Source organism: Streptomyces glaucus (assembly GCF_039533365.1).
GTDB lineage: Bacteria > Actinomycetota > Actinomycetes > Streptomycetales > Streptomycetaceae > Streptomyces > Streptomyces glaucus.
Genome location: NZ_BAAATK010000001.1, coordinates 18,502 through 76,172, shown reverse-complemented (window position 1 = coordinate 76,172; position 57,671 = coordinate 18,502). Strand labels below are relative to the sequence as shown.

Annotated in this window: 47 protein-coding genes, 1 tRNA gene and 1 pseudogene (1 of these 49 running past the window's edge); 14 read left to right on the top strand and 35 right to left on the bottom strand. The window is 73.5% G+C overall.

Features of this window, described 5'->3' with window-relative positions; genetic code table 11:
* From ABD363_RS00315 to clpS, 3 genes are all read right to left on the bottom strand, one after another.
* Positions 1–262 carry the beginning of an amino acid permease gene (locus tag ABD363_RS00315; protein WP_344599272.1) on the bottom strand. Its footprint begins 1,163 nt before the window's first position, so the window shows 262 of its 1,425 coding nt (coding positions 1–262); the start codon lies at positions 260–262; the stop codon falls past the left edge of the window.
* A gap of 316 nt (positions 263–578) precedes the next feature.
* Entirely contained in the window at positions 579–1,184 is a 606-nt protein-coding gene (locus ABD363_RS00310) for a DUF2017 domain-containing protein (protein WP_344599271.1), read from the bottom strand.
* An 11-nt stretch (positions 1,185–1,195) separates the two neighbouring features.
* Complete coding sequence (clpS, locus tag ABD363_RS00305; protein ID WP_344599270.1) at positions 1,196–1,504, bottom strand: ATP-dependent Clp protease adapter ClpS; 309 nt, start codon at positions 1,502–1,504, stop codon at positions 1,196–1,198.
* Positions 1,505–1,671: 167 nt separating this feature from the next.
* Here clpS and ABD363_RS00300 point away from each other — a divergent pair, with 167 nt between their 5' ends.
* Positions 1,672–3,018 (top strand): nicotinate phosphoribosyltransferase, encoded by a 1,347-nt coding sequence (locus ABD363_RS00300; protein WP_344599269.1) that lies wholly within the window; start codon positions 1,672–1,674, stop codon positions 3,016–3,018.
* 145 nt (positions 3,019–3,163) lie between these two features.
* Entirely contained in the window at positions 3,164–3,751 is a 588-nt protein-coding gene (locus tag ABD363_RS00295) for an isochorismatase family protein (RefSeq protein WP_344599268.1), read from the top strand.
* A 16-nt stretch (positions 3,752–3,767) separates the two neighbouring features.
* On the opposite strand, the gene ABD363_RS00290 is transcribed toward ABD363_RS00295, so the two are convergent.
* From ABD363_RS00290 to ABD363_RS00270, 5 genes are all read right to left on the bottom strand, one after another.
* Positions 3,768–4,118: a hypothetical protein gene (locus tag ABD363_RS00290; protein WP_344599267.1), complete on the bottom strand. Its 351-nt coding sequence runs from the start codon at positions 4,116–4,118 to the stop codon at positions 3,768–3,770.
* 122 nt (positions 4,119–4,240) lie between these two features.
* Entirely contained in the window at positions 4,241–6,586 is a 2,346-nt protein-coding gene (locus tag ABD363_RS00285) for an immune inhibitor A domain-containing protein (protein WP_344599266.1), read from the bottom strand.
* A gap of 584 nt (positions 6,587–7,170) precedes the next feature.
* Positions 7,171–7,818: an RDD family protein gene (locus tag ABD363_RS00280; protein WP_344599265.1), complete on the bottom strand. Its 648-nt coding sequence runs from the start codon at positions 7,816–7,818 to the stop codon at positions 7,171–7,173.
* Positions 7,819–7,907: 89 nt separating this feature from the next.
* Complete coding sequence (locus ABD363_RS00275; protein ID WP_344599264.1) at positions 7,908–9,497, bottom strand: RDD family protein; 1,590 nt, start codon at positions 9,495–9,497, stop codon at positions 7,908–7,910.
* A 174-nt stretch (positions 9,498–9,671) separates the two neighbouring features.
* Complete coding sequence (locus ABD363_RS00270; protein ID WP_344599263.1) at positions 9,672–11,129, bottom strand: FAD-binding oxidoreductase; 1,458 nt, start codon at positions 11,127–11,129, stop codon at positions 9,672–9,674.
* A gap of 92 nt (positions 11,130–11,221) precedes the next feature.
* Here ABD363_RS00270 and ABD363_RS00265 point away from each other — a divergent pair, with 92 nt between their 5' ends.
* Entirely contained in the window at positions 11,222–12,679 is a 1,458-nt protein-coding gene (locus tag ABD363_RS00265) for a tetratricopeptide repeat protein (protein WP_344599262.1), read from the top strand.
* Positions 12,680–12,880: 201 nt separating this feature from the next.
* Here the strand turns inward: ABD363_RS00265 and hppD are convergent, their stop codons facing one another.
* A complete protein-coding gene (gene hppD / locus ABD363_RS00260; protein ID WP_344599261.1) occupies positions 12,881–14,026 on the bottom strand; it encodes a 4-hydroxyphenylpyruvate dioxygenase in 1,146 nt (381 codons plus the stop codon).
* Between the two features lie 123 nt (positions 14,027–14,149).
* Here hppD and ABD363_RS00255 point away from each other — a divergent pair, with 123 nt between their 5' ends.
* The 3 genes from ABD363_RS00255 (at position 14,150) to ABD363_RS00245 (ending at position 16,241) form a co-directional block, all read left to right on the top strand.
* Positions 14,150–14,650: an Lrp/AsnC family transcriptional regulator gene (locus ABD363_RS00255; RefSeq protein WP_344599260.1), complete on the top strand. Its 501-nt coding sequence runs from the start codon at positions 14,150–14,152 to the stop codon at positions 14,648–14,650.
* A gap of 19 nt (positions 14,651–14,669) precedes the next feature.
* Positions 14,670–15,317: an ABC transporter permease gene (locus ABD363_RS00250; RefSeq protein WP_344599259.1), complete on the top strand. Its 648-nt coding sequence runs from the start codon at positions 14,670–14,672 to the stop codon at positions 15,315–15,317.
* A 96-nt stretch (positions 15,318–15,413) separates the two neighbouring features.
* Complete coding sequence (locus ABD363_RS00245; protein ID WP_425577912.1) at positions 15,414–16,241, top strand: ABC transporter permease; 828 nt, start codon at positions 15,414–15,416, stop codon at positions 16,239–16,241.
* A gap of 58 nt (positions 16,242–16,299) precedes the next feature.
* On the opposite strand, the gene ABD363_RS00240 is transcribed toward ABD363_RS00245, so the two are convergent.
* From ABD363_RS00240 to ABD363_RS00225, 4 genes are all read right to left on the bottom strand, one after another.
* On the bottom strand, positions 16,300–17,091 hold the full coding sequence (locus ABD363_RS00240) for a S16 family serine protease (RefSeq protein ID WP_344599258.1): 792 nt from the start codon (positions 17,089–17,091) through the stop codon (positions 16,300–16,302).
* 166 nt (positions 17,092–17,257) lie between these two features.
* Positions 17,258–17,899, bottom strand: coding sequence for an IclR family transcriptional regulator (locus ABD363_RS00235; protein ID WP_344599257.1), 642 nt, complete (start codon positions 17,897–17,899; stop codon positions 17,258–17,260).
* A gap of 361 nt (positions 17,900–18,260) precedes the next feature.
* Positions 18,261–20,060: a DEAD/DEAH box helicase gene (locus ABD363_RS00230; RefSeq protein ID WP_344599256.1), complete on the bottom strand. Its 1,800-nt coding sequence runs from the start codon at positions 20,058–20,060 to the stop codon at positions 18,261–18,263.
* Between the two features lie 166 nt (positions 20,061–20,226).
* Positions 20,227–21,744 carry an MFS transporter gene (locus ABD363_RS00225; protein ID WP_344599255.1) on the bottom strand — a complete coding sequence of 506 codons (1,518 nt, stop codon included), beginning with the start codon at positions 21,742–21,744 and terminating at the stop codon, positions 20,227–20,229.
* Between the two features lie 312 nt (positions 21,745–22,056).
* On the opposite strand from ABD363_RS00225, the gene ABD363_RS00220 reads away from it, so the two are divergent.
* The 3 genes and pseudogenes from ABD363_RS00220 to ABD363_RS00210 all read left to right on the top strand — a co-directional run bounded on the left by ABD363_RS00220 (position 22,057) and on the right by ABD363_RS00210 (position 23,878).
* Positions 22,057–22,128, top strand: a tRNA-Cys gene (locus ABD363_RS00220).
* A gap of 102 nt (positions 22,129–22,230) precedes the next feature.
* A complete protein-coding gene (locus tag ABD363_RS00215) occupies positions 22,231–22,968 on the top strand; it encodes a DUF4365 domain-containing protein (RefSeq protein ID WP_344599254.1) in 738 nt (245 codons plus the stop codon).
* 69 nt (positions 22,969–23,037) lie between these two features.
* Positions 23,038–23,878, top strand: a pseudogene (locus ABD363_RS00210) (IS5 family transposase).
* Here ABD363_RS00210 and ABD363_RS00205 read toward each other — a convergent pair.
* From ABD363_RS00205 to ABD363_RS00195, 3 genes are all read right to left on the bottom strand, one after another.
* Positions 23,875–24,120, bottom strand: coding sequence for a hypothetical protein (locus ABD363_RS00205; RefSeq protein ID WP_344599253.1), 246 nt, complete (start codon positions 24,118–24,120; stop codon positions 23,875–23,877). The pseudogene ABD363_RS00210 and the gene ABD363_RS00205 sit on opposite strands and share 4 nt — an antisense overlap.
* Before the next feature lie 96 nt (positions 24,121–24,216).
* The gene (locus ABD363_RS00200; RefSeq protein WP_344599252.1) at positions 24,217–25,245 is read right to left on the bottom strand and encodes a hypothetical protein; all 1,029 of its coding nucleotides are present in this window, start codon (positions 25,243–25,245) and stop codon (positions 24,217–24,219) included.
* A gap of 182 nt (positions 25,246–25,427) precedes the next feature.
* Positions 25,428–25,652 (bottom strand): GntR family transcriptional regulator, encoded by a 225-nt coding sequence (locus ABD363_RS00195; RefSeq protein ID WP_344599251.1) that lies wholly within the window; start codon positions 25,650–25,652, stop codon positions 25,428–25,430.
* A 490-nt stretch (positions 25,653–26,142) separates the two neighbouring features.
* Between ABD363_RS00195 and ABD363_RS00190 the strand changes: the two genes are divergently transcribed.
* The gene (locus tag ABD363_RS00190; protein ID WP_344599250.1) at positions 26,143–26,340 is read left to right on the top strand and encodes a hypothetical protein; all 198 of its coding nucleotides are present in this window, start codon (positions 26,143–26,145) and stop codon (positions 26,338–26,340) included.
* Positions 26,341–26,570: 230 nt separating this feature from the next.
* Here ABD363_RS00190 and ABD363_RS00185 read toward each other — a convergent pair whose 3' ends face one another.
* The 11 genes from ABD363_RS00185 to ABD363_RS00135 form a co-directional block, all read right to left on the bottom strand.
* Positions 26,571–27,083, bottom strand: a complete 513-nt coding sequence (locus tag ABD363_RS00185) for a hypothetical protein (RefSeq protein WP_344599249.1) — start codon at positions 27,081–27,083, stop codon at positions 26,571–26,573.
* 337 nt (positions 27,084–27,420) lie between these two features.
* Complete coding sequence (locus ABD363_RS00180) at positions 27,421–28,329, bottom strand: SUKH-4 family immunity protein (RefSeq protein WP_344599248.1); 909 nt, start codon at positions 28,327–28,329, stop codon at positions 27,421–27,423.
* 260 nt (positions 28,330–28,589) lie between these two features.
* Complete coding sequence (locus ABD363_RS00175) at positions 28,590–30,905, bottom strand: xanthine dehydrogenase family protein molybdopterin-binding subunit (protein WP_344599247.1); 2,316 nt, start codon at positions 30,903–30,905, stop codon at positions 28,590–28,592.
* Positions 30,902–33,487: a 2Fe-2S iron-sulfur cluster-binding protein gene (locus ABD363_RS00170; protein ID WP_344599246.1), complete on the bottom strand. Its 2,586-nt coding sequence runs from the start codon at positions 33,485–33,487 to the stop codon at positions 30,902–30,904. The genes ABD363_RS00175 and ABD363_RS00170 overlap by 4 nt, the downstream gene beginning before the upstream one ends.
* Positions 33,488–33,510: 23 nt before the next feature.
* On the bottom strand, positions 33,511–34,404 hold the full coding sequence (locus ABD363_RS00165) for an FAD binding domain-containing protein (RefSeq protein ID WP_344599245.1): 894 nt from the start codon (positions 34,402–34,404) through the stop codon (positions 33,511–33,513).
* Positions 34,405–34,724: 320 nt separating this feature from the next.
* Complete coding sequence (locus tag ABD363_RS00160; protein ID WP_344599244.1) at positions 34,725–36,371, bottom strand: beta-N-acetylhexosaminidase; 1,647 nt, start codon at positions 36,369–36,371, stop codon at positions 34,725–34,727.
* A gap of 1 nt (position 36,372) precedes the next feature.
* Positions 36,373–37,230, bottom strand: a complete 858-nt coding sequence (locus ABD363_RS00155; protein ID WP_344599243.1) for a carbohydrate ABC transporter permease — start codon at positions 37,228–37,230, stop codon at positions 36,373–36,375.
* Between the two features lie 8 nt (positions 37,231–37,238).
* Positions 37,239–38,237 (bottom strand): carbohydrate ABC transporter permease, encoded by a 999-nt coding sequence (locus tag ABD363_RS00150; RefSeq protein ID WP_425577922.1) that lies wholly within the window; start codon positions 38,235–38,237, stop codon positions 37,239–37,241.
* A gap of 5 nt (positions 38,238–38,242) precedes the next feature.
* A complete protein-coding gene (locus ABD363_RS00145) occupies positions 38,243–39,550 on the bottom strand; it encodes an extracellular solute-binding protein (RefSeq protein ID WP_344599242.1) in 1,308 nt (435 codons plus the stop codon).
* Between the two features lie 245 nt (positions 39,551–39,795).
* A complete protein-coding gene (locus tag ABD363_RS00140) occupies positions 39,796–40,077 on the bottom strand; it encodes a DUF3039 domain-containing protein (RefSeq protein WP_344599241.1) in 282 nt (93 codons plus the stop codon).
* 31 nt (positions 40,078–40,108) lie between these two features.
* Positions 40,109–40,681, bottom strand: coding sequence for a YqgE/AlgH family protein (locus ABD363_RS00135; protein ID WP_344599240.1), 573 nt, complete (start codon positions 40,679–40,681; stop codon positions 40,109–40,111).
* A 308-nt stretch (positions 40,682–40,989) separates the two neighbouring features.
* Here ABD363_RS00135 and murA point away from each other — a divergent pair, with 308 nt between their 5' ends.
* Complete coding sequence (gene murA / locus ABD363_RS00130) at positions 40,990–42,336, top strand: UDP-N-acetylglucosamine 1-carboxyvinyltransferase (RefSeq protein WP_344599239.1); 1,347 nt, start codon at positions 40,990–40,992, stop codon at positions 42,334–42,336.
* A 127-nt stretch (positions 42,337–42,463) separates the two neighbouring features.
* Here the strand turns inward: murA and ABD363_RS00125 are convergent, their stop codons facing one another.
* The 5 genes from ABD363_RS00125 to ABD363_RS00105 all read right to left on the bottom strand — a co-directional run bounded on the left by ABD363_RS00125 (position 42,464) and on the right by ABD363_RS00105 (position 50,785).
* On the bottom strand, positions 42,464–42,745 hold the full coding sequence (locus ABD363_RS00125; protein ID WP_344599238.1) for an HU family DNA-binding protein: 282 nt from the start codon (positions 42,743–42,745) through the stop codon (positions 42,464–42,466).
* Positions 42,746–43,181: 436 nt separating this feature from the next.
* Positions 43,182–44,618 (bottom strand): NAD-dependent malic enzyme, encoded by a 1,437-nt coding sequence (locus ABD363_RS00120; protein ID WP_344599237.1) that lies wholly within the window; start codon positions 44,616–44,618, stop codon positions 43,182–43,184.
* Between the two features lie 419 nt (positions 44,619–45,037).
* The gene (locus tag ABD363_RS00115) at positions 45,038–47,347 is read right to left on the bottom strand and encodes a HelD family protein (protein ID WP_344599236.1); all 2,310 of its coding nucleotides are present in this window, start codon (positions 47,345–47,347) and stop codon (positions 45,038–45,040) included.
* A 707-nt stretch (positions 47,348–48,054) separates the two neighbouring features.
* On the bottom strand, positions 48,055–49,224 hold the full coding sequence (locus ABD363_RS00110; protein WP_344599235.1) for a uroporphyrinogen-III synthase: 1,170 nt from the start codon (positions 49,222–49,224) through the stop codon (positions 48,055–48,057).
* Between the two features lie 175 nt (positions 49,225–49,399).
* Complete coding sequence (locus tag ABD363_RS00105) at positions 49,400–50,785, bottom strand: nitrate/nitrite transporter (RefSeq protein WP_344599234.1); 1,386 nt, start codon at positions 50,783–50,785, stop codon at positions 49,400–49,402.
* Between the two features lie 215 nt (positions 50,786–51,000).
* Here ABD363_RS00105 and ABD363_RS00100 point away from each other — a divergent pair, with 215 nt between their 5' ends.
* The 3 genes from ABD363_RS00100 (at position 51,001) to ABD363_RS00090 (ending at position 52,995) form a co-directional block, all read left to right on the top strand.
* Positions 51,001–51,141 carry a DUF397 domain-containing protein gene (locus tag ABD363_RS00100; protein ID WP_344599467.1) on the top strand — a complete coding sequence of 47 codons (141 nt, stop codon included), beginning with the start codon at positions 51,001–51,003 and terminating at the stop codon, positions 51,139–51,141.
* Between the two features lie 271 nt (positions 51,142–51,412).
* Complete coding sequence (locus ABD363_RS00095) at positions 51,413–52,750, top strand: S8 family peptidase (RefSeq protein WP_344599233.1); 1,338 nt, start codon at positions 51,413–51,415, stop codon at positions 52,748–52,750.
* Positions 52,747–52,995, top strand: coding sequence for a hypothetical protein (locus ABD363_RS00090; protein WP_344599232.1), 249 nt, complete (start codon positions 52,747–52,749; stop codon positions 52,993–52,995). The genes ABD363_RS00095 and ABD363_RS00090 overlap by 4 nt, the downstream gene beginning before the upstream one ends.
* A 48-nt stretch (positions 52,996–53,043) precedes the next feature.
* Here the strand turns inward: ABD363_RS00090 and ABD363_RS00085 are convergent, their stop codons facing one another.
* From ABD363_RS00085 to ABD363_RS00075, 3 genes are all read right to left on the bottom strand, one after another.
* Entirely contained in the window at positions 53,044–54,294 is a 1,251-nt protein-coding gene (locus tag ABD363_RS00085; RefSeq protein WP_344599231.1) for an acyltransferase family protein, read from the bottom strand.
* Positions 54,291–56,486, bottom strand: a complete 2,196-nt coding sequence (locus ABD363_RS00080) for a bifunctional polysaccharide deacetylase/glycosyltransferase family 2 protein (RefSeq protein WP_344599230.1) — start codon at positions 56,484–56,486, stop codon at positions 54,291–54,293. Before ABD363_RS00080 ends, ABD363_RS00085 begins: the two co-directional genes overlap by 4 nt.
* A partial coding sequence (locus ABD363_RS00075; protein ID WP_344599229.1) for a hypothetical protein occupies positions 56,486–57,671 on the bottom strand: 1,186 nt, incomplete at its 5' end. The genes ABD363_RS00075 and ABD363_RS00080, both read right to left, overlap by 1 nt.

Sequence of the window (57,671 nt, the reverse complement as noted above, 5' to 3'; positions counted from 1 at the left end):
AGTACTCGGCGAAGGAGCCCGAGACCGGGCGGTAGAGCAGGAGCTCGCCGAGCGCCCGCATGATGAAGAAGATGATCAGGCCGGCCAGGGCGTACATGAGGATCAGGCTGGGACCGGCCTTGGCGATGTTCGCCCCGGCGCCCAGGAAGAGGCCGACGCCGATGGCGCCGCCGATCGCGATCATCTGCACCTGGCGGCTGCCGAGCCCGCGCTCGTACCCCTCCTCGGGGGCGTTCTCGTTGTCGACCCGCGCTGAGGTCATGTGTGGTGCGCCTTTCTCCATGCCGACCCGGGCCTCTCGTCGGCCTCGGATCGGGTCTCGATCCCCCCGGATTGCTGGAGCGTGCCTGGCCGGCGATCCGCCGACCACGTGGCGCACCCGACGAGACATGGGTGGTGTTCGCCGGGCGGTCGAGAAGATTTACCACGACCGCAACACTGATCACCGGTGCTCCGTGTGACGCACGACACGAAAAAGAGGGGGCAAAGGGGATGGGGCGCCGCAGATCAGACCGGTGCGGTAACGGGATCGTTATGCGGATTTGAGCGTTCCCTGAGCGGACGCCGAACTTCCGCGATCACGGCATGAGGGTGCCGACCAGCGTCTCCTGGAGTCCGCCCAGCCACAGGTAGGCCATCACCATCGGCTTGCGCGGGTCCTCGTCGGGGAGGCGGAAGAGGAGGTCGGTGTCCTCCTCGTCGGCGATCTCCAGCCGGGCGCCGATCGCCAGGCGCAGGTCGTTCAGCGCGCCCAGCCACTTCCTGGACTCCTCCGCCGACAGCTGGAGCACCGCCCCGCCCTCGCCCGCCGACGCCAGCTCGTCCAGGGAGCGGATCACCGCGAGGGCGTTGTCCCGCTTGCCCGCGCGCAGGTCGTTCTCGGTGTAGCGGCGGAACTCGGCGGAGTACGCCCGCCGTTCCTCCGCCTCCCGCGGCGAGGCGGGCGCCCGCCCGGGATCGCCGTAGGCGTCCGGGAACAGGCGTCTGAGCACCGGGTCGGCGGGCGGCTCGCTGGGGCCGTCGGCGAACAGCTCGGCGAGCGGGTCGCCCTGCGTGTCCTCGGCGGGGCCGGGGCCGATGAGCTCCAGGAGCTGCACGGCCAGCGACCGGATGATGGAGATCTCGACGGCGTCGAGGGCGACGGCCGCGCCGCCGCCGGGGAGCGGTTCGAATTGTCCTGGCATGAAGGAGGTCGCTACTTCCGGTCCTGCTGGAGGGTGGCCCACAGGCCGTAGCCGTGCATGGCCTGCACATCCCGTTCCATCTCCTCGCGGGTTCCGCTGGAGACGACCGCCCGGCCCTTGTGGTGGACGTCGAGCATGAGCTTGGTGGCCTTGTCCTTGGAATAGCCGAAGTACGTCTGGAAGACGTACGTCACATAGCTCATGAGGTTGACGGGGTCGTTGTGGACGATCGTCACCCAGGGGACATCGGGCTCCGGTACGGCGGATACCTCCTCCGCCGACTCGGTCTTCTCGATCTCGATGGGTGCGGCTGCCGTCACAAGGCCATGCTGCCATCACCGGGGGGTACTCGCACAAACGGACCCGGAAATCGTCAGACTGACGAAATAGGGGTACCATCCGTGGTCGTGCTGCACCTGCCGGGGGACGGTCCCCGGACCCCCGGCCGACACCGGGGTGCCCTGCGAGACATAGCGAGGAAGCGGAAGTGGGCGTTGCGGACCTTGGGCTGCCGGTGGACGTTCCCTCGACGGCGCTCTTCACGGACCAGTACGAGCTGACGATGCTGCAGGCCGCCCTGCGGGCGGGCACGGCGGAGCGGCGGAGCGTGTTCGAGGTCTTCACCCGGCGGCTGCCCGACGGGCGCCGCTACGGCGTCGTGGCGGGCACCGGCCGGGTGCTGGACGCGGTGGAGAACTTCCGCTTCGACGCGGGCGTCCTGGGCTTCCTGCGCGAGCGCGCCATCGTCGACGAGGAGACCCTCGCCTGGCTCGCCGACTACCGCTTCGGCGGCGACATCTGGGGCTACCCGGAGGGCGAGGTGTACTTCCCGGGCTCGCCGATCATGCGGGTCGAGGGGTCCTTCGCCGAGTGCGTGCTGCTGGAGACGGTGATCCTGTCCATCCTCAACCACGACTCGGCGATCGCGGCGGCCGCCTCCCGCATGTCCTCCGCCGCCGGCGACCGCCCGCTGATCGAGATGGGCGCCCGCCGCACCCACGAGCTGGCCGCGGTGGCCGCCTCCCGCGCCGCGTACGTCGGCGGCTTCTCCTCCACCTCCGACCTGGCCGCGGGCTTCCGCTACAACATCCCCACCGTCGGCACCTCCGCCCACGCCTTCACCCTGCTGCACGACAGCGAGCGGGACGCCTTCCGGGCCCAGGTGGACACCCTCGGCCGGGGCACGACGCTGCTGGTGGACACCTACGACGTCGCCGAGGCGGTCCGTACGGCCGTGGAGGTCGCCGGGCCGGAGCTGGGCGCGGTGCGCATCGACTCCGGCGACCTGCTGCTGGTCGCGCACCGGGTGCGGCAGCAGCTGGACGAGCTGGGCGCCCGGGACACGAAGATCATCGTGACCTCGGACCTGGACGAGTACGCGATCGCCTCGCTGGCGGCGGCGCCCGTGGACGCGTACGGCGTCGGCACCCAGCTGGTGACCGGCTCCGGCCATCCGACCAGCTCGATGGTGTACAAGCTGGTCGCCCGCGCCGAGTCCGCCGACCCCGGCGCGCCGCTGGTGCCGGTGGCCAAGAAGTCCACCGGCGGCAAGGCCTCCGTCGGCGGCCGCAAGTGGGCCGCGCGCCGCCTGGACGCCGACGGCGTCGCCGAGGCCGAGGTGATCGGCACCGGACCGGTGCCGGCCGCGCTGGCGGACCGGCAGCTGCTGGTCGAACTGGTCAAGGGCGGCGAGGTCGTCGCACGGGAGTCCCTGGAGGTCGCACGGGCGCGGCACGCCGCCGCCCGCGCGAATCTGCCGCTGTCCGCCACCCAGCTCTCGCGCGGGGAACCCGTCCTTCCGACGGAGTACGTCCAGGGCCGCCCGGGTAGCTAGAGCGGGTGCCCGCACACGCCCCGCAGCGCCCCTGCCGCACCGTCCCCGAACTCCATGGGCCCGGAGGTTCACCGGCCGGGCCCGTACGCTCCCCCGGGCTTCGGGGGAGCCCCCATCCCCGACCCACAGCCGAAGGACACCGACCATGCGCCGCGCCTTGATCGTCGTAGACGTGCAGAACGACTTCTGCGAGGGGGGCAGCCTCGCGGTGGCCGGAGGCGCCGACGTGGCCGCCGCCGTCACCGAGCTGATCGGGCAGGCCCCCGCCGGCTACCGGCACGTCGTGGCCACCCGCGACCACCACATCGCCCCCGGCGGCCACTTCGCCGACAACCCCGACTACGTCCACTCCTGGCCCGCGCACTGCGTCGCCGGCACGGAGGGGGTGGGCTTCCACCCGAACTTCGCCCCCGCCGTCGCCTCCGGCGCGATCGACGCCGTGTTCGACAAGGGCGCGTACGCGGCGGCGTACAGCGGCTTCGAGGGGACCGACGAGAACGGGGTGCCGCTGGCCGACTGGCTGCGGGCCCGGGAGATCGACGAGGTGGACGTCGTGGGCATCGCCACCGACCACTGCGTGCGGGCCACCGCGCTGGACGCGGTGCGCGCCGGCTTCCGCACCCAGGTCCTGCTCGACCTGACCGCCGGGGTGGCCCGGGAGACCACCGAGCGGGCCCTGGAGGAGATGCGCGCGGCGGGGGTCGAGCTGTCCGGGAAGCCCGTCGTCTCCTGAGCCGCGGGAGGGCGCCTCACGCCCGGGCGGCCGGGGGGCGCAGCAGCGCCCGGATGGGGCGCCACAGCTCCTGGACGAGGTCCGCGCCGCCGTCGGGAGCCGTGCGCCATATCAGGCCGTCCGGATGGTGCAGGACCGCCGTGATCTCGTCCGGGGTCGGCGGGGCGGTGTTGCCCCGCAGGTAGACCGCGCGCATCCCCAGGTTGCGCAGCCGGGTCAGGGCGCGCGCCCGGTTCCGGGCGTGGACGAGGACCCGGACCCGCCCGGCGGGGGCGCCCCCGCCGGGGTCGTCGGCCGCGGGGCTGGGCAGGTTCAGCGCCACCACCACGCTGCCGCTGGGCAGCTTGCAGAAACCTCCTGCGGCCATGTGGTCATACCCCCGTGTCAGCCGGTGTCAATAAGAGAACCACAGGACGCACCTAAACACGATCGGCGGCAACCCGCCAGAGGGGTTGCCGCCGATCATCGCCTGACCTGCGAAAACGTCGATTACTTCACTGCGGGTCCGACCTGGAGCGAGATCGTGGAGCCGTCCTTGGCCTCCTTGACGATCTTGATCCGGGTGTTGGTGTCAGTGATCTTGACGCCGGCGGTGGGGTTCGTCTCGTCGTAGTACGTCCCGGTGTGGTCGTCGAAGACCGACACGCCCTTCGAGGACGGGATCCGGGTGGCGACCCCCTGGTTGTGCAGGGTGATGCCGTCCGTGCGGTAGAGGCTGAACGGCGAGTCGTAGGACTGGACGCGGTTGCGCATCAGCGTGCCGTCGGACCACTTCAGCGCGGCCGGGTGCGAGTCCACCGGCAGCAGCAGGCCGGCGCCCGGGTGCTCGCTGGTGTTGTTGTCCTGCTGGGAGGTGTCCCACTTCCAGATCAGCAGGCCGTTCTGGTACGGGTAGTGCTCCACCCAGTTCGGACGGGTGTTGCCGAAGCCGAAGTTGTACGGGCCGACCGCGAGGGTCTTGTCGTACGACACGTACTGGCGGTTTTCGGCGATGTAGAACTGCGCGTACTCGTCCGTGATGGACGCGCCGACGCGGGAGAAGCCCTTCGCGGTCCAGGCCGCGTCCGCGCTCTCCGCGCCGTCCGTGAACAGGGCGGTGCCGTCGGCGGTCACGGCGATCGAGTCGGCCGCGAAGCCCTTGGGGGCGACCCCGCCGTCCGTCTGGTAGCGGAAGCGCAGGTCGATCTTCTTCCCCGCGTAGGCGTCCAGCGGGTACGACAGCTTCCGGTACGTCCCCGAGGAGCCGGTCAGCGCGGGCTTGCCGCTGCCGTCGCGCGGGAGGGCCGCGCCGTCCGCCGTGCCGTCCACCGGCGTCCAGGTGGCGCCGCCGTCGGTGGAGACCTCGGTGTAGAGGTAGTCGTAGTCGGCCTCGATGTCGTACCAGCCGTCGAGGGTCAGCGTGGCCGAGGACCTGCCGGTGAGGTCCACCGGACGGGTCAGCGTGTGCGAGAGGTTGTCGCCGCTGCCGCTCCACCACTGGGTCGCGCCCTGCGCGGGCGCCACGAGCTCGGTGGTGACCTTCTTCTCCGGCAGCTCGACCACCAGGGCCTGCTCGTCCTTGGTGTTGTACTCGGCGACGCCCAGCTTGTGCGTCGACTTCGTCGCGGCCTTGGCGGTGTCGTAGTCGAGCCAGCCGAGCTGCAGCTTGTCCCACGCGGTCATGTCGCCGGGCAGGTCGCCGATGGAGTCCTCGCCGGTGCCGAGCCAGGAGCCGGAGGACATCAGGGTCCAGAAGCCGGTGGAGTTCTCGCCGCCGTTGGTGTCGTAGTGGTCCGGCAGGCCGAGGTCGTGGCCGTACTCGTGGGCGAAGACGCCGAGTCCGCCGTTCTCCGGCTGGATGGTGTAGTCGCCGACCCAGATGCCGCTGGAGCCGATCTGCGTGCCGCCCAGCCGGTTGCTCTCCGGGCCGGTGGCGCCGGCGTCGGTGCCGAAGGCGTACCAGCGGTGGGCCCAGATCGCGTCCTCGCCCTGGGCGCCGCCGCCCGCGGACTCGTCCTCGCCGGCGTGCACGATCTGGAAGTGGTCGATGTAGCCGTCGGCCTCGTTGAAGTCGCCGTCGCCGTCGAAGTCGTAGCGGTCCCACTGGTCGTACTCGGCCAGCTGCGCCTTGATCTGCGCGTCGGTCCTCCCGGCCGCCTTCTGCTGGGCGTACCAGGCGTTCACCCCGTCGGAGACCGCGTACCAGGCGCAGTTGTCGGGGACGCACTTGTTGGAGCCGTACCGGGCCTCGTTGTAGGGGACCTTGACCCAGTCGGAGACCTCGCCCTCGATGGAGTAGCGGCCCGAGGACTGCTTCTCGTAGTACTTCTTCATCGACTCGACACCCTTGCCGGTGCCGAAGTAGAGGTCCTCGTAGTGCTGCCGGTCGTAATCGGCCTGCCAGGCGGTGGAGTTGTCCTCGGCGCGGTCCGGGCGGGCGATCTGGTTGTGCAGCGGGCCGGGGGTGCCGCCGTAGCGGCTGTCCGTCCGGTCGCCGAACTCGACCAGGATGGTGAAGATCTTGTCGGTCTTCTCCCGGCCGAGTTCGACGTACTTGCTCCGGCCCTTGGAGCTCTTCAGCTGGACGACCTTCGAGCCGTCCCGGTCCTTCACCGCGGCGTCGCCCGATATGACCTGCTTCAGGGCTTCCTCGCGCTGGGCCTCCTGCGTCTTGCTCAGCGGGCCTTCCAGGTCGTGGTCGGCGTGGTGGCGCGCCGCCGGGTCGTGCCGTTCCACGGACGCCGCGGGAGCGCCCTCGGCGGCCTGGGCCGCCGTCAGGGCCGACAGGGTCGCCGCGGCCGTGGCGAGCGTGACGCCTATCGCGGCGGCTCTGAACGTCCAGGGTCTGCTGGTCACTTGAGTTCCTCCCCCGCGTCCGGGCGCACGGAAAGGGGGGTCCTGGGGATGGAGGGCCCGCGCGCCTGATCAACGCGTGTAGTCAAGTGACGACATTTGACTAGAGGTTCACGGGAAAAGACAGATCTTGACTTGGACAGTTCAAGTGCACTATGCGGAGTTCACGTTCGCTTTGCGGACACCTGTGGTCCGCGGCTCGACAGGCACGTCCGAACGTCCGCTTTCCGGAGGAAATGACTCCATGTGCCCCCGTGCACCGCCCCTGTCGGCCGGGGCACGCTCACCGTCCGTTCCCTCCGGGCGCGCGGGCGGCTGGAGCCGACCGACGAAACGCCCGGAAGCCGGCGGAAAGCCAGGCCGGCACCCCCCGTGGACCCCCGCCTGCCGAGGACATGACGGCCATGCCCCGTCCGGCCGTCGCACAGCTCGCCCACGGTCCGTGCACCGTGATCCTCCCGGCCCTCGTCATGCTGCCGCTGTCCGGGGCGAGTTCGGGTCCGGGGATCGCGGTCGTCGCCGTGGTGGCACTCGTCCTCGGGCCGCCGGCCGCCCTGACGGCCCGGCTGCCGAGGCCGCGTACGGCCTCACCGGGTGCTGACCACCACCGTCTTGGCCGCCTTGTCGTGCAGGCCCTGCTTGTAGGGCCGGTCGAAGTAGCTCCAGCCGCCCGCGATGATCGTCCACACGCAGGCGCAGCAGAACGCGAACGGCAGCCACAGCACCGCGGCGCGCGTCAGCGCGGTCTGCACGGAGGGCGTGGCGCCGCTGTCGAGGTCGGCCACGCGCAGGCCCAGCCACTTCTTGCCGAGGGTCTGCCCCGTCCTGCTGATCAGGACGGTGTCGTAGGCGATGTAGAGCACGGCGGCGATGACCGACTGGGTGAAGGACCGGCCGGTGTCGATCCGGTCGCCGTCGAAGCCGTACTCGTTGACCCGCAGGCCCCAGCCGAGCAGCCAGACGACGACGCCGACGAGGATCATGTCGATGATCCGGGCCAGCGTGCGCCTGCCGCTGTCGGCGAGCGGGGGCATCCCGGCGAGCGGGTCGCCGGGCTGGGAGCCGCCGCCGTAGGGGTCGCCGCCGTAGGGGCCGCCCGAGGAGGGCGGGGGCCGGTCGCCGCCGTACGGGGTGTCGTACGGCGAGCCCGCGCCGGGCGTCGGGGGCGGCTGCTTCCTGAACGGGTCGTCTTCCGGCGGCTGCCGGCCGGAGCCGGGGGGCGGTTCACTGCTCATGGCCCGAGTCGACCGCGAACCCCCCGGTGCCGCATCCGGCGGACGGCCGTCCGGAGTAGCGCGCCCGGCGGCCGGCGCGGCGGGCGCGGTCAGCCGGCCACGAACGTGTGCGCGGCCTTGTCGTGCCAGCACTGGCGCCAGGGCTTGTCGAACAGGCACCAGAGGACGCCGACGACCCCCACGACGAGGAGGCCGGGGACGCTGTAGACCAGCCAGCGGCGCAGGGCCGCGCCGAAGGACGGGGGCTCGTGCGCCTCGATGTCCCGGACCTCCAGGCCCAGCAGCTTCTTGCCGGGGGTGCGGCCCCACTTGGCGGTGGGCAGCACCTCGTAGACGACGCCGAAGAGCAGCAGGACGGCGAGGACGATGCCGAGGCAGGTGGCCGTGGTGCCGTCGAGCAGCCAGACCGTGACGGTCTCGCCGGAGAGCCTGGCGGCGTCGATCTTCGCGTCGATGTGGTCGATCGCCTTGCCGCCGAGCGGTACGGCGGCCGCGGAGGTGACGGCCGCGAGGACGACGGTGTCCAGCAGCCGGGCGGCCAGCCGCTTGCCGAGCCCGGCGGGCCGGGCCGCCGCCTGCCGCCGGGCGGCCGCCTGGAAGGGGTCCTCGACGGGCGGCTTCCAGGGCGCGACGGACGGCTCGTCCGCGGCCCCGGCCAGCCGGTGCACCTGCTGCGCCCAGGAGGACTGGCCCCCGCCGGGGCCGGTGGTCACCGGGGTGGGGACGGGGGACGAGGCGGCGGGGACGGCGGGCTGGGGAGCGGCGACGGGCTGAGGGACGACGGCGGGCTGAGGAGCGACGGCAGGCTGGGGAGCGGCGGCAGGCTGGGGGGCGGCGGGAGCGCTCAGCTGCTGGGGGCCGGAGGGAGGCGCCGGGGCGGTGGCACCGGCCTGCGCGGCGGCGCGGGCGGCGGGCGTGCCGGGGGCGGGGGCGGCGGGCGTGCCGGGGGCCGGAGCGCCGGGACCGCCCGCGGCGGGGGCCCCGGGAGCCCCGTCCACCCGGCCCTGCCGCCCCGCGCGCGGCGGCACCGCGCGGAAGGTCATGGTGCCGTCGTCGGCGACGGCGCCGTCTTCGAAGCCGTCGGCTCCGGGCGCCTTCGGGCCCGCCGCTCCCCCGGGTTCGGCGGTGGGCCGGCGCAGGACGAACGTGTTGCCCGAGCCGCGGTCCTGGCCGGCGGGCGGGGCCGTCGCGGCGCCGTCGGGGCGGGCGGAGCGGCCGTCCGGCCGGGCGGGGACGTCGGCGGCCCCGGCGCCGGCCGGCGCGGGACGGGCGTCGGCCGGCGGCGTCGCGTGCGGCAGCCTCGGGTCGGCTCCCGGGGACCCGCCCCAGGAGACGCGGCGGTCCTGGTCGCCTCCGAAGCCGGACTGCCGGGAGCGGTCGGCGCCCCAGGCGGACGCCGTCCCGGGCCGGTCGCCGGGCCGGGACCCGGACGGAGCGGACTCCTCGGCCGGGTCCTCGTCGAAGAAGTGCGGGCCGGTCTCCTCGACCGGGGCGGCAGGCCGCGCCGGGCGCACGCCGGGCGGCGGGGCGAGCGGCTCGCCGTCCTTGGGCGCCGGACGGCTGGTGCCCGGCACCCACGCGGCGCCGTTCCAGTACCGGACGTATCCAGGGATGGACGGGTCCGGGTAATACCCTTCGCGGGGCCTGTCGTCACCGGGGGCCGGGGTGGGGGCGCTCATGTCCGTCGTCCGGTATCTGCTCGGGGGTCGTACGGGGGCCTCCACATCTATCAGACGGGCGCCGCCCGCACCGCCGGTCCCGCCGGACCCACTCCTTTCCGGGCAACCTCGGGCACGCGCTTCACACCTGCGGCTCACACCTGCGGCGGCATGCGCCGCCCCCGCGGCCGGGCGTCAGAACAGCTTGCCCGGGTTGAGGATGCCGAGCGGGTCGAACGCCCGTTTGACCGCCTGCTGCATCTCGACGCCCACCGGGCCCAGCTCGCGCGCCAGCCACTCCTTCTTCAGCACGCCCACGCCGTGCTCGCCGGTGATCGTGCCGCCGAGTTCCAGGCCGAGGGCCATGATCTCGTCGAAGGACGCGCGGGCGCGCCGGGACTCGTCGGGGTCCTGCGCGTCGAAGCAGACTGTGGGGTGGGTGTTGCCGTCCCCGGCGTGCGCGCACACCCCGATGGTGAGCCGGTGCCGCTCGGCGATCCGGGCGACCCCGTCGAGCAGGTCGCCGAGCCGGGAGCGGGGCACGCACACGTCGTCGATCATCGTCGTGCCCTTGACGGCCTCCAGCGCGGTGAGCGACATCCGCCGCGCCTGGAGGAGGAGCGCGGACTCGGCGGCGTCGTCGGCCCGGACGACCTGGGTGGCGCCGGCCGCCTCGCACAGCGCGCCGACGGCGGCGAGGTCGGCGGCCGGGTCGGGGGTGTCGAAGGCGACGAGCAGCAGGGCCTCGGTGGTCTCCGGCAGGCCCATGCGGGCGAGGTCGTTGACCGCCCGGAGCGTCGTGCGGTCCATCAGTTCGAGCAGGGACGGGACGTGGCCGCCCGCCCGCCGCCCGCCGCCGTCCCCGCGCGCGGACGCCGCGCGCCCCTGCGTCCCCATGATCCGGCAGACGGCGTCGCAGGCGGCGGAGGCGGAGGGGAACTCCGCCGCCAGCACGAGCTGCTCGGGCGGTTTCGGCTTCAGCGCCAGGACGGCCCGGACGACGATGCCGAGGGAGCCCTCGGAGCCGACGAAGAGCCGGGTGAGGTCGTAGCCGGCGACGCCCTTGGCGGTGCGCCGGCCGGTCCGGAGCAGCCGTCCGTCGGCCAGCACCACGTCCAGGCCGAGGACGTACTCGGCGGTGACCCCGTACTTGACGCAGCACAGGCCGCCGGAGGCGGTGCCGATGTTGCCGCCGATGGTGCACATCTCCCAGCTGGAGGGGTCCGGGGGGTAGGCCAGGCCGTGTTCGCCGGCCGCGCGGGACAGGGCGGCGTTGACGACGCCGGGTTCGACGACGGCGATGCGGTCGACCGGGTCGATCTCGAGGATCCGGTCCATCTTCGTCAGGGACAGCACGATGCAGCCGTCGGTGGCGTTGGCCGCGCCGGACAGGCCGGTGCGGGCGCCCTGCGGGACGACCGGGACGCGCAGTGCGGTGGCGGTGCGCATGACGTGCTGGACCTGCTCGACGGTGCGGGGCAGGACCACCACGGCCGGGGCGCCGGCCGGGCAGAAGCTCGCCATGTCGCGGGCGTAGGAGGCCGTGACGTCGGGGTCGGTGAGGACCGCCTCGGCGGGCAGACCGCCGAGCAGTCGGTCGACGAGGGTGTCGGTCGCTTCGTCGCGCGGCGCTTCGATACGGCTCACGATCACAGGGTCGCACCGGGGGCCATCGGTGTGAACCCCGCCGGCGGCGCCCTTGGTCTGCCCGGGTGCGGTCGGCGCGCCGGCGCACAGTGAGCGCCATGGAGATGCACGAGCAGGAGGAGGCGCGCACGGGGGCGGCCGCCCCGCGCCCCGCCCGGCGGGTGCTGGCCGCCTCGGTGGCCGGGGTCGCCGGCGCCGCCGTACTGGGCGGGGCGCTGGTGCTGCTGCCCGGGGCGCGCACGGCGCCGCCGCCCGCGCCGGGGCCGGTGGCGCAGGCGCGCGACGCGGTCGCCTCGGGGGTGCCGGCCGCGCTGCCCGACCTGGCGCTGCTGATCACGGACCGGGAGGCGCGGCTACGGACCCGCCCGCGGGACGCGCGGTCGTGGGCGGTGCTGGGGGCGGCCTATGTGGAGCAGGGGCGGCGGACGGCCGAGGCCGCGTACTACCCGAAGGCCGAGCGGGCGCTGCGCACGTCGCTGGAACTGCGGGCGCGGCGCAACGCGCCGGCGCTGGACGGCCTGGCGGCGCTGGCGCTCGCCCGCCGGGACTTCCCCGCGGCCCGGCGGTGGGGCGAGGCCGCGCGGAAGCGGGCGCCGAAGCGGTGGACGACGCGGGCGCTGCTGGTCGAGGCGTACACCGGGCTGGGTGACCACCGGGCCGCGCGCCGGACGCTGGCGGAGCTGATGAAGCTGCACTCGGGCCCGGCGGTGCTGGCGCGGGCCGCGGCCGTGTACCGGGACCGGGGCTGGCGCGAGGACGCGGCGGCCCGGCTCGCCGACGCGGCGGCCTCAGCCGGCGCTCCGGCGGAGCGGGCGGCGTACCTGGAGCGGGCCGGGCAGCTGGCCTGGGAGCGCGGCGACCGGGAGGCGGCGCTGCGGCATTTCCAGGAGGCGGTGCGCACCGACCCCGATCTGCGGGCGGCGCAGGCCGGGCAGGGCAGGGCGCTGGCGGCCCTGGGGCGGACGACGGAGGCGCTGGCCGCCTACCGGATGGCGCTGGCCCGGCAGCCGTGCCCGGAGTACGCGCTGGAGCTGGGCGAGCTGTACGAGTCGCTGGGTCTGGCGCAGGCGGCCCGGGTGCAGTACGACCTGCTGCGGGAGCGGGTGCGGCAGGCCGCCGCGGGCGGCGTCGACGGGGAGCTGGTGCTCGGCCGGTTCGAGGCGGACCACGCCGATCCGCGGGCCGCGGTGCGGCGGTTGCGGACGGAGTGGCGGCGGCAGCCGGGGACCGCGGTGGCCGACGCCCTGGGGTGGGCGCTGCACCGGGCCGGGCGGGACGAGGAGGCGCTGCGCTTCGCCCGGATCGCGACGGACCGGGTGCACGGGGGCGAGGTGCGCAGCGCGCTGTACTCCTACCACCGGGGCGTGATCGAGCGGGCGCTGGAGCGGTACGGGCCCGCCCGGCGGCAGCTTCAGGAGGCGCTGCGGATCAACCCGTACTTCTCGCCGGTGCACGCGCCGGCGGCGCGGGCGGCGCTGGCGGCGCTCGGCGAGCCGCAGGTGCGGGACGTGCCGGACTTCACGGCGCCGCGGTGCCGGTCGGGGCGGTGCGGGTGACCGCGGCGGGCGGGTGCGGCGGGGCGGGCCGCGGGCGGGGGCGCGCACGGTGGTGCCCGGCGGGAGGCGGTCGCGCACCGGGCTCCGCGGGCCTCGCGGCCGGCGGGGAAGGGCCCGGCGCCGTCGGTGGTGCCGACGGCGCCGGGGCCCTGGGCGCCGCATGTGTCGCCGGCCCCGGCCGGGCGGCCGGGCCATGGGCGGCTAGAGGTTCCCGCGCCTGGCCTGTTCCCGCTCGATCGCCTCGAACAGCGCCTTGAAGTTGCCCTTGCCGAAGCCCATCGAGCCGTGGCGCTCGATGAGTTCGAAGAAGACGGTCGGGCGGTCCTGGACCGGCTTGGTGAAGATCTGCAGCAGGTAGCCGTCCTCATCGCGGTCGGCGAGGATCTTCAGCTCGCGCAGGGTCTCCACGGGGACGCGGGTGTCGCCGACCCACTCGCCGAGGGTGTCGTAGTAGGAGTCGGGCGTGTCGAGGAACTCGACGCCGGCCGCGCGCATCGTGCGGACCGTCTGCACGATGTCGTTGGTGTTCAGCGCGATGTGCTGGACGCCGGCGCCGCCGTAGAACTCCAGGTACTCGTCGATCTGGGACTTCTTCCGCGCGATCGCGGGCTCGTTGATCGGGAACTTGACCTTCAGGGTGCCGTCGGCCACGACCTTCGACATCAGCGCGCTGTACTCGGTGGCGATGTCGTCGCCCACGAACTCCTTCATGTTCGTGAAGCCCATGACCTTGTGGTAGAAGCCGACCCACTCGTTCATCCGGCCGAGTTCGACGTTGCCGACGCAGTGGTCGATGGCCTGGAAGGTGCGGTGGGCGGGCGGTTCGACGAGGGGGCGGGCGGCGACGTAGCCGGGCAGGTACGGGCCGTCGTAGCCGGTGCGGTCGACCAGGGTGTGGCGGGTCTCGCCGTAGGTGGCGATCGCGGCGAGGACCACCGTGCCGTGCTCGTCCTTCAGCTCGTACGGCTCGGCCACCGAGCGGGCGCCGTGCTCGATGGCGTAGGCGTGGGCGGCGCGCGCGTCCGGCACCTCGATGGCGAGGTCGACGACGCCGTCGCCGTGCTCGGCCACGTGCCGGGCGAGGAAACGGCCCCAGTCGGTGACGGGCTTGATCACCGAGGTGAACACGAACCGGGCCGAGCCGTTCTCCAGGACGTAGGCGGCGGTCTCGCGGCTGCCGTTCTCCGGTCCGGAGTAGGCGACCAGCTTCATGCCGAAGGCGGTGGAGTAGTAGTGCGCCGCCTGTTTGGCGTTGCCCACGGCGAACACGACCGCGTCCATTCCCTTGACCGGGAAGGGATCGGCCTGCCGGGCGGTTTCGGGAGTGTGGTGTGTGGTCTGCGTCATAGCCGCAGGGTCTCCCCGATCGGCAAGGTGCGCAATAGTTTGCCTTTTTGCTGGGCAATTCGACCAGTTCCACGTCCGTTTCTGCGAGCGTTCTGTACAGGATGACCAGCCGGGAGGGCTGCCGTGGCGATCGATCGTCTGGACGGGCGGATCATCGTGCTGCTGGCGCGGGAGCCGCGCATCGGGGTGCTGGAGATGTCCCGGCGGCTGGGCGTCGCCCGGGGCACCGTCCAGGCGCGGCTGGACCGGCTTCAGTCGAACGGAGTCATCCGCGGCTTCGGGCCCGAGGTGGACCCGGCGGCGCTCGGCTACCCGGTGACCGCGTTCGCGACGCTGCAGATCCGGCAGGGCCAAGGGGCCGACGTACGGGCGCACTTGGCGACCGTGCCGGAGGTGCTGGAGCTGCACACCACCACCGGCACCGGGGACATGCTGTGCCGCCTGGTGGCCCGCTCGAACGCCGATCTCCAGCGGGTGATCGACCGGGTTGTCGGTTTTGATGGCATCGTCCGGGCCTCCACGGCGATCGTCATGGAGAACCCCGTTCCGCTGCGGATCATCCCGCTGGTGGAGCAGGCGGCGCTGCGGGAGCCGCCGCAGGAGGCACGGGACCGGATCACGTAGCCGACCTGGGGGTGAGCGGGTGAGCTTCTGGGAGTACCTCGGCAGCCGCCACCAGCAGGTGCTCGCCGACGCCTGCCGGCACGCGAGCACCGTCTTCCCGTGCGTGGTCGCGGCGGCCGTGCTCGGTGTGCTGATCGGGGTCGTCGCCCGGCGCAGCGAGCGGGCCGGCGATCTGGTCACCACGGCGGCCTCGGCGGTCCTGGCCGTCCCCCCGCTCGCCGTGATCGGGCTGCTCGTCCCGGTCGTGGGCCTGGGCGTGCCGCCGACGGCGGCCGCGCTGACGCTGTGCGGGCTGCCGCCGGTCGCGCGCAACGCGGTCGCCGGGCTGCGCGGGGCCGGCCCGGCTCCGGGGGACGCGGCCCGGGGCGCCGGGATGTCGCGCACCGCCCGGCTGGTGCGGGTGGAGCTGCCGGCGGCCTGGCCGTCGATCCTGGCCGGGGTGCGGGTCTCGGCGCGGACGCTGACGGGCGTCGCGGCGGTCGCGGCGTACGTCTCCGGTCCCGGCCTGGGCCACGAGATCTTCCGCGGTCTGGCGTCGCCGGACGGCGCCGAGGCGCTCCACCAGGTGCTGGCGGGCACGCTCGGGATCGTCGTCCTGGCGCTGCTGTTCGACGCCGCCTGCGTCCTGCTCGGCCGGCTGACCGCTCCCGGGGGCGGCCGTGCCTGAGACGTCCGTCGCGGGGGCGGCCGCCGGGCGGAAGGCCCGCCCGGACCGGCCGGGGGAAAGAGGCCGTACGGGGGGCTGTCCGGGGGAGCGGGAGGCGTGACCGCCCCCGAGCCGACGGGCGAGGCCCCGGAGAGGGCCGGGGACCGGGGGCTGCCCGGGGCCCCGCCGCCCCCGCGCCCCCCGGCCCGCCCCGTCACCTGGCAGAAGCTGACGTTCCTGCCCGCCGTGCTGGTGGGCGTGCTGCTCGTGACCTGGCTGTGGTTCCGCCGGGCCGACCTGGATCCGGTCTCCCGGAGCGTCCTCGCCGGCGGCCAGGTCTCCGGGGCCCTGTGGCGGCACGTCGGGCTGACCGTGGTCTCCACCCTCCTCGTCCTGGCCGTCGCGGTCCCGCTGGGGGTGCTGCTCACCCGCGGGGCGTTCCGCGGGGCGGCCCCGGCGGTGGCGGCGCCGGGCGGCACCGGCCGGGTGGTCCCGGCGATCGGCCTGCTCGCGCTGGTGGCGGTCTGGCTGGGCGGCGGCCGCCGGGCGGCCCTGATCGGCATCGTCGCCTACGCCGTGCCGCCGGTGCTGTCGCACGTCGTCGCGGGTCTGAACGCCGGCGACCCGGCGGCGGCGGAGGCGGCGCGCCGCCTCGGCATGTCGTCGTGGGACGTGCTGGTCCGGGTGGAGCTGCCGCCGGCGGTCCCGCTGATCCTGGCGGGCGTGCGTACGGCGCTCGTGCTGAACGTCGGCACGGCGACCCTGGCGGCCTTCGCCGGGGGCGGCGGCCTGGGGGTGCTGATCGCCACCGGCGTCGCCGGCCGGCGGATGCCGGTGCTGGTGCTCGGCTCCGTCCTCACCGTCGTCCTCGCCCTGCTGGTCGACTGGCTCGCCTCGCTGGCCGAGCTGCTGCTGCGGCCGCGGGATCCGGAGGCGGACGGGTGAGGCGACGCGGGCGCCCGCGGCCGGCCGGACCGCCGGGGGCGGCGGTGGCGGCGGTCTCCTAACAGCTCGGCACCGGGCCCTTGCCCGTCTCCAGGGCCACCAGCGAGCCGACCGCGTCCTTCAGGGTGGTGACCGGGATCAGCCGCAGGCCCTTCGGCAGCTCCGCCTCGGCGTCCGAGCACTCCGCCTTCGGCACCAGGAAGACGGTCGCCCCGTCCCGCCGGGCGGCCTGTGTCTTGAGGGCCACGCCGCCGACGGCACCGACCGTGCCGTCGGCGCTGATCGTGCCCGTACCGGCGATGGTGCGGCCGCCCGTGAGGTCGCCGCCGGCGCCGTCGCCGTTCAGCTTGTCGACGATCCCGAGGGAGAACAGCAGCCCGGCGCTGGGTCCGCCGACGTCGGCGAGCTCGAGCGTGACCCGCACGTCCGCGGGGTCGAGGCCGAGGTGGTCCAGCGCGGCCCGGGTCGCCGCCTCCTGGGACTCCTCCATCTGCTCGACGTTGTGCCGCTCGATCTCCTCGACGTCGTCGCCGCTCGGGTAGACCGCGTCGCGGGGCATGACCGCCCGGTCGGTGCGGAACCAGCCGTCGAGCACGTCGCCGAGCGAGATGGGGGTGTCCGGGCCGGTCGCCACGATGGTCGTCATCCGCAGCTGTCCGCTGGTGTCCCGGGCCCGCGCGCCGGAGATCGTGATCACCGGGGTGCCCCGGTTCTCGCCGAGGACGTTCACCGTCGTCCCGGGCTGCGCCACGGAGAACGGCAGCGGCGCGAAGGCCGCGGTGGCGAGCAGGGCCACGGCGGGCGCGGCACAGACGGCGACGGACCGGCGACGTGTGAGGCGAGAGAGCACGGGATCAATCTAGCGCGGCGACGCATTCCGGCCGGGGCCGGTCGGCACCCCGGCGCCCCGTCCGGCGCGCCGCCCCGCCACCCCGGCGCCCGTCCGGCGGCCCGGCACCCGCCGTCCGACGGCCCCGTACGGCCGCCCGGCACACCGTCCGGCGGCCCGGCGCCCGTCACCGCAGCGCCTCGGCGACCTCCCGCGCCGCCTCCACGACCCGCGGGCCCACCCGCTCCGGCACCACGTCGGACAGCATCACGACCCCGACGCTGCCCTCGACCCCCGTCACGCCCAGCAGCGGCGCCGCCGCCCCGCACGCGCCCGCCTCCAGTTCCCCGTGGGTCAGCGTGTACCCCGGGTCCGCCGTCGGCTGCCGCCGGGCGGCGAGGATCGCCCGGCCCGCGGCGCCCCGGTCGAGCGGGTGCCGGAACCCGGTGCGGTAGGCCACGTGGTAGTCCGTCCAGGTCGGCTCGACCACGGCCACGGCCAGCGCCTCGGCGCCGTCCACCAGCGTCAGGTGGGCCGTCGCCCCGATGTCCTCGGCCAGCGACCTGAGCGCCGGCAGCGCCGCTTCCCGCACCAGCGGATGCACCTGGCGGCCCAGGCGCAGCACGCCGAGCCCGACCCGGGCGCGGCCGCCCAGGTCACGGCGTACCAGCGCGTGCTGCTCCAGCGTGGCGAGCAAGCGGTACACGACGGTCCGGTTGACGCCCAGCCGGTGGGACAGCTCGGTCACGGTCAGCCCGTGGTCGGTGTCGGCCAGCAGCTTGAGGACGCGCAGTCCCCTGTCGAGCGTCTGGGAGGTCTCCGCGGTCACGACGCCCACTCCTTAGTGGTGAGGTCGGCGGCCCCCTCGCGGCGGATGCGTCACCGAGTCCCGTCGGTGACGCGCTTCAGAGGCCGCCGATCGGCCGGCGGCCCGGTCCGTCCGGTCCCGGGCCCAGTCGCTTCACGGCTGCGCTCCGCGGCGGCGCTGCCACGGGGCGTGTGCGTAGCGTGACAGTAGCGATCCGGTTCGCTCAGCGGAAGGCTCCGTCCAGAATCCGGGCAGTGGCCGGACGGAACTACCTGTGTTTGTCCGTATACGTACGGCCACACAGGGAAGCGCGACGAAGGGCGCGCGCCCCGCTTCGGGACACGCGCCCTTCCGCACGCCCGTCAGGGCCCGGCGCCCGGCCTCACCGCATGCGCGTCGCCCACTCCTGCACCTTGGCGATGCGCTGCCGCAGCTGCCCCGCCGTGGCCTCGGCGGCCGGCGGCCCGCCGCACACGCGGCGCAGCTCGGTGTGGATGACGCCGTGCGGCTTGCCGCTCTGGTGGACGTAGGCGCCGACCATCGTGTTGAGCTTGCGGCGCAGCTCCATCAGCTCCTTGTGGCTGACCACCGGGCGCCGCTCGGCGGGCAGTTCCAGCAGGTCGGCCTCGGTGTCCGGCTTCCTGCGGCTGTGCGCGATCTGCCGCGCCTGCCGCTTCTGCAGCAGCAGCTGCACCTGGTCGGGCTCCAGCAGCCCCGGGATGCCGAGGTAGTCCTGCTCCTCCTCGCTGCCCGGGTGGGCCTGCATGCCGAACTCGGCCCCGTTGTACATGACCCGGTCGAAGACGGCGTCGGACTCCAGCGCCTCGAACGGCAGCATGTCCTGTTCGCCGGTGTCCTCGTCCTGCTCCCGGTTCGCCTCCTCCATCTCCTTCTCGGACTCGGCGTACGGGTCCTCCTCGCCGTCCTTCTTGGGCCGGTCGAGGACGTGGTCGCGCTCCTTCTCCATCTCGTTGGCGAAGGAGAGCAGGTCGGGCACGGTCGGCAGGAACACCGACGCGGTCTCGCCGCGCCGCCTGGACCGTACGAAACGGCCGACGGCCTGGGCGAAGAACAGCGGCGTCGAGATCGTCGTCGCGTACACGCCGACCGCGAGGCGGGGCACGTCGACGCCCTCGGACACCATGCGCACGGCGACCATCCACCGGTCGTCGCTGTTGCTGAACTCGTCGATCTTCGCGGAGGCGCCGGTGTCGTCGGACAGCACCAGGGTCGCCTTGTGGCCGGTGATGTCCCGGATGAGCTTGGCGTAGGCGCGCGCGGAGTCCTGGTCGGAGGCGATGACCAGCGCGCCCGCGTCCGGGATGGCCTTCCTGACCTCGGTCAGCCGCCGGTCGGCGGCGCGCAGCACGGCGGGCATCCAGTCGCCGCGCGGATCGAGGGCGGTGCGCCAGGCCTGGCTGACGGCGTCCTTGGTCATCGGCTCGCCGAGCCGCGCCTCGATCTCGTCGCCGGCCTTGGTCCGCCAGCGCATGTTGCCGCTGTAGGAGAGGAAGATGACGGGACGCACCACGCCGTCGGCGAGCGCGGAGCCGTACCCGTAGGTGTAGTCCGCCGCCGACCGCCGGATCCCGTCCGGCCCCTCCTCGTACGTCACGAAGGGGATGGGGTTGGTGTCGGAGCGGAACGGCGTGCCGGTCAGGGCGAGGCGGCGGGTGGCCGGCTCGAACGCCTCCAGGCAGGCCTCGCCCCAGGACTTGGTGTCGCCGGCGTGATGGATCTCGTCGAGGATGACCAGGGTCTTGCGCTGCTCGACGCGGTTGCGGTGCAGCATGGGCCGCACGCCGACACCGGCGTAGGTGACGGCGACGCCGTCGTACTCGCGGCCGAGCGGGCCCGCGCTGTACTCGGGGTCGAGTTTGATGCCCACCCGCGCGGCCGCCTCCGCCCACTGCTTCTTCAGGTGCTCGGTGGGCGCGACCACGGTCACCTGCTGCACGACGTGATGGTGCAGCAGCCAGGAGGCCAGCGTCAGCGCGAAGGTCGTCTTGCCGGCGCCGGGGGTGGCGACCGCCAGGAAGTCGCGCGGCTGCTCCTGGATGTACTTCTCCATCGCCCCCTGCTGCCAGGCGCGCAGCTTGCTGGCGGTGCCCCAGGGGGCGCGGCCGGGGAAGGCCGGGGACAGGTGGTGCGAGTGCGAGGCGGAGCTGGCGGTGGTAGTCACGGTCTCCGTGGGGGTCGGGCGGCTCGGTCGGGCGAGCCCGGTGGCTCGGCTACGTATGACAACCGGGCCACCCTACCGGCGGCCCGCCGCCCGCCACGCGCGGACCCGGCCGGGTCACCCCCGGGTGGGATCCACGTCACAGCGGCCCCGGCCGGAACCGCACGGCTCACTTCTTCCGCAGCCGGGTCGTCACCCACGCCCCGGCCAGCGCGACCCCGGCCATCGGCAGGAACACCGCGGCGAAGGCGGCCGGATGCGAGCCGGCGGCCCCGGCGGCCCCGGTGGCCTCGGCGGCCGCGTGGGTGACCGTGCCGCCGCCCAGCGCGGCGAACGCGGCGCCGCCCGCGGCGAGCAGCAGGACGTTGGACAGGCCGTCGGAGATCTGCAGCGCGGCGGAGTTGGCGCCGGCCTCCTCCGGGGCGGAGAGCCGGAGCAGCAGCACACTGGTCGAGGAGATCACCAGGCCCATCCCGAAGCAGCCGAAGCCCCAGGCCACGGCCACCGTCCAGGCGGGCACGGCGTCGATCAGCACGCTCGGCGCCGCGGCGATCGCGGCGGCCACCAGCAGCATCCCGACCGTCATCAGCCGCTCCCGGTACGGCTCGGCCCGCGGCCGGGACTGCACCCACGAGCCCAGCGCCCAGGTGGCGCCGCCCGCGGCGAGCGAGAACCCGGCCAGCGTCGGGGACAGTCCCCGCTGGGTGACCAGCATCAGCGGCACGAAGGACTCGGCGGCGATGAACGACCCCGCGGCGACGCCGCGCAGCAGCACCACCGACGGCAGCCCGCGCGCCGCCCGGCAGGTGCCGCGCGGCAGCAGCCCGAGGACGGCCGGGACCAGCAGGGCCGCGCCCGCCGCGCCGGGCAGGAGGGAGAGCCAGCGCAGGTCCTGCGCGGCGTACTGCAGCAGCCCGGCGCCCAGGGAGATGCCGAGCGCGAGCCGGATGCGGCGGCCGTCGAAGGAGGCGGGCCCCGTGCCGTCCGCGGATCCCGCGCCGTCCGCAGGGGCCGCCGGGCCGCCCCGACCGGCCGCCTCCACCGGGCCGGCCGCGCGGCGGCGGATCTGCGGCAGGGCGAGGGCCAGCGGGAACACCACCAGCACCGGGATGCCGACGAACACCCAGCGCCAGCCGAGGTGCTCCGTCACCGCGCCCGAGGCCAGCGGCCCCACGATCGACGGGACGATCCAGCCCGCCGCGAACGCCGCCATGATCGCCGGCCGCAGCCGCTCGGGATAGGCGCGGCCGACGACGACGTACAGCGCGACGATCACCAGTCCGCCGCCGAGTCCCTGCACGGCCCGGCCCAGGATGAACAGCCACATGGCCGTCGCCGTCCCCGACAGCAGCAGCCCGGCCGCGAAGGCGGCGATGCCGCAGGTCAGCGCCCCCAGCGGGCCGCGCCGGTCCGACCACTGGCCGGCCAGCACCATCCCGAACAGGCTGGTCGTGAAGTACCCGGAGAACGCGAACGCGTACAGCGCCACCCCGTCCAGCTCCCGCGCCGCGACCGGCATCGCCGTCCCCACCGCCGTCGCCTCGAAGGCGATCAGCAGAACGACGGAGACGATGCCGATGCTCAACGCCCGGTAGGGACGGCTCAGCACGGTCTCGGCGCGCTCGGCGGCCGGGGAGGGGTCGGGTGGGGCGGCGACACCGGTGTCGCGCTGCTCGGAGGCGGTCATGGTCGCCAGGGTAAGGGCCGCGGCCCGCGGTGACCCCTGTCGGGAGACCGTACCGGAACGGGACCTCGGTCGTAGGACCGCCGTACGACCACCGGCCGCCGGACCCCCTGCGCCCACCGCCCGGCTCCCCGTCCCCGGCCGCCCGGCTCCCCGTTCATGAACGGCGTGTGGCAGTCGCATTGCGGCGCCCGCGATTCCCTTGAGCCCTTTCCCCGTCCGGCCCTACGGTCGAGTCACCGAGTTCGGCACGGCGAGGAACCCGAGGAGCCCGAGGAGCCCTTCGCGTCCTTCGGAGTCCATCGCCCCCGACACGGCCGTGTGCCCGAGTGGTTTAGGGACTCGCCTGCAAAGCGAGGTACGTGGGTTCGATTCCCGCCACGGCCTCCCTGGGGCGGGCCACTGTCAGTGGCCCGCCCTAACATGTCCCCGCACATCGTGAGGGGGCTTGAGATGCCGAAGGTGCCCGAGAGTCGGCGTATTGGACGCATGGCGGTCAATGAGGTGCGTGCTCTGCTGGAGCGGCACGGCCACATCGTGCAGGAGATCGACGGCAGCAACGACCACGGCGAGGATCTCCACGTCACCTTCGTCCAGGACGGGCAGCGGACGGAGGACTCCGTGGCCATGCAAGTGAAGGGCGGGGTATCGGTCCGGACCCGGCGTGGTCATCGTGTACCGGTCGGCGACCATGGGGACAACTGGCGCGATGGCAGCCTCCCCGTGCTGGTCGTAGTGCACGATCCCGAGCGGGGCGGGCTCTTCTGGGCCAACGCGACCCGTCAACTCCGCAGAGGCAGGGCGCTGCGCAAGACGGTGAAGTCGATCGTCGTCTCCCGGGAGTCTGTACTGGATGACACGAACGTCGACGCGTTCGTGACGTCCATGCGTCATCGTCTCGCCTGGGAACGTGAGGGCGTCGGCAGATGGGCGGACATGGCGGATGTCGAATTCGCCGCCGGCGACATCGTGAAAGCTTTTGAGAACGAGCATTTCGAGCCCATGGTCTTCTGGCAGCGCCGCGGGGAGCCCCACGCGGTCCTTCTCCACCACGATCTCGACTGGGAACCCGTGGCCATCGAGGAGTGGATGCTCCACTTCAAGCCGATTCCGTTCATCGGGCCAATCATCCTCGACGAAGCGGAAGCACATTGGCTGATGGGCTGCTTCAAGTCCACGGGGTGGTGGCGTAGGCCGATCGAGCAGCCCGATCCGGAGCCCGCCTGAGAGGCCGACGTGCTCACTAAGAACTCCTAACGAAATGATCTTCCGGATGGTTGGATCACTCTGGGACTGATGATCCGGGGGTGCTGGGTGGCTCGGCCGAGGCCATGGGAAGTCGACGATGAGCTGTGGGCGGTGGTCGAGCCACTGCTGCCCAGGGCCGAGCGTCGGGCCCGGCACCCCGGGCACAAGCCGTGTCCTGACCGGCTGGCGTTCCAGGGCATCCTGTTCGTTCCGCACACCGGGACCGCCGGGGAACACCTGCCGTAGGAACTCGGCTTCCGCTCGGGCATGACCTGCTGGCGCCGCCTGGCCGAGTGGACCGAGGCTGGCGTGTGGCCGCGGCTCCACGAGGTCCTTCTCGCCAAGCTTCGCAGTGCGAACGCCCTGAACTTCTCCCGGGCGGCGGTCGGCGGCTCCCACATCAGGGCGTTAAAGGGAGCCTCAAGACAGGACGAAGCCCTGTCGACCGGGACAGGACGGGCAAGCAAACACCACCTGATCACCGACGCCACCGGCATCCCGCTCGCCGTCACCCTGACCGGCGGCAACCGCAACAACGTCACCCAGCTGATACCGCTCCTCCAGACCGTGCCGCCCATGCAGGGCAGGCGCGGCCGACCACGGCGCCGTCCGGACGTAGTGCTGGCCGACCGCGGCTATGACCACGACAAGTATCGCCACCTCGTCTGAGGGCTCGGCATAAAGCCACTGATCGCCTGCCGGGGCAGCGAGCACGGCTCCGGACTCGGAACCCAACGCTGGTTCACTGAGCGCGCATCCACCCATTCGCACTGGTTCCGACGCCTGCGGATCCGCTGGGAGATCCGTGAACGACATCCACGAAGCCTTCCTCACCCTCGGTTGCGCACTGATCTGCTGGCGACGCCTGAACTCAACTGTCGCCCGCTAGCTTTTCTGCAGGGTACGGGTGACATCCGCGATGACGGCGGTCGTCAGCACCCAGCCGAAGGCGATCAGCAGGTAAGCCAGACACTGGAGGCTGCCGTCCGACCAGTACCAGGCCGTGCGCTGCCCCAGACCGCCGATGGGGATCAAAAGGTCAAGCGTGTAGACAAGGGGCTGGAACGGTACGCCTTCGTCTTGTTTGGCCGGGTTGGGGGAGTGAGTGCCGAAGGACAGCGTGCCCAGCAAGGCCAGAGCAAGGAGCCAGCCGCCAGCCAGGGGCGGTAACCGTAACCGACGGTCACGTCGAGCAGGTGCCCCCACGCGCATGGCCGGGGGCAGAACTTAGCGCTGATGGCGCTGCTTGGCCAGGAGTACGCGGCGGGCATCGTCGTCGTGGCCGGCCTTCCGGTACCAACTCTCCAACTGCTCGTAGGGCTGGGGGTTGTAGCCCGGGCTGCGTCGAATCCACGTCACGCGGTGGGCCACGGAGTCCCGCCGCCCCACTGCATCCCTCCGCTCGCCTGCTTCGTCCACCTTGATGGAGCCGTAAACGAAACCGTCCAGCTCCACCATGTCCGGCCAACTGAAGTCGTTGTCGTAGAGGTAGGACACCTGCGCGCCCCGCAGGTCCACGGTGCCAGACGGTTGCCGGGCGAGGGCGAAGTCGAAATCAACTGCCTGCATCAGCAGGGCGGCCAATGACGGGCCGTGGCCGTCGGGCGGCCCGTTCAGGACGGCTCCTTCAAAGGTCAGGCTGTCCGCGATCCGGGCACCCCGCAGCCGTACGGTCCCGTTCGCGATGAACCCGTCAGAGAAGTCGAGCGTCGAAGCCACGGCGTTGTCCAGGACGAGCGCCACCCCGCGCTGGCCGGGGCGTTCCAGTAATGCGCCCCGCATGCGCAGTCCGCCCGACAGCTGTGCCCCTATGAGACGGACTTCACCGTGTGCGATGAACCCGTCGTCGCAGTAGACGCCGCCCTCCGCAACCAGTCCGCCGGCGGACACGGCCCATCCCCCGGGTGCGGTGATCTCGGCGCCGCTGAGGTTCACGGCGCCGCTCACATGGGCGTTGATGAGCGACAAGGCGCTGACCCTGCGGTGGAAGGACGAGGCAGAGCCGCTCGTCACGCGCGAGCGCCGCAGGTCGAGGCGCCTATCGATGCGGATTAAGCCTGCTTCTACGCCCGGCACTCGGCTGCCCACGATCGCAATCGACTGGGCCGACGCTCCTGAGAGGTCTACCCCCTCCTCGAACCAGCAGTCCTCGAGCCAGACGGCATGAGCGATCCGCGCACCGGCCAGGTTGAGGTGCCCGGATATCAGCGCTCCAGCGAGCCTCATGGCCATCCGGGGATGATCCAGCCCGGCCATGCTTCGACGGTACGGAGCAGACCAAGCCTCACAGCGGGCGATCACTGTCGTGCACAGGCTGGGCGACAGGTACTGACCCGGCCCTGAGCAGCGGCTGAGCGCACGCCGGTCGTCGCCTGCGGAGCACGGCAGAGGGCTGGTGTGGAACGTTCCACACCAGCCCCCGTCAGTAGTCGGCCACGCTACTCCTTCACGAAGGAGCCCTGGCCCAGCACGGTGCGGAGCCGTCCCTCGGCCCGCAGAGCGGCCACGGCCTTCTGCACCGTGGAGGGTGCCACGTCCAGTTCGGCCGCCAAGTCGTTCACGGCGGGGAACCTCTCCCCTGGCTTGTACTTCCCCGCGTCCAGTCGGCGGCGCAGTTCATCCGCCACCTGAGGCCACACGGGCACTGACCGGTCAAGATCCATACCTTTGAGAATGCGCGTGACCCCGGATTCACGCGACCGCGTATCTTCGGCACCTCATATATGCGAATACTCGTACGCGCGCATACTCGTCACGCAGCACAACGACAGAGACCCCCGCGACAGCGGCGAACTGTCCGGGGGCGTGGCCCGCACTGACAAGGAGTGCAGACGTGCGAACTCTACTGGCCCTCGTCCCCTCATGGCTCCTGGCCGGGCAAGGCAAGCGCCGCGTCCCCCCTCCCGCCGAGCACACGGCGGGCACGACCGCCGCGGGTTCCCCGAAGCGGCGACTGATCATCTCGCCCTCTCCCCCGACTTCGTGCCGTCGGGACTGGGAGGACCTCCTCGTCGTCAGGGCCGACGGGTCGCCCCTCGTACGGCCGTACCTCGTCGCCCACGAGCGGAAGCAGGAGCGCCGCAGGCAGAGGGACCGGCGACGTGCCGCCGTGCCGGCGACGCTCGGACAGGACTACTTGGCAGGAGTAACCGCATGACCGAGCCGAAGCGGTACCCGAGTGAGCCGGTGGAGCTGCCGGACCGCAGTGACTACCGGGAGCCCGCCCCCGTCGAAGGCTGCGCCGGATGCGTCGAGCTGGCGAAGGTGCGCGACTGGGCCCGGGCCGGTCACGACTACACGACCGTCACCGACTGCAACGTCCTCATGGCCAGGCATCCGGACGGCCACTGACGGTGACCATCGCCGAGGCTCGCGCTGCCCGCCCGTATCACCCGAGGCCACGAGCCGGACGGACGGGCGGCCGGTGAGGTGCGGGCGCGCCGGGACCGCAGACGGCGTAGCGCCTCCTCGAGGTCGTCGTCCCCGAGCGGCTGAGGTGCGGCGGTGGCCCGCAGGGCGGGAGGCCGGCGGAGGCGGGTCCTGCGGCGGCGGTGACACCGGCCGCGGTGACGAAGGCGTGTCTACGGCCGACGCCGGTCCTGATCACGGGATCGGCCTCCCTCTCGTGCCGGTGAGCGGGCGAGCTGCTTGCGGCGGAGCAGGAGGCCTGCGGCTCCGCAGGCCAGGGCGAGCAGCAGCAGAGCGGCGAGAGAGGGGTTGAGGTAGCCGGGCACGACGACGGTGAAGCTGTCGCCGGCGTCCGTGCGGCACACGATCCGCAGCGGGACGAAGTCACCGTGGAACGCGGCCACCCGGGCGCCGTCGGCTTCCCGCGCACATGCGTTGCCGACGCCCTGCCGTCCCAGGAAGGCGACGTGGAGGCAGCCCCACAGGTACAGGGCGAGCACGGCGGCCGAACACAGCGCCGTGACGTCCAGGAGGACCGCGGCGGGCGCGCGCGAACCGGGGGACCGGAATCGGCGCGGTGCCAGGCGTGCCCCCAGGAAGGCGATCAGGCCGATCAGCGCCGGTGGTGCCGCGATCAGGATCGTGAGCAGGACGGTGAAGTCGTGCACCTGGTACGGGTCGGTCATCGGCATGTCGGATCGGACCCCGCGGATCGGTCGGCTGTACTTCTCGAAGATCGCGTATAGCGGCATGCGCGGTTGAGCGTCGGAGAACGCGGGCTCCGCCTGGCCCTGGCAGCCGCGCAGAACCCCGTAGATCCCGCTCTTGGAGCAGTCGAGCGCGGGGCGGCGGGCCGGGATCTCCTCGGCGTCGCCCGGCCTGTGGCGGGCAGTGCCTCCTCGGACGCCGGCGGCTCCTGTGGAAGCTCCGCTGCGGCACCACGCGGATCACCGCCCTCGTCCGCTCCGTCGCCGCCTTCGGACTCACCGCCTGATCAAGGTGGAAAGATCTCGTCGCCCCAGGCTATGCCGGCCTTCTGAGCTGCGTGTTTGTCACGGAGTCAGGTGCCTCTGCCTCAGTCAACCGCAAAGCGAGGTACGTGGGTTCGATTCCCGCCACGGTCTCCGTACGGGCTCCGCGGCCGGCCGCCCGCTCGCGGTGCAGCAGCCAGAGCGTGCAGGCCAGGGTGGAGACGTCCGTGGTCAGCGGGTGCGCCGCGGCCCCGGTCCGGCTCCGGATCAGCACCACGCCCGTCGTCCCGTCGACGAGCAGGCTGCCGCCCCCGGCGAGGTCACCCAGGCGTATCAGGTGCTCGGCGCGGCGGGTCGGGCCGGGGAGCCGGTCCTCCGAGGCGTCGTCCCGCCGGTCGCCCCACCCGTGGTCCAGGCGGTCGTCCCACCAGTGGTCCGCCGGGTCGTCCGCGTCGTGCTCCGCCAGGGTCCGCAGCGGTGCGTCCAGGTCCAGGCGGAGGGGGAAGGCCTCCTCGGGCAGGCCCGCCTCGCGCAGGAAGCGGCGGGTCGGCTCGTGCGTCAGCGCCGCGGGGAAGTCGATCTCCTCGAAGCGCGCCACCCGGCCCCGGCCGAACTCCCGGTCCAGCAGGCGGGCCGGGAGGTCCAGGGCCAGCCCCGACTCCGTGTGCCCGCCCGTCACGACGGCCAGGAAACGGATCAGGTCGGCCGTCCTGCGGAACGACGGCAGGTCACCGCCCGTGCCCAGGCAGGCGGCGAACCGCTCCCGCCACCCGGTCGGCTCGTCCGCCGCCGTCATGAACCGCACCAGCGTCGGCAGCGAGGGCGCGAACAGTACCGGCGCCCTCCCCCGCAGCGCCGACGCCGCCTCCCGCCCGCACCCGGCGTACGGGTCCTCCTCCGGCTCCTCCAGCAGGACCGCCGGCGTACCGGTGTCCGCCGTGCTCGTCGCTCCCCCGTGCATGCTGCTCCCCCGTGCCTGCGTACGTGTGCGGTGTTCCGGGCGGGCCGCGCCCAGCCTCCGGGTCCGGCGGCCGCCCTCACTGCCCAGCAGATTACGCGTCGCCACTGACAACGGCCTCGCAATAACAGACGCGTGGACCGCCCCGCCCGTTGCCTCCCGTACCGGGCGGACTCCCGCGCGGGCCCGACCCATCGGCCGGGCTCCCCCACCGGCCGGACCCGCCGCCCGGATCCACCGGCCGGTGACCACCGGCCGGAGCCTCACCGTCCGGTGACCACCGCGGCCTGCGGGCGGATCGGGAGCCGGTTCACGGGGCGGCCCGTGGCGGCCCGCACCGCGGAGGCGATGGCCGCCGGGGAGGTCACCACCGGCACCGCGCTGACCGCCTTCGCGCCGAAGGGGGCGACCACGTCGCGCTCCTCGACCAGTTTGACGATCCGGATGTCCGGCGCGTCCAGCGCCGTCGGCAGGGCGTAGCCGGTGAGGTCCGGGTGGCGGACCAGGCCGCGGGGCGTGCGCAGGTTCTCGGTCAGCGCGATGCCCACGCCCTGGGTCACGCCCGCCTCGATGCGCGCCGCCAGCTGGGCCGGGTTCAGCACCCGCCCCACGTCCTGGGCGACGGCCAGCTCCACGACCCGTACCGAGCCGATCTCGACGTCGACGTCGACCACCGCGCGGATCGCGCAGAAGGAGATGCTCACGAAGGCGTCGCCCTGGCCGGACTCGTCCAGCGGCTCGGTGGGGTGCGGGCGGCACTGCGCGGTCGCCCACAGCTCCTTGCCGTCCAGCGCCTCCGCCACGGTGGTCGACAGGACGCCGTCGTACGACGTGATCTTGCCGTCGGTGATCTGGAGCAGTTCGGTCGACATGCCGAACTTGTGCGCCAGGGGCTGGAGCAGCTGCGTGCGGACCATCTTCGCCGCCCGTTCCACCGCGCCGCCCGACACCCAGGTGTGGCGGCCCCGGCAGCCCGCGCCGGCCGGCGGCTGGTCGGTGTCGACCGGCGCCACGTGGACCTCCTCGACGCCGAGCGTCTCCTGGACGATCTGCCGGGCGAGCGTGGTGAAGCCCTGCCCCGTCTCCACCGCCGCGCACAGCACCGTCGCCACGCCGTCCTGCACCCGCACGGTGGCCGTGGAGACCTCGTCCGCGCCCTCCGCGCCCAGCATGTGCACCATGCCCAGGCCGTAGCCCACGCCCCGGCGCACCGCGCCCGGCTCGCCCGCGCCCTCGGGGCCGCCGGGCAGCAGCCACTCCTCCTCGGGGGTGTCCTTGGGCAGGGGCGGCAGGGGGAAGTCCCGGACGGCCCGGAGGAGTTCCGCGACCGGCGCGGGACAGGTCACCGTCTGGCCCGTCGGGAGCACGTCCCCGGTGGCCATGACGTTGCGCAGGCGCAGTTCCGCCGGGTCCAGGCCGAGCTTCCTGGCCAGCTTGTCCATCTGCGCCTCGTAGGCGGCGCACACCTGCATGGCGCCCTCGCCGCGCACGTGGCCGGAGGGCGGGTTGTTGGTGCGCACGGCCCAGCCCTCGATGAAGGCGTTCGGGACGACGTACGGGCCGCAGGCGAACGCCACGGCGGCGGCCAGGGCGTCGGAGGAGGTGTCGGCGTAGGCGCCCGCGTCGAGCAGGATCTGCGCCTCGACCTTCACCAGTCTGCCCTCGGCGTCCGCGTGGTGGCGGTAGCGCAGCAGGGTGGGGTGCCGGTGCGCGTGGCCGAGGAAGGACTCCTCGCGCGTGGCGGTCAGCTTCACCGGGCAGCCGGTCTTCAGCGCCAGCAGGCCGAGCGGCAGCTGGAAGCCCTGGTCCTCGCGGTCGGCCGTCGCTCCGGGCACACCGGTGACGACCACCTTCACCCGTTCGGGCTCCAGGCCGTAGCAGGCGGCGGCCGTGTCGCGGTCGGTGTGCGGGTCGGTGGAGGCGAGGTACAGCTCCACGCCGCCGTCCGGGCGGGGCACCGCGAGGCCCGCCTCGGCGCCGATGGGCGCCGGGTCCTGGCGGCCGATGCGGTACAGGCCCTCGACGACGATCTCCCCGGCCGCCGCCGGGTCGCCGTGGCGCAGCGGGATGTGCCGGATCAGGTTGCCGTCGGGGTGCAGCGGCTCGGCCTCGAAGGCCTGCTCCGGGTCGGTCACCGGGTCGAGCACCTCGTACTCGACGATGACGGCGGCGGCGGCCATCCGCGCGGTGTCCGGGTGGTCGGCGGCGACGGCGGCGATGGGCTCGCCGTGGTGGCGCACGACCTCGGAGGCGAACACCGGGCGGTCGGCCTTGCCGCGGCCGTACAGCGGGGTGCCGGGCACGTCCTCGTGCGTGAGCACGGCCCGCACGCCGGGCATCTCGCGCGCGTGGGAGGTGTCGATGGACACGATGCGCGCGTGCGGGTGCGGTGAGCGCAGCACGGCCGCCCACAGCAGCCCCTCGGCCCACAGGTCGGCCGCGTACGGGAAGGTGCCCTCCGTCTTGGCGCGGGCGTCGGCGTGCGGCAGGGAGGCGCCGATGCCGTGCGGGATCGCCTCGGGGGCGGGGGCGGCCTCCGCGGGCTGCGCGGCCTGCGCGGTGGCTGCTTCGTTGCTCACGCGTGGCCTCCGTCCTGGCCGTAGGGCTGGTCATGCGGTCCGGGCGGGCCGGAGGGCTCGAACACCGAGGGGTGGGCGCCGCCGGCGCCCGGGCCCGCCTGATGGGGGATGCGGGGCTCCTCCGCGTCCGTCTCGGCCGCGTCGGCGGCGTGCGCCGCGCGCTCGGCGACCACCTCCTTGACGGCGTTCAGGACGCCCCGGTAGCCGGAGCAGCGGCACAGGTTGCCGCACAGGGCCTGGCGGGTCTCCAGCTCGGTCGGCGCCGGGTTGCCCTCCAGGAGGTCGTGCACGGTCATCGCCATGCCCGGCACGCAGAAACCGCACTGCACCGCGCCGCACCGGGCGAGCGCCCGCTGCACGTCCGACGGCTGCCCGTCGGCGGCCAGACCCTCGACCGTGCGGACCTCGCTGCCCGCCGCGGTCACCGCCGGCACCAGGCAGGAGGCGACGAGCCGTCCGTCGACCTGCACGTTGCAGGCCCCGCACTCGCCCTGCGAGCAGCCGTCCTTGGCGCCCGCGAGCCCGAGCCGCTCGCGCAGCACGTACAGCAGCGACTCGCCGATCCAGGCGTCGGTGACCGGCCGGTCGGTGCCGTTGACGCGCAGCGCGTAGGAGGCGAGGGGGTGCTCCTCGTGCGGGGCGGCGGACTCCGGGTCCTGCTGGGGGGCCGGGTCGTGCGGCGCCTGAGCCTCGGACGCGGGCCCGGCCGCCGCCTGCTCCGGCGGCGGACCGGCCGGGGGCTCGGCGGGGGATTCCGCAGGCTCCTCGGCGGGGGGTTCCGCGGACTCCTCGGCGTGGAGTTCCGCGGACTCCTCGGCGTGGAGTTCCGCGGGCTCCTCGGCGGCCTCCGGAGCGGCTTCCGCGTCCGGGGCCGGGGCGGCGGACTCCACGGGGGGCTCGGCGGGGCCCTGAGCGGCCTCCGCGGGGACCCGGGCGTCCTCGGCCGCCTCACCGGTCCCGGCGGCGGCCGGCACGGCCTCGGCGGGGGGTTCCGCAGGCTCCTCGGCGGGGGGTTCCGCGGGCTCCTCGGCGTGGGGGGCGGCCGGACCGTCCGACGTGGGGGCGGGCGGGGACACCTGGTCGGGAGCGGGCGCCTGTCCAGGGGTGGGCCCGTGGTCGGAGGCGTGCTCGGAGACGGGTTCCTGGTCGGGAGCGGGCCCGGGGAGGGGCGCCTGACCGGGGGCGTGCTCGGAGGCGGGCGCCTGGTCGGGCGAGGACCCGGGGACGGGTTCCTGGTCGGGCGCGTGCTCGGGGGCGGGCGCGGCCGTGCCCGACCCTTCGGGCTGCTCGTACTGCCCGGACTGCTCGTATTCCCCGGACTGCTCGTACTCCCCGGACTGCTCGTACTCCCCGGACTGCTCGTACTGTCCAGGCTGTTCGTACTGACCGGACTGTTCGTACTGCTCGGGCCGGTGCCCCTCGGGTTCCGGGGCCGGGGCGGGTCCGTCCTGTCCCGGCTCCGCGTGTGCGGTGACCGCCTGCTGCTCCGGGGCGTGCCCGGGCGCGGCCGGCTGCTCGTGCTCGTACTCGTGCCCGGCGGCGTGCTCGCCGGCAGGCGCCGGGGACTGCCCGGGTCCGGGCGGGGCCGGCTGCCCGTGGTCCTGTCCGGTGCCGGCGGGCTGCGCGGTCCGCTGCTCCCACGGCTGCCCGGCCTGGGTCGCCCAGGGGGCGGGCGCGCCGCCGGGGAGGGTGGCCGGCGGAGTGCCGCCCCACTGCTCGACCAGGGACGACGTGGTGAACTCACCGGATTCGTCGGGCAGGTCGCCGTCGGCGACGGGGATGGACCACTGCCCGGTGACGTCGTGGCCGGGCGCGGCGGTGGACGGGGTGTTCGGCGCGCTCGCGGGCTCCTCGAAGGTCCACTGCCCGGTGGCCTGCGGGGGGTACGTGAACCGGTCGTTCCCGGCGTGCCGCCCGGTCCCGCCGTGCTCCTCCGTGTGCTGCCCGGCCCCGCCGTGCGGATCGTGCTGCCGGTGGGCGGCGCCGGAGTCGTGCGGCCGGCCGTACGGCTGGGCGTACCCCTCGCCGGAACCGTACGGCTGGGCGTACGACTGGGGGTACGCGGCACCGGAGCCGTACGGCTGGGCGTGGGTGACGTCGGGGTCGTGCGGCTGCTGGTGCGCGGCGTTCGTCCCGTGCTGCGGATACGCGGCGCCGGGGTCGTGCGGGTGCCCGGCGTGCGGATCGTGCGGGTGCCCGGCGTGCGGATCCTGCTGCCCGGCATCCGAGCCGTACCGCTGCCCGTGGTCCGGGCCGTACTGCTGTCCCGGGTTCGGATCGTACTGCTGTCCCGGGTCCGGGGCGTACTGCTGCCCGGTGCCGGGGTCGTGCCACTGGGCGCCGTCGACCGGCGCTCCCGGGGCCGGCCAGACGCCCGTGGCCGCCGGGTCCGTCCCGGCCGTCGCGGCCGGCGCGACCGTTATCTGCGGCGGCACATAGCCGTGGCCGGGCGCGGCGAGCGGGCTGTCGACGCCGGCCAGCAGGGCGTCGACACCCCCCTCGGGGAGCTGGACGAAGGCGGTGGCGCCGTCGTCGTAGTCCCCCTGGGGCAGCGGGTCCCAGCGTCCGCCTCCCTGAGACATGCCCTCTCCGTGCTGCTCGTCGGTCACGAAAGCGCCCTCCCCAGTGCTCGTCGGGCCAGCGCGGCGACGGTGCGCCGCAGGTGCAGTACGGCGGGCGGAAGCTGCGGTACGGAGCCGTCCTCGGCCGGGGCCGGGTCGGGGATGCAGGCCGCGGCGACGTACTCCCCGAAGGCGTTCAGCGCCTCCGGCACGATCGCACGGTTGTTGTCCCAGTCGATGAGCTGGGCGACCCACTGCTCGGCCTCCAGGGGCCTGAGCGGCATCGGCGCTATGGCGCCCACGGCGCACCGGACGCCGCGCCGGGCGGGGTCGAGCACCAGGGCGACGGAGGCGACGGCGCGTCCGGGTCCGGTGCGGCCGGTCGCCTTCAGGAAGACCTGCGGGGCGTGCAGCAGCGGCACGCGCACGTAGCCGATGAGCTCGCCCGCGCGCAGCATCTCCACGCCGGCCAGCAGGTGCGACACCGGGATCTCCCGGCGGGCTCCGCCCGGGCCCGCGATGATCAGCGTCGCCTCCAGGGCGGCCAGCACGGGCAGCGCGTCCCCGGTGGGGGCGGCCGTGGCGATGTTGCCGCCCAGGGTGCCCGCGTTGCGGATGTGCGGCGGGCCGGCGGCGCGCGCGGAGGCGGCGAGCGCGGGGATCAGGGCGGCGAAGTCGGGGCGGCCCATGCGCGCGTGCGTGAGACCGGCGCCGAGCAGCGCGTGGCCGTCCTGGTACTGCCAGCCGCGGATCTCGCTGATGCGGCCGAGCCCGACCAGCGCGGCGGGCCTGAGCTGCCCGGAGTTGACCGCGGTCATGAGGTCGGTGCCGCCCGCCACGGGCACGGCGGCCGGCCGGGCGGTGAGCGCCGCCACGGCCTCGTCCAGCGTCGCGGGCAGCGTGACGGACTGCGCCGCCTGCGGTGCGTGCGTGGTCAAACCGGCTGCCCCTTCCCGCTGCCCCACCTGGTCCCGCCTGTGCTGCCGTACGGTACGTGCTGACAAGGCGGACGTGGCAACTCTGGCACATCTTCGCAGGGCCCGAGGACAGGGGTCCGTCAGGAGGTGTTCGCCCACCTCACCGGGGGGATGGTCTGTTTTGGCGCTTCATCACCGATGCGCACGAATTGTCACCCTCCGGTGATCCTCGTGCGCCTTGTCCGGGATCCGCTCCTGTCCGCCCGCGTCCCCCGGACGTGTCCACCGGTCGCGCCCGCCGGCCGGGGATCCGCCGGCCGGCGGGACGGGCCGGCCGGCGCCTACCGGTTCGGCGGCGGGCCGTCGATCGGGCGGCCGGGCACGCCGGGCCGCCGCTGCCACGGCCGGGGCCCGGTGGGCGGCCGGTAGGCGACCCCCAGGGCGTCGAGCCGCCGGTAGTGGACGGCCATCCGGCGCTCGAAGTCCGCGAAGTCCCGTTCCGCGGGGGCGGGCAGGGCGCTCCACGCCACCTCGGCGAGGGCGGCGAGCCGGGGGAACGTCTGGTAGTCCACGCGGGCGGGCTCCTCCAGCACCTCCGTCCAGACGTTGGCCTGGGTGCCCAGGACGTGGCGGGCCTGGTCGGCGGTCAGTTCCGGCGGCACCGGCTCGAACCGGTAGACGTCCTCCAGGGTGCGCACGTAGCCGATGGGCACCGGCTCGTCGGCGCCGGCGTCCTGCCGGTGGTCCAGGTACACCTGCTGCTCGGGGCACATCACGACGTCGTGCCCGGCCCGCGCGGCGGTGATCCCGCCCCGGTAGCCGCGCCAGGAGGACACCGCCGCCCCGGCCGCCAGACCGCCCTCCAGGATCTCGTCCCAGCCGATGAGCCGGCGCCCGCGCGCGGAGAGCCAGCGGTCGAAGTGCCCGACGAACCAGGCCTGGAGCCCGTCCTCGCCGGCGAGCCCGAGTTCCCTGATGCGCGCCTGCGCGGCGGGCGACCGCCGCCACTGGTCCTTGCGGCATTCGTCGCCCCCGACGTGGACGAACGCCGAGAAATCGGCGGCGTCCGCCGGGAACAGCTCCAGGACTTCCTCGAACACCCCCTCGTAGAAGCGCAGGGTGTCGTCGGTGGGGGCGAGTACGTGGGGGGAGATTCCCCAGTCGTCCCAGACGGCGAGGGCGGTGGTGTCGACGACGTCGGTGTTGCCGAGTTCCGGATACGCGGCGATGGCGGCCTGCGAGTGCCCGGGCACGTCGATTTCCGGGACGACGGTGATGTGCCGCTCGGCCGCGTAGGCGACGATCTCCCGGATGTCGTCCTGGGTGTAGTGACCGCCGTGCGGCTTCTCCTCCCACAACGACGAGGCCCGGTGGCCGAATTTCGTACGGGACCGCCAGGAGCCGATCTCCGTGAGCTTCGGGTACCGCCTGATCTCGACGCGCCAGCCCTGGTCGTCCGTCAGATGGAAGTGGAACACGTTCAGTTTGTGCGCGGCCATCAGGTCCAGGTAGCGCAGGACGCCTTCCTTGGGCATGAAGTGCCGGGCGACGTCGAGCATGAGCCCGCGCCAGCGGAACCGGGGCGCGTCCCGGACGCGCACCGACGGCAGCCGCCACCGCCGCCCGGGCAGCGGCGCGCGCCGGAAGGCGTCGGGGCCGAGGAGCTGGCGGAGCGTCTGGGCCCCCCAGAACAGCCCGGCGGGGCCGCCGCCCGCCAGGTGCGCGCCGTCCGGCGTGACGTCGAGGCGGTAGCCCTCCGCACCGAGATCCCGGGTGACCGCCGGGTCGAGGGAGAGGCGGACGACGTCGCCGCGCCCCGGATCCCCCGGGGCCAGCGGCAGTCCGGTGGCCGCGGTCAGCGTGGCGCGCAGCCAGCGCTCCGTGCGCTCCGTGCCGGCCCCGGCGGCCAGCCCGGTGCCGGGGCCCAGCTCGAACCAGCCGTCCCCCGGGACCGCCGCGTGAACGGGCGCGGGAATCACATCCACCATGTCAGTCCTTCACCGCTCCGCCCAGCCCGGAGACCAGGCGTCGCTGTACGAGTACGAAGAAGACCAGCACCGGGATCGTCATCACCGTGGAGGCCGCCATCACACCACCCCAGTCCGGTTCGTCCGGCTTGTAGAAGACCAGCAGCGCCATCGGCAGGGTCGACCTGGACGTGTCGCTGATGATGAAGGACTTGGCGAACAGGAAGTCGTTCCAGGTCGAGATGAAGGAGAACACACTGGTGGCCACCAGGCCCGGAAAGACCAGCGGGAAAAGGATCCGCCACAGGAATCTCGCCCGGCTCGCCCCGTCGATGTACGCGGCCTCCTCCAGGGCCTCCGGCACGGCTTTCACGAACCCCCGCAGCATCCAGATCGCGAACGGCAGGGAGAAGGCGATGTGCGGCAGGATCAGCGACCCCAGGGTGTTCAGCTGACCGAAGTCCCGCATGAGGAAGAAGAGCGGGATCGTCAGCGCCTCCACCGGCACCGTCTGGGCCACCAGGAACATGATCAGCAGGGTGGTCCGGAAACGGAACCGGAATCGGGTGACGGCGGTCGCCGCGAGAAACGCGATCAGCGCGGAGGCGATCACGACGCTGCCCGCGACGAGCAGGCTGTTGAGGAAGTAACGGCCGAATTCCTGCTGCCCGAAGACCCGCCGGAAGGAATCCAGCGAGGGCGCGAGGGTCCACGGCCTGGGCTCGGTCGACTCGATCTCCCCGGCCGGCCGGAAGGCGCTCAGCACCATCCAGTACAGCGGGAACGCGACGACGGCGGCGATCAGCAGCGCGGACGCCTCGGCGGCCAGCCGCCACGGGCGGCGCACCCGCCCGCGGAGCGGACGTGCCGGAAGACTCACCGGAAGATTCACAGTTCCTCCCCCTGCCGGCGCAGCAGCCGCAGGTGGCCGAGCGTCACGGCGAGCAGGATCAGCAGCATCACGACACCGATCGCCGCGCCGAGGCTGTACTGCGAGGACGCGAAGGCCTGCTGGTAGGCGTAGACGTTCAGGACGAGGTTCTGCCCGGCGATGCCGCCGCCGTTGGTCATGACGTAGATCTGGGTGAACACCTTGAAGTCCCAGATGACCGACTGGAGGGTGACCACCGTCAGGATCGGGCGCAGCATCGGCGCGAGGACGGACCGCCAGATCCGCCACTGCGAGGCGCCGTCCAGGGCGGCGGCCTCCAGGACCTCGGCCGGCACGGCGCGGATGCCGGCGTACACCGTGACCATGACGAACGGGAAGGAGCACCACACCACTTCGAGCAGGACGAGGAAGAAGGCGCTGTAGCGCCCGTACGTCCAGGAGTGGTCGCCGAGCCCCAGCAGCCGGTTCACCGGGCCGAAGTCCGGGTCGAAGAGGAACAGCCAGACCGTCGAGCCGGTGACCGCCGGGGTCGCCCAGGCGCCCAGCGCGGCCAGCATCAGCGCGAGCCGGGGCAGGGCGCGGACCCTGGTGAGCAGCACGGCGAGCGCGCAGCCGACCGCCAGCGTGGACAGCACGCAGGCCGCCGCGAACAGCACGGTCGCCAGCAGCACCTGCCAGAACCGGTCGTCCCCGAACAGCTCGGCGTAGTTCGCCAGGCCCCGGAAGGCGGTGGGTTCGCCGCCGCTGACCTGGGCCTGGGTGTACTGCAGGAGCGAGATCAGGCCGAGCTGGTAGATGGGGTAGACGAGCAGCCCGCCGAGGACGACGAGGGCGGGCGCGAGGTACAGCCAGGGCGTCCAGCCGTCACGCCGCCGCACCGGGCGGGCCGCGGGGCGGGCCGCGGCGGGGCGGCGGGAGCCGCCGGGGACCCCCGCCGCCGCGGCCCGCGCTCCCGTCCCGGTGCCCGAACCGGCCCGTACCGCGCGGTCGTTCACCGGGCTCACCCGGCGGAGCCGAACGCGTCGTCCATCTTCTTCGCCGCGTCCCGCGACGCCGTCGCCACGTCCTTCCGGCCGCTGACGATCTCCTGGAACATGGTCGGCAGGACCAGCGAGGAGTCGATCCGGGCCCAGGCGGGCGAGGCGGGGACGGACTTGGCGCCCGCGGCGAGGGTGTCGACGAACGGCTTCACGAAGGGCTCCTTCGCCGCGGCCTGCTGCCGCACGTCCGTGAAGGTCGGCAGGAAGCCCATCGCGTCGAAGAGTTCGGCCTGGGTCCGCTTCGAGGCGAGCTGCCGCATCAGCTCGACGGCGAGGGTGCGGTGGGAGGTGCTCTTGAGCACTCCGATGTTGTTGCCGCCCGCGAACGCCGGCGCGACCGAGCCGGACGTCACCCCCGGCAGGGGGACGACGGCGTACTTGCCCTTGACCTTCCCCGCCTCGACGGCGGCGTGGCTGAAGTCGCCGCCGATCGCCATGCCCGCCTTGCCGGCCGCGAACGCGGTGACGGTGTCGTTGCCGCCCATGCCCGCGCACTTGGCGGCGGGGCAGTTGTCGTCGCCGAACAGGGACGTGTAGGCCTCGATGCCCTTTCGGGCCGCCGCGCCGTCGATGGCCGAGGCGTACGAACCGCCCGTGCCGGTGGCGAGCTCCCCGCCGTGCGCCCAGATGAACGGCAGCGCCCCGTAGGTGTACGCGCCGCCGACCACGAGCCCGTACAGCCCGGGCTTCGCGGCGCGGATCTTGCGGGCGGTGCCGGCCAGTTCGGCCAGGGTCCTCGGGGGCCGCAGCCCGAGTTCCTCGAAGACGTCCGTCCGGTAGTACAGGGCGCGGACGCCGACGTAGAGGGGGGCGCCGTAGACCCTGCCGTCCACGGTGACCGACCGCCGGGCGGCGGGGTCGGCGTCCTTGGCCTCGTCCCAGCCGGCGAACTCCTCGGTGACGTCGAGGAGTCCGCCGTCCCGGACGTGACCGGCGGTGTCGGTGTTGCCGTACTCCATGAGGTCGGGCGCGGACCCCGGGTCGTTCAGGGCGGCCTTGACGCGCTGGGCGCGGGTCTCGACGGGGATGTACTCAACCTCGACCTCGGTGCCCTCGTGCTTCTTCTCGAAGGCGGCGACGACGGTGTCGACGACCTTCTCCTTCGGCTCGTTGCCGACCTCCTGGAAGAGCCACACCCGCAGGGTGCCGCTCCGGTCGTCCCGGCCGGCGGCGGAGCCGCCGGAGGTCCGGGGGGCGCAGGCGGTGGCGGTGAGAACGGCGGCGCACAGGGCGGCGAGGGAGACGGTGAGTCTGGCGGACGGCTTCATGGAGCGTTCCTCCGAAGGGGGAGCGTTGCAGCATACGCAATGACTATTTCGCTCTGCACAACACTTCGGAGGCTAGGGAGTGGATGAACGCGCCCACAAGAGGTCTCAACCACTCTGTGACCGGCCGGCGCACTCCGTGCAACGGCCGGGGGACGGCAAGCCGGGGCAAAAGACACGAAGGCCCCCGGGGCGCGCACGCGTACGCGCGCCCCGGGGGCCTTGCGGACCTCGGAGGGGAGGAGCCGTTACTTGCCGCCGTCCTTGCCCTCGTCCCCGCCGGCGCTCATGGAGTCGTAGATCTCCTTGCACAGGGGACACACGGGGTACTTCTTCGGGTCGCGGCCCGGCACCCAGACCTTGCCGCACAGCGCCACGACGGGGGTACCGTCGAGAGCGCTCGCCATGATCTTGTCCTTCTGGACGTAGTGGGCGAAGCGCTCGTGGTCGCCGTCGCCGTGGGAGACCTGTGGCGTCGGCTCTACGAGTGTCCCCGTACCAGTCCCGCGCTCGGGCTCAAGAGTGCTCATAGCAGCCAAGGGTACTGAAAGCCCGCACCCATCAGTTGAGCGACGGGTCGTCCGGGTACGTCGCCACCATCGCGAGCTCGTTGCGCTGGCGGCGCAGCACCTCGCGCCAGAGTCTCTCGGGGGCCGGCGAGGAGACGTCCCCGGGCTCGGACTCCACGACGTACCAGGCCCCCTCGGCCAGCTCGTCCTCCAGCTGGCCCGGGCCCCAGCCGGCGTACCCGGCGAAGATTCTCAGCGAGCCCACGACGGAGGCCAGCAGCTCCGGCGGCGCCTCCAGGTCGACGAGACCGATCGCGCCGTACACCCGGCGCCAGCCCAGCGGGGTGCTCCGGCCGGTCGCGCCGCCGGGCACGACGGCGACCCCCAGGGCCGAGTCGAGGGACACCGGGCCGCCCTGGAAGACGACACCGGGCTCGCCGGCGAGGTCGGCCCAGCCCTCCAGGATGTCGCCCACCCCCACCGGTGTCGGGCGGTTGAGGACGACACCGAGCGAGCCCTCCTCGTCGTGGTCGAGGAGGAGCACCACCGCACGGTCGAAGTTCGGGTCCGCCAGGGCGGGCGTTGCCACGAGCAGCCGCCCTGTGAGCGAGGACACCTCGGTCATGCCAGACATGATCCCGCATCTTCCCGCGCCGTGGGGAGCCAATCGGCCGACGGGCGGCGGGGGCGGCCGGGAACCGGGGGGCGGCCTGGTGGGGACGCGGTCCGGCGGGCGGCGGGGGGCGACGCGCGGGCGTGCGGGCGCGCCCCGCGCGCACGTCCCGCCGTGACCGCGTGTGTCCGGTGCGGAACGCTTCGTGTCGTGACACGGCCATGACGTCCCTGAGCGGTCCACGGGCTTACGGGCGGGGGGCGAAGGGCGATTACCCTTTCCCTCCTGGCCCCTGCCCCACTCCACGGAACGCGAGATTCATGACCGTCAACGGCGCTGATGACGTACTGCTTGTCCACGGCGGAACCCCGCTGGAGGGCGAGATCCGGGTCCGCGGTGCGAAGAACCTCGTACCGAAGGCCATGGTCGCCGCCCTGCTGGGCAGCGAGCCGAGCCGGCTGCGCAACGTTCCGGACATCCGCGACGTGCGGGTGGTGCGGGGACTGCTGCAGCTGCACGGGGTGACGGTCCGTCCGGGTGAGGAGCCCGGCGAGCTGGTGCTCGACCCGACCCGCGTGGAGAGCGCGAACGTCGCCGACATCGATGCCCACGCCGGATCGAGCCGCATCCCGATCCTCTTCTGCGGCCCGCTGCTGCACCGCCTCGGCCACGCCTTCATCCCGGGTCTGGGCGGCTGCGACATCGGCGGCCGGCCCATCGACTTCCACTTCGACGTGCTGCGGCAGTTCGGCGCGGTCATCGAGAAGCGGGCCGACGGGCAGTACCTGGAGGCGCCCAAGGGGCTGCGCGGCACCAAGATACGGCTGCCCTACCCGTCGGTGGGCGCGACCGAGCAGGTGCTGCTGACGGCCGTGCTGGCCGACGGCGTGACGGAGCTGTCCAACGCGGCCGTCGAGCCCGAGATCGAGGACCTGATCTGCGTCCTGCAGAAGATGGGCGCCATCATCGCGATGGACACCGACCGCACGATCCGCATCACCGGGGTGAGCAAGCTCGGCGGCTACACCCACCGCGCCCTCCCGGACCGCCTGGAGGCCGCCTCCTGGGCGTCCGCGGCGCTGGCGACCGAGGGCGACATCTACGTCCACGGCGCCCAGCAGCGCTCGATGATGACGTTCCTGAACACCTACCGGAAGGTGGGCGGCGCCTTCCAGATCGACGACGAGGGCATCCGCTTCTGGCACCCCGGCGGGCAGCTGAAGTCCATCGCCCTGGAGACGGACGTGCACCCCGGCTTCCAGACCGACTGGCAGCAGCCGCTGGTGGTGGCCCTGACGCAGGCCACGGGCCTGTCGATCATCCACGAGACGGTCTACGAGTCCCGCCTCGGCTTCACCTCCGCGCTGAACCAGATGGGCGCCCACATCCAGCTCTACCGCGAGTGCCTGGGCGGCTCGCACTGCCGCTTCGGCCAGCGCAACTTCCTGCACTCGGCCGTCGTCTCGGGCCCGACCCGCCTGCAGGGCGCGGACCTGGTCATCCCCGATCTGCGCGGCGGCTTCTCCTACCTCATCGCCGCCCTCGCCGCCCAGGGCACCTCCCGGGTCCACGGCATCGACCTCATCAACCGGGGCTACGAGAACTTCATGGAGAAGCTCGTGGAGCTGGGCGCGAAGGTCGAACTGCCGGGCAAGGCGCTGGGCTGACCGGCCCTCCGCCGCCCGGGCCGCCGGGCGGCGGAGGGACGAAAGGGGCGGGCACCCCGGTCGGGGTGGCCGCCCCTTTCGTGTCACTGCCTCCCGCACGCCGTCCCGTGGCGCACGAACGGCGAGGTCACTTGCCCTTGGCGGCTTCCTTCAGCTTGCTGCCCGCCGAAACCTTCACGCTGAAGCCCTCCGGGATCTGGATCGGCTCGCCGGTCTGCGGGTTCCGGGCGGTGCGAGCGGCACGCTTGGTGCGCTCGAAGGTGAGGAAGCCCGGGATGGTGACCTTCTCGTCCCCCTTGGAGACGACATCGCCGACGATGTCGGCGAACGCGGCCAGCACGGCGTCGGCGTCCTTGCGGGTCACCTCGGCGCGGTCGGCCAGCGCGGCCACCAGCTCACTGCGGTTCATGATGTTACTCCCGTGTTCTTCTTGCCATTGAGGCGTGCCACGCGGCGGAGCCGCATGTCAGGCGCTGCGAAGCCGATGCTGCCAGGGTCCCCGGTGAGTCCCCGGACCCGGGTCCTTCGTCGAACCCTCGCGCCCAGGGAGGCATCCTGCCTCTACCTGCGGCGGGAAAGCCAATCCGGCACCCGCCGGAGTCGTGAGAACACCCTTGGGAGTCACACGAGAGGCCCTGAGCCTCGCCGACACCCTAGAGGGCGGCCCACAGGGGCGGTTTCGCGACTCGCCGGTCCCCGGAGACCGTGGGAATCCTCACAGTCCCCGGCCTCCGGCGCTCCGGGGAGCACCGCGCCGGGGCGCCCGCCGGGCGGCCCGGGGCGGCCACGCCGTCGCACGCCGCGCGGGCGGCCCGGCCGCCGCACACCGGCCGGGCCGCCCGGCGTCACATGCCGGCCGGGCCGCTCGCCGCCGTCGCCCCCGCCGCCCTGGCGGCCTCCCGCACGGCCCCGGCGACGGCGCCGGCGACCTTGTCGTTGAAGACGCTGGGGACGATGTAGTTCGGGTTCAGCTCGTCCTCGGTCACCACGTCCGCCAGGGCCTTCGCGGCCGCGAGCATCATCTCCGTGTTGACCGTGCGGGACTGCGCGTCCAGCAGGCCGCGGAAGACGCCCGGGAACACCAGCACGTTGTTGATCTGGTTCGGGAAGTCGGAGCGGCCGGTGGCCACGACGGCCGCGGTCTGGCGGGCGATCGCCGGGTCGACCTCGGGGTCGGGGTTCGCGAGCGCGAACACGACGGCGTCGTCCGCCATGGCGGCCACGTCCTCGCCGTCCAGCACGTTGGGCGCCGAGACGCCGATGAAGACGTCCGCGCCGCGCACGGCCTCCTTCAACGTGCCCGTCAGGCCCTCGGGGTTGGTGTTGTCGGCGATCCAGCGCAGCGCCGAGCCGGGGGCGGCGTCGACGAGGTCCGCACGGCCGGCGTGCACCACGCCGTGGATGTCGGCGACGACGGCGTTCTTCACGCCCGCGGCGAGCAGCAGCTTGAGGATGGCGGTGCCGGCCGCGCCGGCGCCGGACATGACGATCCGCACGTCCTCGATCGCCTTGCCCACCACGCGCAGCGCGTTGGTGAGGGCGGCGAGGACGACGATCGCGGTGCCGTGCTGGTCGTCGTGGAAGACGGGGATGTCCAGGGCCTCGCGCAGCCGCGCCTCGATCTCGAAGCAGCGGGGCGCGGAGATGTCCTCCAGGTTGATGCCGGCGAAGCCGGGGGCGATCGCCTTGACGATCTCGACGATCGCGTCGGTGTCCTGGGTGTCCAGGCAGATCGGCCAGGCGTCGATGCCGGCGAACCGCTTGAACAGGGCCGCCTTGCCCTCCATCACCGGCAGTGCGGCCTTCGGGCCGATGTTGCCCAGGCCCAGCACCGCGGAGCCGTCGGTGACGACCGCGACGGAGTTGCGCTTGATGGTCAGGCGGCGGGCGTCCTCGGGGTTCTCGGCGATCGCCATGCAGACCCGGGCCACGCCCGGCGTGTAGACCATGGACAGGTCGTCACGGTTGCGGATGGGGTGCTTCGACGCCATCTCGATCTTGCCGCCGAGGTGCATCAGGAACGTACGGTCGGAGACCTTGCCCAGCGTGACGCCCTCGATGCCGCGCAGCTTCTCGACGATCTCCTCGGCGTGCGCCGTGGAGGTGGCCGCGATGGTCACGTCGATGCGGAGCTTCTCGTGACCGGACGCGGTGACGTCGAGGCCGGTCACCGAGCCTCCGGAGGACTCCACGGCGGTGGTGAGCTGCGAGACGGCGGTTCCGCTCGCGGGCACCTCCAGCCGGATGGTCATCGAGTAGGAGACGCTGGGCGCCGTTGCCATGGCCGACTTCCTCTGCTTTCACCGTGTCGCTGGTGTGGGTTGTGCCGTCCGATCGTCGCACCTACCCCTGAGTACGCGGTAGCCGCCCCGAATTGCGAACGTTTTGTTCGCTCGCCGTTGGGGAACAGACGCCCTTTTCGAAAACCGACTTTCACCATACGGAAAGCGGTCGGGCGACGAAAGAGGCCCACGTCACGGGGTGACGTGGGCCTCTCACAGGTTCGACGACACCGACCCGCCATGCTCGCCTCGCGGCAAGTGGTCGCTCGAAGCGACTAAGGTTGGGCCCGGGGGCTTGGATCGGGCCGGTGCCACCTCCAGGCTAACAAACGGATCCCGCAGAACCATCCCGTACCGGGAGTTCGTCCGTCCGTCTTCCTCACCGGGCCCTCCGGCCGTCCGTCCGGCCCCCGGACCGGTCAGTCCCTCAGCAGGTCCGGCACCCCGGCCGCGTCCGGCTCGTCCCGCTCCCCCGAGACGACCGTCAGCTGCTGGGTGGCCCGGGTCAGGGCGACGTACAGCACGCGCAGGCCCGCCGGGCTCTCGTCGGCGATCTCCGCGGGCGAGACGACGACCGTCGCGTCGTACTCCAGGCCCTTCGCCTCCAGGCTGCCGAGCGCCACCACCCGGTCCCCCAGCCCGGCCAGCCAGCGCCGGGCCTCCTCGCGCCGGTTCATGGCGACGACGACGCCGACGGTGCCGTCGACACGGTCCAGCAGCCGGGCGGCCTCCGCGCGGACCGTCTCGGCCAGGGAGTCCCCCACGACGGCGAAGCGGGGCTCGACGCCGGTGGAGCGCACCGCCGTCGGCGGCTCGGAGCCCGGCAGGGCGAGGGCGAGCACCCTGGCGGACAGCTCCGCGATCTCGGCGGGGTTGCGGTAGTTGACGGTGAGACGGAAGCGGCGCCGGGGGCGGGTGCCGAGGGCCTCGTCGCGGGCGGCGGCCGCCTCGTCGGGGTCGGACCAGGAGGACTGGGCCGGGTCGCCGACCACCGTCCAGGTGGCGTGCCGGCCGCGGCGGCCGACCATCCGCCACTGCATCGGCGTGAGGTCCTGGGCCTCGTCGACGATGACGTGGGCGTACTCGGTGCGTTCCTGCGCGAGGCGCTCGGCCCGCTCGCGCTGGGTCTCCTCGCGCACCGGCATCAGCTCCTCCAGCCCGGTGAGCTGGTCGAGCGGGTCCGGTTCGCGCTTGCGGCGCGGGCGGGCCGGGGTGCCGAGGATCGCCTGGAGCTCGTCCAGCAGCGCGACGTCGTGGACGGAGTACCCGTCCCGCTTCAGGGAGCGGGCGACCTTGCGGACCTCGCCGGGGGTGAGGACGCGGCGGGCCCAGCGGCCGAGGCGCCGCTCGTCCGACATGGCGGCCAGGACGTCCGCCGGGGTCAGCTCCGGCCACCAGGCGTCGAGGAACGCGGTGAAGGCGTCCTCGCCGCTGACGTCCTCGTCGAAGGAGGAGCGCAGCTCGGCGGCCAGCTCGGGGTCGGTGTACCGGGTGGCGGCGCCCGACTTGCCCCACAGGGCGTCCAGCAGCAGTCTGCGGGCGCGCGGGCGCAGCAGGTTCACCGGCGCGGTGCCGCCGAGGGCGGTGTGGCGGATCCGCTCCAGCTCGTCGGCCTCCAGCTCCAGCCGCCGGCCGAAGGCGACCACGCGGAGCCGCTGTGGTGAATCGTTCAGCTCCAGCGCTCCGCGCGCTGCCTTGCGCAGCACCTTGAGCATCCGGGAGGAGCCCTTGGCGCGGGCCGTCGACGGGGAGTCGTACAGCGTGGCCTCCGCGCCGTCGACCAGGGAGCCGATGGCCCGGATGGCGACCTGGCCCTCCTCGCCGAGCGAGGGCAGCACGCCCTCGGTGTACGCCACGAGCAGCGGGGTCGGGGAGACGATCAGGATGCCGCCCGCGTACCGGCGCCGGTCCTGGTAGAGCAGGTACGCCGCCCGGTGCAGGGCGACGGCGGTCTTGCCGGTGCCGGGGCCGCCCTCGACGTACGTCACGGAGGCGGCGGGGGCGCGGATGACCAGGTCCTGCTCGGCCTGGATGGAGGCGACGATGTCCCGCATGGTGTGGCTGCGGGCCCGGCCGAGCGCGGCCATCAGGGCGCCGTCCCCGATGACGGGCAGCTCCCGGCCGCCGAGGAACGCCTTCAGCTCGGGGCGCATCAGGTCGTCCTCGACGCCCAGCACCCGGCGCCCCTTGGAGCGGATCACACGCCGGCGCACGACCCGGCCGGGGTCGACCGGGGTGGAGCGGTAGAAGGGGGCGGCGGCCGGGGCCCGCCAGTCGATGACCAGCGGGGCGTAGTCCTCGTCGAGGACGCCGATGCGGCCGATGTGCAGGGTCTCGGCGATGTCGGCCGTGTTGTCCGGGCGGACGGCGCCCTCGGCCGGCTCGACGGCGGTGTAGGCGCCGTCGGGCCCCTTCTTGCCGTCCTTGCCGGGCAGCAGGTCGATCCGGCCGAAGAGGAAGTCCTCGAACTCGTTGTTCAGCCGGTTGAGGTGGACGCCCGCCCGGAAGACCTGTGCGTCCCGCTCGGCGAGCGCGCCGGGCGTGCCGATCTGGCCGCGCCGGGCCGCGTCGTGCATGAGGAACTCCGCCTCGTGGATCTTCTCCTCCAGGCGGCGGTACACCCGGTCCAGGTGTTCCTGTTCGACGTCGATCTCCTGGTCGCGTACGGAGTCGCCTGTGGAATCGTGAGCGGAGTCGAGCGCGGTTTCCTGTTGCGCCTGAGCGGCCACCGGGCCCCCTTCTGACGTGCTGGGCAGCCGTCCACCGTACGCGAAGGGGGCCGGGTAAGGCTATGCGCCGGCCTCCACCGGGCGCTCGCCGTCGAAGGTCACGGCCTCGCAGTGGTCGATCCGGCCGGGCCCGGAGGCGGCGCCGCCGTGCACGTGCAGCGGCTGCCCGGCCTGTCCGGTCCCGGCGTCGGGAATGCCGTACCCCCGGGCGGGGGGCGGACCGGGAGGTGACCGTCTCGCGTTCGCCGTTCCCGCCGGCGGCGATCAGGGAGCACGCCGGGGGCCCGTGACGTTCTCGAGCTCCAGGACGGCGTGGGTGCCCCAGGTCTTCTTCCGCGGGGCCACGGCCGCGCCGACCCCGGTGGCCGGGACGAGCCGGCCGGCGCGGGACCGGTGCGGCTGCGCGACCCGGACGCCGGTCCGCCGGGCCCACAACGCGCGAAGCCCCATCCCGCGGGCGGGATGGGGCTTCGCGATCCGAGCGCCGGGCAGGCCTTGCACCTGCATCTCCCCGCAGGAAGCGGGGCGTCTTTCCTTGGACCACCAACGCATCACCGGCGACCGGGTTTCCGTCGACCAGCTCAAGATCAAGCTTAGCACGGTCCGCGGGCCCGGCTGCCCCGCCGCGGTGAAGCCCCGCCGGAGACGTCCCGTGGCGCCCGGGCGCCGCGGCCGCCCCCGCCGGCCTGCGCGGGCCCGGCCGGGTCCTACGGGGCGTCGGCGTACTTGGTGTCGGCCGCCGGGTCCAGGGCGAGCCGGTAGCCCCGTTTGACGACCGTCTGGATCAGCTTCGGCGTGCCGAGGGCGGTGCGCAGCCGGGCCATCGCCGTCTCCACCGCGTGCTCGTCGCGTCCGGCGCCCGGCAGCGCGCGCAGCAGCTCGGCGCGGGGGACCACCCAGCCGGGCCGCCGGGACAGCGCCCGCAGCAGGGCCATGCCGGCGGGCGGGACGGGCCTGAGCTCCCCGTCGACCAGCACCGCGTGCCCGCGGATCTCCACCCGGTGTCCGGCGATCGGCAACGACCGCGCCCGGGCGGGCAGTTCCCGGCACAGCAGCTGGACGAGGGGGCCGAGCCGGAACCGCTCGGGCTGGACCGTGTCGACGCCCCTGGCCTGCAACGGCAGCGCGGTGACCGGGCCGACGCAGGCCGGCAGCACGTCGTGGCGGAGGGCGGCGAGCAGCTCGGGCAGCAGTCCGCGCTCCTCGGCGCGGGACAGCAGGGACGCGGCGGCGGGCGCGCTGGTGAAGGTGAGCGCGTCCAGCCCGCGGGAGACGGTGGCGTCCAGCAGCCGGTCCACGGGCCCGATGTCCTCCGGCGGCATCCACCGGTAGACGGGCACCCCGACGACCTCCGCTCCCCCGGCCCGCAGCGACTCCACGAACCCGGGCAGCGGCTCGCCGTGCAGCTGTACGGCGATGCGGCGCCCGTCGACGCCCTCCTCCAGGAGCCGGTCCAGCACCTCGGCCATCGACTCGGACGACGGCGACCACTCCTCCGTCAGCCCGGCCGCCCGGATCGCGCCCTTGACCTTCGGGCCGCGCGCCAGCAGTCCGACCTCGCGCAGCCGGCCGAGCAGGTCGCCGCCGAGCCCCCAGCCCTCGGCGGCCTCGATCCAGCCGCGGAAGCCGATCGCGGTCGTGGCGACCACGACGTCCGGCGCCCGGTGGATGATCTCCTTGGTCGCCGCGAGCAGTTCGCCGTCGTCGGCGAGCGGCACGATCCGCAGGGCCGGCGCGTGCAGGACGGCGGCGCCGCGCCGCTGGAGCAGCGCGCCCAGCTCGTCGGCCCGGCGCGCGGCGGTCACCCCCACGGTGAACCCGGCGAGGGGCCCGTGTTCCGGTCCCGGCCGGACCGGTCGCTGTTGTTCGTCGTCCATAACTCTCGTCCCGAAAGTCGTTGCGCCCGCGTGGGGCACGGCCGTGCGCATGCCTCGGGCCGCGTACCCGAGTATTCCGGGTGCCTCCGTACACGCACCGCCGCACCCGCATGCCGACCGAGCCTGTCAACGGCTCGTGACAGGCTCGGTTCGACCTCATGTCGTCGGTGTTACGTCACACCTCGGCGTAGCTGAGCTGCGGCTTCTCCGCCGAGGCGGCGGCTGCGGCACGGGAGGCGCCGAGCGGGCGGCGAAGGTATACGGCCCAGGTGACGGCGAAGCAGACGGCGTAGAAGGCAAGGAAGGCGACGAAGGCGCCGGTGCCGGAGCCGTAGGAGAGGAAGGACTGGCGGAAGGCGAGGTTAATGCCGACGCCGCCGAGCGCGCCCACCGCCCCGATGAGCCCCATGGAGGCCCCGGACAGCCGGCGCCCGTAGGAGGCGGCCTCCTCACCGGTGAGGCCCTTGGCGCGGGCCTTGGCCTGGAAGATGCCGGGGACCATCTTGAACGTCGACCCGTTGCCGAGCCCGGTGAGCACGAACAGCACCACGAACGCGCAGGTGAACAGTGCCAGCGACTTCTGTATGGAGGCGGCGGTCAGCACGGCGGTCGCCACGCCCATGGCGACGTAGGTGTACAGGGAGATCCGCGCGCCGCCGTAGCGGTCGGCGAGCCGGCCGCCGAGCGGCCGGACGAGCGAGCCGAGCAGCGGGCCGATGAAGGTGACGTACGCGGCCTGCAGCGGCGTGCGGTCGAACTGGTTGGTCAGCACCTGCCCGAAGGCGAAGGAGTACCCGATGAACGACCCGAAGGTGCCGATGTAGAGGAAGGACATGATCCAGGTGTGGGCGTCCTTCGCGGCCTCCCGGGCGGCGCCGGTGTCGTTCCTGACGTTCTCCAGGTTGTCCATGAACAGCGCGGCGAGGACGGCGGCGACGACGACGAGCGGGATGTAGATCCCCAGCAGCACGCGCGGCCCGCCGCCCGCGCCGATGATCGCCAGGGCGGTCAGCTGGATCACGGGCACGCCGATGTTGCCGCCGCCGGCGTTCAGGCCGAGCGCCCACCCCTTCTTCCGCAGCGGGAAGAAGGCGTTGATGTTGGTCATCGAGGAGGCGAAGTTGCCGCCGCCGACGCCGGCCAGCAGGCCGACCAGGAGGAAGGTGGCGAAGGAGGTCCCCGGCTCCATCACCGCGAAGGCGGCGACGGTCGGGACGAGGAGCAGCCCGGCCGAGACGATCGTCCAGTTCCGCCCGCCGAAGACCGCGACGGCGAAGGTGTAGGGGACGCGCACGACGGCCCCGACCAGCGTCACCATCGACGTGAGCAGGAACTTGTCGGCCGGGGTCAGCCCGTACTCCGGGCCCATGAAGAGCACCAGCACCGACCACAGGGTCCACACCGAGAAGCCGATGTGCTCGGACAGCACGGAGAAGAACAGGTTCCGGCGGGCGACCTTCTCGCCGGTCTCCTTCCAGAAGGTCTCGTCCTCGGGGTCCCAGTGCCGGATCCAGCGGCCGCCCCTGCTCGGGGGTGCGGGGGCTGTGCTCGGGGCTGTCATGCTGCCTCCACGGTGCTCGGGGCTCGGTCGTCCTGCTCGTCCCTCGCGTGACGAGTGGCTGAGTCCCGACGGTAGGGAGGACGCGTTACCTGCCTGTGGCAGCGAGTGACCGGAAGGGAACGTTGCTCTCACCCCGGGCGGGGGCGGGGTGAGAGGTTCCCGGCTTCCTTCACCGCATCGTGCGCGACATCTGAGGAAGACCGGCCACGCCCACCATCCGCCGGCAGAAGTCCACTTGCAACGGCGACGGCTCCGACTGCGTCGAGGTGGCCAGAGCCCCCACCCCCATCCGCATCCGCATCCGCGACTCCAGGCACGCCGCCGGTCCCCGCCTCGCCCTCACCCCCGGCGCCTGAAGCCCTTCCCTCCCCTGCGTCGCCGCCGCCCTCCTCCCCCCTCTCCCGAGCCCGCGGCGCCGGCCGACAGGGTGGTGTTGCGAGCCCTAGCGTCCGGTGCGACGGTGTTCGAGGGGGCGCTGCCAACGGCCTGACGAGGGACGGTCCCGCAGGCCAGGGCGGTGTGCGTCGGTACACGGCTGCACCACGCCCCGTCATCCCCGGCGCCTGTCAGTTCGTGCGCCGGCGTGCGTCCACACATCGGGGGAAGCGCACAGAAAGCGGAAATCCAATGGCGAACGACCCCATGGACGGGCAGCACGCCTTCGGTGAGCGGCCCAGTCGGTCCGACGGCTCCGTCATGGGCCAGGACTCGGAATACACCGGCCGGTACGTGGTCCTGTTCGATCCGGGCGGCCAGGAGAGCGGGATCGAGGCGCTGCGTTCCTCCGCCGGCATCGCGTCCGTCGAGCGCGTCCACGGCACCGGGACGGGAAACGTCGCCGAGCTCCTCGAGCGCCCCGACGTCTCGGTGCTCTTCGAGGATCTCGGCGCGGCCGTCGTCGAGGTCCGGCCCGAGCAGCGCCACGCGCTGGTGACCACGGCCGAGGCGGAGCCCTCGATCATCGCGGCGGAACCGGAGCGCATGGTCCACGCGCTGCCGATCACCGTCTCGCAGCAGGCGCCGACCGCGTTCTTCCCGGCCTTCCGCAGCGACGAGGACGTGGTGACCCGCCACACCAGGGCCGAGATAGCCGCGGGCCAGGGCCCGTACTGGAGCGAGGACAAGTGGACCTGGGGGCTGCAGGCGATCCGGGCCCACCTGTCCCACCTGACCGGGCGGGGGGTGCGGATCTCCGTCCTGGACACCGGCGTGGACACCGACCACCCGGACTTCGCCGGCCGTATCGAGGCGACGGAGTCCTTCGTGCCCGGCGAGAGCGTGGAGGACGGCAACGGTCACGGCACGCACTGCATCGGCACCGCCGCCGGCCCGGCCGGCCCGCGGCAGGGTCCCCGCTACGGCGTGGCCCCCGAGGCGCGGATCCTCGCGGCGAAGGTGCTCGGCAACGCGGGCAGCGGCACCGACGGCCAGATCCTCGCGGGCATGGCCTGGGCCGTCTCCCACGGCGCGCGGGTGATCTCCATGTCGCTGGGAGCATCGGTCCGGCCGGGCGACCTCTTCCCGCAGACGTACGAGATCCTGGCCAGGCGCGCGCTCGAGCGCGGGACGGTGATCGTCGCCGCCGCGGGCAACGAGAGCCGCCGGCCCCAGGACATCCGGCCCGTCGGCCGGCCCGCCAACTGCCCCTCCATCCTCGCGGTGGCCGCACTCGACCGGGCGATCGCGCCGACGTTCTTCTCCAACCGCGCCATCAACGGCCAGGGCGGCGAGATCAACATCGCCGCGCCCGGCTGGCAGGTGCGCTCGGCCGCCCCCGGCGGCGGGTACCAGCCCCTGAACGGCACCAGCATGGCCACGCCGCACGTGGCGGGTGTCGTCGCCCTGCTCGCCCAGGCGCACCCCGGCGCTTCCGCGGCCGAACTCGTCGCCGCCCTGAAGTCCGGTGCGTTCCCGCTCCAGCAGCCCGCCGTCGACGTCGGCGCGGGCCTGCTCCAGGCCCCGTGAACGAGGCGTCCCGGTCCGCGCCGGTCGGGGTCGTCCTCGCGGTCGACCCCGACCGGTTCGCGGACGTGGTCGGGGCGCTGCGGCGGGCCGGGCTGACGGTCACCGGCGAGCAGCCGGTCCTCGGCACGCTCTCCGGCACCGTCGCCGAGGACCGGATCCCGGCCCTGGAGGCGGTCGACGGCGTCGACTCCGTCGACCGGGAGCGGACCGTCCGGCTTCCTCCGCCGGATTCCCCGATCCAGTGAGCGGCGGGGCGCCGCCGCCCCGGGCGCGCGTGCCCGGGGCGGTCGCGGTCACCGCGCCCGCGCGCCCTGCTTCCGCGCCGTCCCGTTCGGCCACAGCCGCGGCCTGCGCTTCGCCGCCAGGTCCTCGATCCAGCCGAAGGTCAGGACCGCCAGGCCGATCAGGGGCCAGACGAGCCAGAACATCCACAGCGTGTACGTGCTGTCGAGGGCGGCCGTCGCGCGCTCGTCCTGCATGAACGGCAGGCCGTAGGCCAGGTCGATGAGCGGGACCGTGGCCATGATCAGCATGTTGTGCCACAGGTAGATCGTGACGGCCCGGTTGTTGGAGAGCGTGATCAGCTTGTCCCACTTCGCCAGCCGGCCCGGGAGTTCCTGCCAGGACGGGGAGTACTGGAGGAGGATCACGACGAAGCCGAAGGACCAGGTGGCCTGGGCGAGCGGGATGTCGTTCAGGTCCCAGCCGTCGGCGCCCAGGTGACCCGAGGCCCACCACAGGCCGAACGCCATCAGCAGCGAGGCGCAGGAGACGGCGAGGTAGCGCGGGATCTGCTTCAGCAGTCCCTCCTGGTGGGCGAAGCCGAGGACCCAGCAGCCGCCGTACACCGCGAAGTCGGTCACCGCGTTGCCGGTCTCGCCGGGGATCTTCACCAGGCCCGTGCCGACGACCGCCGTCAGCGCCAGCGGAGCGCCCAGCGTGACCCAGGGCAGCCTGCGGAACGCCCACAGCAGCAGCGGCGAGGCCAGCACGAACCAGAGGTAGGCGCGCAGGTACCACAGCGGTCCCGCCGCCTGCACCGCCCACGTGTCGTCCAGCAGGCCCGACGGGGAGCCGAGGTGCCAGGGGTAGGGCGGCGCCCCGATCGGGATGACGTAGTTGACGAGTCCGATCAGGCCCCAGGTGCCGCCCTCGGGCTCCTTCGCCGGGTTCCAGCCTCCCGCCAGCATCAGCGCCAGCACGACCGCGCTGAACGCCCACAGCGGAGGCAGCAACCGCCTGATCCGGCTCTTGATCACGCCCCACGCCGGGCGGTTCAGCGAGCGCGCCATCAGCGAACCCGCCAGCGCGAACATCACGCCCATCGAGGGGAACAGCACGGTCAGCCAGGCCCAGCCGAACAGGTGGTAGACGACCACGCGGACCAGGGCGATCGAGCGCAGCAGGTCCAGGTAGCGGTCCCGGGCCGGCTTCTTCGTCCGGCCGGGCCCGCCGGCCCCGGCCGCGGGCGGCTCCTCGGTCCGCTGCCGCGGGACGCCGAACGACGGCGTCGTCCCCGTCCCGGTCGGGTATCCCTGCGTCATGCCACCGGCCTCCGATCGTCACGCTCCACCCGCCGGCTCGGCGCCGGCCCGCCCGGCGCCTCCACCACGCCGGTCCGCCGCAGCTTCTGCCAGCGCAGCCGGCCGCCGGTGAGGGCGGTGATCCACGACTGGAGCAGGACGACGTACATGAGCTGCCGGTAGAGGATCTGCTGCAGGGGCAGCGAGATGAGGTGGGTCATGCGCTCGCGGTCCAGGCGGAAGGCGTAGGCCGCGCAGAACGCCTGGAGCGCCAGGACGCCCAGCCAGGCCAGGATCGTCTTCCGGGTCGGGCCGAAGACGATCCCGTACAGCAGGAACACGTCGATCAGCGGGGCCAGCAGCGGGGCCACCACCATGAACAGCGAGACGAACGGCAGGCCCACCCGGCCGAAGCGCCCCGAGGGGCCCTTGTCGACGAGGGCACGGCGGTGCTTCCAGATCGCCTGCATGGTGCCGTACGACCAGCGGTAGCGCTGGGACCACAGCTGCTGGACGGTCTCCGGGGCCTCGGTCCAGGCGCGGGCGTTCTCCGCGTACACCACGCGCCAGCCGTCGCGGTGCAGCGCCATGGTGATGTCGGTGTCCTCGGCGAGCGTGTCGTCGCTCATGCCGCCGACCCGCTCCAGCGCCGAACGCCGGAACGCGCCGACCGCGCCCGGGATGGTCGGCATGCAGCGCAGGACGTCGTACATGCGGCGGTCGAGGTTGAAGCCCATCACGTACTCGATGTGCTGCCACGCGCCGATGAGGGAGTCCTTGTTGCCGACCTTGGCGTTGCCGGCGACCGCGCCCACGCTCGGGTCGCCGAACGGCTGCACCAGCTCGCGCACGGTGGACGGTTCGAAGACGGTGTCGCCGTCCATCATCACGACGATGTCGTAGCGGGCGTTGGCCACGCCTCGGTTGAGCGCCGCCGGCTTGCCCGCGTTGAGCTGCCGGATCACCCGGACGCCCGGCAGGCCCATCGCCTCCACGATCCGGGCCGTGCCGTCGGTGGAGCCGTCGTCGATGACGATGACCTCGATCGGGTGCTCGCTGGCCATCAGGGAGCGGACGGTGTTCTCGATGCACTTGGCCTCGTTGTACGCCGGGACCAGCACCGACACCGGTTCGGTGACCGGCGGGCCCCAGCGGAAGCCGCGCCGGCGGACCCGGCGGGCGTGCGCGCCGGACAGCAGCAGCATCAGCACGAAGCGGCCGATGACGAGGGAGCCGACGATCGCGAGGCCGACCACCAGCACGTCGGTGATCCTCTCCGAGGCCTGGACCAGGAAGATCCACGCCTTGCCCTTCCAGGCCTCGATCCCGGTCACCCGGGTGTGCGCGCTGGGCGCGTCGAGGGCCTCGGTGAGGTTGTCGAACTCGTAGCCCTGCCGCTGCAGGTCCGGCAGCATCCGGTCCAGCGCCTCGACCGTCTGGTGGCGGTCGCCGCCGGAGTCGTGCATCAGGACGATGGCGCCCTTGCCGTGCTTCGGGGTGGCCTTGCGGATGATCTCCTCGACGCCCGGCTTGCGCCAGTCCTCGCTGTCGGTGTTGTTGACGACGGTGAGGTAGCCGAGGCTGCCGATGTACTCGGTGACCGGCCAGGACTTGTTGTCCATGGCGTCGGCGAAGGAGGAGTACGGCGGGCGGAAGAGGGAGGTGCGGATGCCGGCCGCGCCGGACAGCGCGAGCTGGTTCTGGGACAGCTCCCAGTCGATGCGGTCCTTGGACTGGTAGGAGAGGTCGGGGTGGTTGAAGGTGTGCAGGCCGATCTCGTGGCCCTCGTCGACCATGCGCTTGACCAGGTCCGGGTAGCGGGAGGCCATCGTGCCGGTGACGAAGAAGACCGCGTGGGCGTCGTGCTTCTTCAGCGTGTCCAGCACCTTCGGGGTCCAGGTGGGGTCCGGGCCGTCGTCGAAGGTGAGGACCAGGCGGTGGTCGGGCAGGCTGAGGCTGTCGGTGCGGCCGCCGCGGGTGTCGATGACCGGGCCGCCGCCCAGGATCTCCTCCGGCACCTGGTCGGTGGCGGCGGGCGGCCGGACGCGGTGGTCGGCGAGGATCTCGCTGTGCACGTATCCGCGCAGCATGAGCATCGCCATCAGGGCGACGAGGACGAGCACCGGCAGCAGCAGGCGCAGGGGCAGGCGGGGACGCCGGGAACCGGCACGGGCTCGGTGAGCGGGCCCGTGCCGGCGGGTGCGGGATGCCATCAGAGGACGTACTCCGGGGACGGTGCGGGTGATGCGGGGGCGCCCGGCTGCTCGGCGGGGCCCGCGGCCAGGGGCGGGGTGATGTCGATCAGGCCGGCGGCCGTGCCGGTGTCGGTGCCCGCGGTGTCGTCGCCGCCCCCGGTCTCGGTCGGGCCGGCGGTGGGCTCACCGCCGCCCGTGGGGGCCGGGTCGGCCGGCTCGTCGGGGGCCGCCGGGCCGGCCGGCTCCGTCGGGTCGGGCCGGCCCGTGCCGGCGCCCGGGGCGATCGGGGTCCGGGTGGGGTCCGGGTCCGGGTCGGCGGACGCGTCCGGCGCGCCGGGCGCGGTGGAGGCGCCGGGCGCGGTGGGGCCGGCGTCCGGCGACGGGGCCGTGTCCTCGGTGGCCGACGGGGAGGTGTCCGGGGAGGCGCTGCCGGCGTCGGTGGGCGGCACCGACCGGTCGGGCAGCGGCGTGGTGTCGACCTGACCGGCCTCGCGGCCGTTCTCCTGCGGTACGGGCAGCCAGGGCGCGCTGGAGTTGCCGGAAAGCAGTGTGGCGATGATCACCACGGCGTAGACGGCGCAGAGGACGCCGACGGCTATGCCCACGCGGCGGAAGTACCGGACGCGGCGGCCCGTCTCGTCGACGAAGACCGGCCCGTCGGAGCCGTCCGCGCCGCCGGGCCCGCCGGGGGCCCGGCGCAGCACCCCGTCGCCGAGCTGTACGGCGTCGAGCTGGACCGTCACCTCGTGCGGGTCGTGGGTGTGCTCGGTGTCACCGGGCTTCTGCCACGGGTCGCGGACGACGGAGGTGTCCGCGCCGGCTCCGGGCCGGGGAAACGCCCGGGTGCCGCCCGCGGGTCCTATTCGCGGCAGTGCCTCGGTCCGGCCCGCGTCCGGGAGGGCCCGGGTGTGCGGGGCCGCCGTCGGGCCGGCGTCCGGGCGGGGTCCGGTACGGGGCGGTGCCGCCGGCCCGGCGTCCGAGACGCCCGGCAGGACCTCCGTCCTGTCCGCGCCCGGGAAGGCCCCGCCGGGCAGCGCCTGCGTCGCGTCCGCGCCCGGGAAACCCCCACCGGGCAACGCCTGCGTCGCGTCCGCACCCGGGAAGCCCCCACCGGGCAGCACCTGCGTCGCCTCCGCACCCGGGAAGCCCCCACCGGGCAACGCCTGCGTCGCGTCCGCACCCGGGAAGCCCCCACCGGGCAGC

Coding starts and splice junctions, on each gene's coding strand:
- ABD363_RS00125 (WP_344599238.1), bottom strand. CDS start 42,745: ATGAACCGCAGTGAGCTGGTGGCCGCGCTGGCCGACCGCGCCGAGGTG.
- ABD363_RS00295 (WP_344599268.1), top strand. CDS start 3,164: ATGCGCCGCGCCTTGATCGTCGTAGACGTGCAGAACGACTTCTGCGAG.
- ABD363_RS00160 (WP_344599244.1), bottom strand. CDS start 36,371: ATGGTGGATGTGATTCCCGCGCCCGTTCACGCGGCGGTCCCGGGGGAC.
- ABD363_RS00095 (WP_344599233.1), top strand. CDS start 51,413: ATGGCGAACGACCCCATGGACGGGCAGCACGCCTTCGGTGAGCGGCCC.
- ABD363_RS00195 (WP_344599251.1), bottom strand. CDS start 25,652: ATGGATCTTGACCGGTCAGTGCCCGTGTGGCCTCAGGTGGCGGATGAA.
- ABD363_RS00120 (WP_344599237.1), bottom strand. CDS start 44,618: ATGGCAACGGCGCCCAGCGTCTCCTACTCGATGACCATCCGGCTGGAG.
- ABD363_RS00185 (WP_344599249.1), bottom strand. CDS start 27,083: ATGACCGACCCGTACCAGGTGCACGACTTCACCGTCCTGCTCACGATC.
- ABD363_RS00170 (WP_344599246.1), bottom strand. CDS start 33,487: ATGTCTCAGGGAGGCGGACGCTGGGACCCGCTGCCCCAGGGGGACTAC.
- ABD363_RS00265 (WP_344599262.1), top strand. CDS start 11,222: ATGGAGATGCACGAGCAGGAGGAGGCGCGCACGGGGGCGGCCGCCCCG.
- ABD363_RS00085 (WP_344599231.1), bottom strand. CDS start 54,294: ATGACGCAGGGATACCCGACCGGGACGGGGACGACGCCGTCGTTCGGC.
- ABD363_RS00080 (WP_344599230.1), bottom strand. CDS start 56,486: ATGGCATCCCGCACCCGCCGGCACGGGCCCGCTCACCGAGCCCGTGCC.
- ABD363_RS00215 (WP_344599254.1), top strand. CDS start 22,231: ATGGCGGTCAATGAGGTGCGTGCTCTGCTGGAGCGGCACGGCCACATC.
- ABD363_RS00200 (WP_344599252.1), bottom strand. CDS start 25,245: ATGGCCGGGCTGGATCATCCCCGGATGGCCATGAGGCTCGCTGGAGCG.
- ABD363_RS00140 (WP_344599241.1), bottom strand. CDS start 40,077: ATGAGCACTCTTGAGCCCGAGCGCGGGACTGGTACGGGGACACTCGTA.
- hppD (WP_344599261.1), bottom strand. CDS start 14,026: ATGACGCAGACCACACACCACACTCCCGAAACCGCCCGGCAGGCCGAT.
- ABD363_RS00280 (WP_344599265.1), bottom strand. CDS start 7,818: ATGAGCAGTGAACCGCCCCCCGGCTCCGGCCGGCAGCCGCCGGAAGAC.
- ABD363_RS00110 (WP_344599235.1), bottom strand. CDS start 49,224: ATGGACGACGAACAACAGCGACCGGTCCGGCCGGGACCGGAACACGGG.
- ABD363_RS00145 (WP_344599242.1), bottom strand. CDS start 39,550: ATGAAGCCGTCCGCCAGACTCACCGTCTCCCTCGCCGCCCTGTGCGCC.
- ABD363_RS00310 (WP_344599271.1), bottom strand. CDS start 1,184: ATGCCAGGACAATTCGAACCGCTCCCCGGCGGCGGCGCGGCCGTCGCC.
- ABD363_RS00225 (WP_344599255.1), bottom strand. CDS start 21,744: ATGACCGCCTCCGAGCAGCGCGACACCGGTGTCGCCGCCCCACCCGAC.
- ABD363_RS00275 (WP_344599264.1), bottom strand. CDS start 9,497: ATGAGCGCCCCCACCCCGGCCCCCGGTGACGACAGGCCCCGCGAAGGG.
- ABD363_RS00290 (WP_344599267.1), bottom strand. CDS start 4,118: ATGGCCGCAGGAGGTTTCTGCAAGCTGCCCAGCGGCAGCGTGGTGGTG.
- murA (WP_344599239.1), top strand. CDS start 40,990: ATGACCGTCAACGGCGCTGATGACGTACTGCTTGTCCACGGCGGAACC.
- ABD363_RS00105 (WP_344599234.1), bottom strand. CDS start 50,785: ATGACAGCCCCGAGCACAGCCCCCGCACCCCCGAGCAGGGGCGGCCGC.
- ABD363_RS00180 (WP_344599248.1), bottom strand. CDS start 28,329: ATGCACGGGGGAGCGACGAGCACGGCGGACACCGGTACGCCGGCGGTC.
- ABD363_RS00190 (WP_344599250.1), top strand. CDS start 26,143: ATGACCGAGCCGAAGCGGTACCCGAGTGAGCCGGTGGAGCTGCCGGAC.
- ABD363_RS00135 (WP_344599240.1), bottom strand. CDS start 40,681: ATGACCGAGGTGTCCTCGCTCACAGGGCGGCTGCTCGTGGCAACGCCC.